The organism is Nocardioides pakistanensis (assembly GCF_054781215.1).
Genome location: NZ_BAAGUV010000025.1, coordinates 55,863 through 111,582 on the forward strand (window position 1 = coordinate 55,863; position 55,720 = coordinate 111,582).

Consider the following 55,720-nt stretch of genomic DNA (forward strand, 5'->3'; position numbering starts at 1 on the left):
GACCAGCACGACCTGCGTCACGCCGGGGAGGCCGAGCACGGTGCGCAGCGACCAGGTGAAGACCGGCTCGCCGAGCAGCGGCAGCAGGACCTTGTTGGTGCCCGCGCCGACCCGGCGTCCCTCACCTGCGGCGAGCAGCACGACCGCCGTACGAGGTGTGTTCACGGCGGACACGGTAGCCGCCCGTCAGGACGGCGCCAGCGCCGCCTCGACCAGCTCGCCGAGCGCCTCGGACACCAGGGCGTCGCGCTCCAGCGGGAGCATGTGGCCGGCGCCCGGTGCGACGGTGAGCCGCGCGCCCGGCACCTTCTCGGCGAGCAGCTCGGCGTGCTCGGGCGGGGTGAGCCGGTCCTTCGCGCCGACCATCACGTGCACCGGCACGCCCGCCAGCGCCGAGAGCCCCTCCACGCGGTCGTGCCGCATGATGTCCTCGAAGAACCCGCACATCGAGCTGGCCGGGGTGTTGATGATCCCCTCCACGGTGAGCGCGTGGTCGCGCAGCCGCAGGTCGTCGCCGAACAGGAACCGCCGAGCGATCATCGCCTCGATCATCGGGGCGCGGCGCCGACGCCGGCGACTGACCATCCGCGAGCGCCGGGCCAGCATCGCCGGGATCTGCTCGCGCACCCGGTCGCCGACCCGGGGCAGGCCGAGGGTGACCGTGTCCATCGAGCCGCCCGAGGTGGCGACGAACAGCACGCCGCGGACCCGCTCTGCGAACAGCTCGGGCCGGTGCTCGGCGAGCGCCATCAGGGTCATCCCGCCGATCGAGTGGCCGCCGAGCACCAGATCGCCCTCGGGCGCGTGCGTGTCGATCAGGTCGGCGAGGTCGCGGCCGAGGTTCTCGATCGTCGCGGCGTGCTGCGGCGTCTCCTGCGAGGCGCCGTGTCCGCGGTGGTCGTAGGTGAGCACCCGCACCGCGTCGCCGTACCGGTGCCGCAGGTCGCTGACCTGGTAGCGCCAGGAGTCGTGGTCGGAGGTCCAGCAGTGTGCGAGTACGACGGTCAGCGGGGCGTCGCGGGGCCCCTCGACGTGCACGTGCAGCGTGAGCCCGTCGTGCGTCCGCAGCGTCGTGGTGCTCGGCCGGACGAGGTGGCGGGTGCTCATGCTCCGGCCCCGGCGAAGCGACGCGCCAGGCGAGGCCGGCGCGAGGGGGCGCCGGGACGAGGCGAGCCGGGGCCGCTGCCGGGCCGGCCGGCGACGTTGTAGCCGACCGCCACCGAGGCGAACAGCCCGGCGAACAGCACGCCGACGACCCCGTAGCCGGTGGTCCACAGCCAGCCGGGCACGTCCTGCTTCTCCTCGCGGCGCAGGATCAGCTTCTCCTCGACGATCTCGCGCGAGGCGTCCACGGCGGGCACCTCCTCGGCGGGGATGGCCGGGTCGCCGGGCAGGTAGACCGGCACCGCGGCGAGGTCGTGCAGCGGTGTGTGCAGGCGGATCAGCGTCTTCCAGCTGCCCTCGACGGGCATCGGCACCTCGGTGCGCCAGACCCCCTCCTCGACCGGGACCAGGTCGCCACGCACGGCGCCGCCGCCCTGCCACGACAGGGCCTCGAACCAGTAGGCGTCCTCGACGAGCTCGGGGTCGATCCGGACCGTGACCGGGGCGCGGCCGTCGCGGACCTCGCCGACGGCGATGTCGGCGGTCTCGCCCTCGGGGTGGCCCGGCGGCACGTTGACCACGAACACCGCGAGCACGGCGAAGGCAGCGGCCAGCGCCCACCGGCCGGTGCGCACGGGCCGGGCAGGGGCCGGCTCCTCCGTGGCCTCGACGGTCGTGGCCGCGACCGTGGTCAGCTGCTGGTGCATCCAGGTGGCGATCACACCGATGCCGGCGCCGGTGATCCCGGCGAACAGCACCGCCCACGGCATCATCTCGGCCGGCCACGGCATCGGCCGGGTGTACTGCGTCCAGAAGTACTCCACGAGCAGCATGCCCAGCGTCATCGCGACACCGGCTGCGGCGCCGTACCCCACCGTCGGCCGTGCCCACCGGGTGAGGACGGCGGCCACCACGGCGCCACCGAGCAGGATCGGCGGCCACGGGGTGAGCGCGTCGAAGGCCCAGACGTTGAGGCCGACCAGGATCAGCTGCAGGGCCGCCTGGGCGGCCCAGATGGACGCCACCCAGCGCAGCCCGCGGTGCATCGCGAGCGTGAACGTGACCACCGTCGCCACGGTGAGCACGACCGGGTCGTTGAGCAGCGGGAACTGCGGCACGCCGAAGGCGTACTCCAGCAGGAAGGCGACCGGCCCGGCGGCCAGGATCAGGATCGCCACCCACTCGAAGTGCGCGCGCAGCCGCGACGGTCCGACCTGACCGGCCTCGGCACAGCTCAGCAGCATCGTGTAGGGCAGCATCAGCACGCCGCCGATCATCAGCACGTGGGTGGGGCCCCACTCGGTGACGTCCTGGCCGAACAGCCGGTGCCACAGGTCGTCGAGCGGGAAGCCGAGCAGTGCGAACAGCGCCACCGCGGTGCCGATCGAGGGCCCGAGCGGTGCCCGCCAGGTGCGGGTGAGCCGGAGCGTACGGCGGGGCAGGCGGTCCTTCGCCAGCGCGAGCGAGAGTGCTCCTCCGGCGAAGATCGCGATCAGCCCGATGAAGATGAAGTAGTGCGCCGGGTTCGCCAGCGGCCCTTCGTCGCGGCCGGCGGCGATGTGGAAGCTCACGTCCCAGTAGAGGCCGACCGCGCCGGAGAGCGCGCCCCCGACGCTGATCGCCAGCGGCAGCGCGAACCAGCGCGGGCTGCCGTCGAGCCGGGATGCGAGGTCGGCGGCCCGGCCCACGAGCGTGGCGTGGCCGGTGCGCTCGCGCAGCATGACCCAGAGGATGAAGGCGTAGACGACGGCGGTGAAGCCGGCGACGATCACGATCTGGTCGATCGGGGCGCCACCGGCCGAGGGTGTCTCGGCGGCGGTCAACAGCATGGGGGGCTCCGTAGAAGTCGGGGGTCTGCGGGGTCCGGCTATATGACATTAACGATGTAACATCCAGAATGGCACGCCTTGTGCGGGACATGTCAAGATCGGGACGTGACCGCGTCCGCCCCGAACCTGACCATCGACCAGCTGGCCGCGGCGGTGAACATGACCGTGCGCAACGTGCGTGCCTACGCCGGCCGCGGCCTGATCCCCGCGCCGCACCTGGTGGGGCGCACCGGCTACTACGGGCCCGAGCACGTGAGCCGCCTGCTGCTGGTCCGCGACCTGCTGGACCGCGGCTACACGCTGGCGGCGGTGGAGCAGCTGATGAAGCGGCAGTCCGCAGCGACCGCCGGCCACGCCCTCGACCTGCTGCACACGCTCGAGGACCCGCTCGGGCAGGCCGCGGAGACCGAGGAGATGACCGTCGACGCGCTGCTCCGGATGGCCGGGGCGACCGAGGAGACCGGCGTCCTGGACCGGCTGGTCGAGATGGGCCTGGTCGAGCGGGTGGACGACTCGCACGTGCGCCTGCTGCGACCGTTCGTCGTGCGCGCCGGGGCGAAGGCGATGGCGCTCGGCCTGGACCGGACCTCGGTGCTCGCGCTGCTGCCGCTGCTCGGCGAGCACCTGCACGTGATCGCCCAGCGCTTCGTCGACGAGTTCCGCGCCCAGATGTGGAGCCCGTTCGTCGAGGCAGGCCTGCCCGAGGAACGCTGGCCGGCGATGCTCGACAGCATCCGGGCGCTGCTGCCGGTCGCCTCCCAGGCGGTCCTCGCGGTCTTCCGCGACGAGCTGCACGCGGTGATCGAGGAGGCGCTCGGCGAGGAGCTCGGCCGGTTGGCCGAGGGCTGAGCGTCCGGCCGGGGGCTGAGCCTCCCGGCCGGGGGCTGGGCTCCAGTCAGCCGAAGACGATCGCGGTGGCAATCGCGGCGACACCCTCGCCGCGCCCGGTCAGCCCGAGCCCGTCGGTGGTGGTGGCCGAGACGGTGACCGGGGCGCCGCACGCCTCGGAGAGCGCAGCGGCGGCCTCGGCGCGCCGGGACCCGAGCCGCGGCCGGTTGCCGATCACCTGCACAGCGACGTTGCCGATCTCGAAGCCGGCCTCGCGGACCCGGCGCGCTGCCTCGGCGAGCAGCACCCGCCCGGCGGCGCCGGACCACTCCGGCTCGGCGGTCCCGAAGTTGCTGCCCAGGTCGCCGATCCCGGCCGCGGAGAACAGCGCGTCGCAGGCGGCGTGCGCGGCCACGTCCGCGTCGGAGTGGCCCTCCAGCCCCTGCTGCTCCTCGGGCCACAACAGGCCGGCGAGGTGCATCGGGACGCCGTCGACGAGTCGGTGCACGTCGGAGCCGATGCCGACGCGGGGCCTGAGTGCGCTCACGCGCCGATCATGCCGCACTGCTCGACACCGGCCGGTGATGGGCGACGATGGACCCGTGAGCCCCGCCCCGCGATCCCTGCACGCGCTGGCCGGTCTGGCCGCCGGTCTGGCCGGACTCGCGGTCAGCCATGCCCTCGCGATGCTGCTCACCCTGAGGGCCGGCCCGGTGGTCGCGGTCGCCGAGGGGATCATCGAGATCACCCCCGGCGGCCTGGCCGAGACCCTGATCGGCCTGGTCGGCGAGTACGACAAGCCGCTGCTCGTCGCCGGTGTGGTGCTGGGCGGCCTCGCCCTCTCGGCCTGGGCCGGTGCGATCGCCCAGCGCGGCCGAGTGCTCGGCGCAGCGGTCTTCGTGGTGATGGGTCTGGTCGGTGCGGTCGCCGTGCTCACCCGCGCCGACGCACGGGCCTTCGACCTGGTCCCGGTGGCCGCCGGCACAGCCACCTGGCTTCTCGTGCACCCGCTCCTCGCTCGCCAGCTGACCGAGGCCGCGCAAGCGCCTGCCGAGACCGCGGACGCGCAGCGGCGCAGGTTCCTGGTGACCGCCGGGTTCGTCGGGCTCGCCGCAGTCGCGGTGGGCGTCGCCGGCCAGGCGGTGGGTGCCTCCCGACGCGGCGTCGAGACCGCTCGCCGGCTGCTGCGGCTGCCGGTGCGCCGGGGCAAGGTGCCCGACGGTGCCGAGCTCGGCGTGCCCGGTGTCGCTCCCTGGCGTACGCCCGCCGCGGAGTTCTACCGGATCGACACCGCCCTCGTGGTGCCCGGCATCGACCCGGTCGAGTGGCGGCTGCGGGTGCACGGGATGGTCGAGCGCGAGCTCGACCTCACCTTCCAGGACCTCGTGCACTGGGGGCTGACCGAGGACTGGATCACCCTGTGCTGCGTGTCGAACGAGGTCGGCGGCGACCTGGTCGGCAACGCCTGGTGGAGCGGGGTGCGGGTCGCCGACGTCCTCGCGGCGGCGGGTGTGCTGTCCGGTGCCGACGCGGTCCTCCAGACGTCCGAGGACGGCTGGACGTGCGGCACCCCGCTCGAGGCGCTCACCGACGACCGCAACGCGCTGCTGGCCCTGGCGATGAACGGCGAGCCGCTGCCCGTCGAACACGGTTTCCCGGTGCGGATGGTGGTGCCCGGGCTGTACGGCTACGTGTCTGCGACCAAGTGGCTGGTCGACCTCGAGGTCACCCGGTTCGCCGACATCACCGCGTACTGGACCTCGCGCGGCTGGGCCGAGCGGGCGCCGGTGAAGACCCAGTCGCGGATCGACGTACCCGCACCGGGCGCGGAGGTCGCCGCCGGGACGCTGCGGGTCGGCGGCTCGGCGTGGGCCCAGCACACCGGCATCGCCCTGGTGGAGTACCGGCTCGACGGGGGACCCTGGACCCGGGCCGAGCTGGGCCGGGTGCCGAACCTCGACACGTGGGCGCAGTGGAGCGCGACCGTGGAGGTGGTGCCGGGCGAGCACACGCTGGCCGTCCGGGCCACCGACCGCAGCGGCTACACCCAGACCGGTGTCCAGTCCGACGTGCTGCCCGACGGCGCCACCGGCTGGCACAGCGTCGAGTTCACCGCGGGCTAGGCGATGGGGATGACGCCGACCCGAGGTGCGGGTTAGCGTCCCGGTGTGAGGCGTGCACCCCACGAGAACGTCGCGACGGTCCTCGTCGCGCCGGTCGTGCTGCGCGACCTGGAGATCGAGCTGATGACGCTGGACCTGACGCTGTGGCCGGTCCGGACCGCCCCGATCTGCACCGACGGCCCGCGGATGGCGTTCCAGGTCAGGAACCGGCTGGTGACCATGCACCGCGGCGAGTGGGACCTCGCCGCGGACTGGACGCCGGTCTGGATCGGCTTCGGGCCGTCGTGGCGCGACGGCGACGAGCCGCTGCCGTGGGCGGCCCACGTGGCTCTGTGGCGGACCCTCGACGCGTACGCCGACCACGTGCGCTTCCACCGCCGGCTCGGCGGGGTGCCGCGGCTGAACCCGCCGGTGGAGGCGCGGCCCTGAAGCACGCGCACCCGCAGGCGCCAACAGCGCTACGTTGCCAGCATGTGCGACACGATGGTCAGCCTGACCGACGACGGCGTCCTCTTTGCCAAGAACAGCGACCGCGACCCCAACGAGGCGCAGGTCCTCCGGTGGTACGACGCGCAGCAGCACGAGCCGGGCAGCACCCTGCGGTGCACCTGGAGCGTGATCCCGCAGGTCGCCGAGACCCGACGGGTGCTGCTCAGCCAGCCGTGGTGGATGTGGGGCGCCGAGATGGGCGCCAACGACGCCGGCGTCGTGATCGGCAACGAGGCGGTGTTCACCCGCGGCGCCAAGGACCCGCGAGACAAGGACGCGCCCAGCCCGCTGCTCGGCATGGACCTGGCCCGGCTCGGCCTCGAGCGCGCGAGCACCGCCCACGAGGCGGTCGGTCTGATCGTCGCGCTGCTCGAGGAGCACGGGCAGGGCGGCTCGTGCAGCCACGAGCACCCGCGGTTCACCTACGACAACTCCTTCCTCGTCGCCGACGCAAACGGCGCTGTCGTCCTGGAGACCGCCGGACGCCGCTGGGTCACCGAGGAGGTGACCGGCCCGGGCCGGTCGATCAGCAACGGGCTGACCATCCCCGGCTTCGCCGACAAGCACGCCGACCCGGTCCGCGGCAGGGTCGCCGCCTGCGCGGCTCGACGGGCCCGCACCGAGCACGCCGCCTCCCGGGCGACGCACCCGGCCGACCTGATGGCCGCGCTGCGCGACCACGGCGACGCCGCGGGGCCGCAGTGGTCCCCGGTCAACGGGGCCCTGTCCGCACCCTGCGCGCACGCCGGCGGGCTGATCACCTCCACGCAGAGCACGGCGTCCTGGGTCGCCGACCTGCGCGTTCCCTCCGAGGCCCGGCACTGGGTCACCGGCACCTCCGCGCCCTGCACCTCGGTCTTCAAGCCGGTCAGCGTGACACGGCCGCTCGACGTGGACCCGTCCGCGATGCCGCGCAACACCTTCGACCCGGGCTACCGCTGGTGGCGACACGAACGCCTGCACCGGCTGGTGCTGCGCGACCATCCCGCGAGCGTGGCGAGGTTCGCCGCCGAGCGCGAGCGGCTCGAGGCCGGCTGGATCGCCGCCCCGCCGCCAGGTGCTGAGGCGTTCGCGGCTGCGGATGCCGCCGAGGAGCGCTGGCTGGCCGACCTCGTTGCCGCGGCACTGCCCGACCGGAGGCAGGCCTGGCTCCGGCGCGAGTGGCGCGGCACCGACACCGCCGCCCGGATGCCCGACCTCGCCCCCGGGCGCGCGGCGTGACCGGCCGGGTGGTGGTGGTCGGCGCCGGCTTGTCGGGGCTGGCCGCGGCACGCCGGCTCGTCGACGCCGGCGCCGAGGTCACCGTGCTGGAGGCGCGCGGACGGGTCGGCGGCCGGACCGAGGGACACGTGCTCGACGCCGGCACCCCGCTCGAGCTCGGCGGCCAGTGGATCGGCCCGACCCAGAACCGGATGTACGCCCTGGTCGAGGAGCTCGGCCTCGAGCACTTCCGCACCCACAACGACGACGGCGAGCTGCTGCTCGACCTCGGCGGGCGGCAGTCCCGGCTGAAGTCTCACCGCGGTGCGCTGCCCCGGCTCGGACCGTTCGCGCTGGCCGACCTGGGGCAGGGCCTGGCCCGGTTCACCCGTCTGGCCAACCGGGTCAGCCTCACCGAGCCGTGGACCTCGCCCGACGCCGATGTCCAGGACGGGCAGACCTTCGAGACCTGGATCCGCCGCAACCTGCGCACCCCCACCGGCCGGGCCTACTTCCGGGTGGCCTGCGAGGCGGTGTTCTCCGCGGAGTCCACCGACATGTCCCTGCTGCACGCGCTGTTCTACGCCCACTCCGGCACCGACCTGGAGACGCTGATCTCGGTCGACCGCGGTGCGCAGCAGGACCGGATCGTCGGCGGCTCGATCCGGATCGCCGAGGCGATGGCCGCCGGGCTCGGTGACCGGGTGCACCTGGACAGTCCGGTCCGCACGGTGGCCCAGCACGGCACCGGCGTCCGGGTCACGACGCGGGCGGGAGCGACGTACGACGCCGACCGGGTGATCGTCACGCTGCCGCCGACCCTGGCCGGCCGTCTGGAGTACGACCCGCCGCTGCCGTCGTGGCGCGACCAGCTGACCCAGCGGCTCCCGGCGGGCTCGGTGATGAAGGTCTACGCGATCTACGACGAGCCGTTCTGGCGGGCCGACGGCCTCAACGGTCAGGCCGCCTCGGACAGGGGCCCGGTCAAGGTCACCTTCGACAACTCACCGCCGTCGGGCACGCCGGGGGTGCTGATGGGGTTCGTGGAGGCGGGCGACGGCCGGCGTCTGGCCCGTCGTACCCCCGCGGAGCGCCGCCAGGCGGTCCTCGGCTGCTTCGAGCGCTACTTCGGCCCGCGAGCCGCGTCGCCGCGCGAGTTCATCGAGCGGGACTGGATGGCCGAGGAGTTCAGCCGGGGCTGCTACGGCGCCCACTTCACGCCCGGCGTGTGGACCCACTACGGCCACGCGCTGCGCGAGCCGGTCGGCCGGATCCACTGGGCCGGGGCGGAGTGCTCACCGGTGTGGAACGGCTACATGGAGGGCGCGGTGCGCTCGGGGGAGGATGCGGCGGCCGCCGTCCTCCACGAGCTGGGCCGTCACCAGTTCGGCTCGGCCGGCGCCGGCGGCAGAGGTACGTCGGGCGGCGCGATCACGTAGGTGATCCCGCCCGACGAGCGCATCCACGCCCGCTCGAACTGCGCCCGGTCGAAGGTGGCCCGGACCTCGTCGTTGCTGGCGATCTCGTGGGACGCCGGGTCGTTGCAGACCACGTTCCCGTCGTCGTCGAAGCCGACCAGCACCGCGAGGTGGCCGGTGGTGTCGTAGCCGGCGCCGTCGAGCTGGTCGCGGGTGAACGCCACCCCGACCACCAGCGGGATCCCGGCGGAGACGAACAGCTCGGCCTCGGCCAGCGAGCGCAGCCGGGTCACGAACGCGACCGCGCCGAACCGCGCCGCGTAGGCGGCGTTGAACGACCAGTTTCCCGGCGCCCGGTAGTCGTGGTCGAACGTGTGCCGCGCGGCGTAGGGGACGACCGGGTCGGCCATCCCCGGGTCGACCCAGGCGTAGTCGAGCTTGCGCGGGCCCAGTCCCCAGTGCGCCAGCACCATCGAGGTCGAGGTCGGGGAGCACCAGGACTCACCGCCGTTGGCCCACTGCGGGTAGCTCCCCAGGTGCAGCCGCTGCGAGTATGCCGGCACCTCCAGCACCGTGCCCGCCGCGCCGTTGCGCTCCGCGGACACGACGGGCTCGCCGGGCGGCACGGCCGAGGCGACGCAACCCAGCAGCGAGACCGCCGGTGTGGCCGCGGTGCCGGTGCGGCGCAGCAGCGTCACCCGGATCCGGTACGACGTTCCCGGGGCCGTCTCGGGCAGGGTGAGCCGGTCGACGTGCACCGCGGCGACCTCGTCGGACTGCCCGGGCACGGAGGTCGGGGCGATGTCGGCGTCGCTCTCCGCCCAGCGGCCCATCACCAGCCAGCCGGAGGTGGCCCGGGCGGTGCGGACCTGCAGGCCCACCTCGATCCAGGTCCCCTCGGGCGTGTGCGCGTTCCAGGACGCGACCAGCTCGGTGAACCCGAACCCGGGGGTCAGCTCCGCCGAGGTCCAGGTCGCCCGGTCGTACTTCACCGGCGGGCCGTCGCGGTGCGGGTCGTCGTAGCCGCAGATCCCGGTCGGTGCGCCGAGCGTCAGCCGTCCGTCGGCGACCTCGGTCCCGTCGTGGTCGCCGGTGCCGAAGTCGGCTTCGCCGTCCCAGCGGTCGAAGCGGATCCGGCGCTTCACCAGTTCCTGGTCCGGGTCGGCGGGAGCGGCTGGTCGAGGTTGCGGACGACGTACACGAGCCCGCCGGACTTCGGCACCCAGGCGTTCTCGAACTGGCCGCGGTCGTAGGTGCGCACCACGCTGCTGTTGCCGGAGGCGGCCGGGTCGTTGACCACGACGTCGCCGTCCTGGGTGAACCCGACGATCACCATCAGGTGCCCGGCGGTCGAGCTGATCGGAGCGCCGTCGAGCTCGCCGCGGCCGAACTTCACCGAGGCCACCAGCGGGATCCCGGCCTTGATGAAGCGCTCGGCCTCACGCAGGTTGCGCAGCCGGGTCACGAACGCGGCGTCGGCATGGGTCGCGGCGTAGGCCGCGCTGAAGGACCAGTTGCCGGCGCCCTGGTAGCCGTAGTCGTACTGGCTGCGCGCCGCGTGGTCGACCCACGGGTCCGGGTGCCCGGCCGGGACCCAGGAGTACTCCTGCTCCGCCGGTAGCCGGTCCAGCGCGCCGAGCACCATCGACACCGAGGTCGGCGAGCACCAGGCCTCGCCGCCGGCGTCGTACTGCGGGTAGTGGCCGTCGTGGATCATCTGCGAGTAGCCCGGCAGCGTGACGGTGAGCCCGCGGGCCACACCCGGCCGGGAGGTCGCGACGCGGTCCGAGGACGGGAGCCTTGAGACCATCGCGCCGACGGTGTCGACCGTGGGCTGGGCCCTGGTGCCGATCCGGCGCAGCAGGCTGACGCGCATCTGCCAGGCGGTGAAGCCCATCGAGTAGCGGGTCTTGAGCGTGTCCACCGACACCTGGGCGAGGTCGTCGGCCTGCGGGCCGAGGCTGGTCCGGTGGAAGCGGCGGTCGGTCGCGGCCCAGTTGGCCAGCGCGTACCACTTGCTGCGCTTGCCCGCCTCGCTGAGCCCACGGACCTGGATCCGGATCCACGAGTCGCCCGGGGTGGTCGCGTCCCACGACGCGATCAGCTCGTCGAAGGCGTGGCCCGGACGGGTCCAGGGGGAGAGCCAGCTGCCGAGCGCGTACTTCTTGGTCGGCTTGCCGTGCGGGTCGCGGTAGCGCATCGAGTGGCGGGGCCGGGCCAGCCGGAGCGTGCCGTCGACCGCGCGGGTGCCGACGAAGCGGCCCTTGGCGAGCTGCTGCTGGCTGGTCCACTCGGTGTAGGTGATCGCGCGGGCAGGCGGCTGGACGGTGCGCTGGACGCGCGGTTTCGTCGGTTGCGGGTCGGTGGGGGCGGCGGCCGCCGGAGCGAGCGCGGCGAGCGGCGCGACGAGCGCGACGAGGGCCGTGCCGGCGAGCATGCGGGTCCGAGAGAGAGTGCGCACCGTAGAACGATAGGACACCTCGTCCCTCTCGACACTGGTTTCACACCAGTCACAGCTCGGCGGTCCCGACCCGGTCGGTGCGACGTGGTCGGGGCAGCCCCGTGCGGTCGATAGGATTGGTAGGTGACTCTTCGGCTCTACGACTCCGCCACCCGCGAGGTCCGTGACTTCGTGCCGCTCGAGGACGGCAAGGCCGGGATCTACCTGTGCGGGCTGACCGTCCAGTCCGAGCCGCACGTCGGGCACGTCCGGTCCGGGGTGAACTTCGACGTCCTCCGCCGGTGGATGGCCGCGCGTGGGTACGACGTCACGTTCATCCGCAACGTCACCGACATCGACGACAAGATCCTCGTGAAGTCCGCCGAGCAGGGCCGCCCCTGGTACAACCTGGCCTACCTGATGAAGCGTGAGCTCGACCGGGCCTACGACGCGCTCAACGTGCTGCCGCCGACCTACGAGCCGCTGGCGACCGGACACATCCCGGAGATGGTCGAGCTGATCGACCACCTGATCGAGCGCGGCCACGCCTACGCCGCGACCGACGGCTCGGGCGACGTGTACTTCGACGTGATGTCGTGGCCGGCCTACGGCGAGCTCTCCGGCCAGAAGGTCGACGAGATGGAGCCGGCCGAGGACGCCGACCCGCGCGGGAAGCGCGACCCCCGCGACTTCGCGCTCTGGAAGGGCTGGAAGAAGGACTCCGAGCCGCGGACCGCGGCGTGGCCCTCGCCGTGGGGGCCGGGCCGGCCGGGCTGGCACATCGAGTGCTCGGCGATGGCGCTGAAGTACCTCGGCTCGGCGTTCGACATCCACGGCGGCGGTGTCGACCTGCGCTTCCCGCACCACGAGAACGAGCAGGCCCAGTCCCGTGCTGCCGGGCACGGCTTCGCGTCGTACTGGCTGCACAACGCCTGGATCACCACCGCGGGCGAGAAGATGAGCAAGTCGCTGGGCAACTCCCTGGCGATCCCCAACGTGCTGGAGCGGGTCCGGCCGATCGAGCTGCGCTTCTACATGGTCGCGGCGCACTACCGGTCCCACGTGGAGTTCTCCTTCGAGGCGCTCGAGGAGGCAGCGGCCGGGTTCGGCCGCATCGAGCACTTCCTGACCCGCGCCGCGGAGGTGCTCGGCGGCGTGCCCGAGCCCGCACAGCTCGCACCGGCGTTCGTCGAGGCGATGGACGACGACCTGGGCACGCCCGCCGCCGTGGCTGCCGTCTACGACAGCGTCCGCGAGGGCAACAAGCTCGTCGCGGCCGGCGACTCCGCGGCGCTGCGCGAGGTGGCCGGCTCGGTGCGTGCCATGCTGGACGTGCTCGGCCTGGACCCGTACGACGCTCAGTGGGCCGGTGGCAGCGCACGGCGCGACGAGCGGCTGACCGCGGCGATCAACACGCTGGTCGCCGGGCTGCTCGAGCAGCGCGCGGCGGCCCGGGCAAGCAAGGACTTCGCCGCGGCCGACGCGATCCGCGACCAGCTCAAGGCCGCGGGCTTCGAGCTCGAGGACACCCCGCAGGGTCCCAAGTGGAGCCTGTGAGCTCCTCGCTGGCCGCGCGCACTCCGGTGGTCGAGCCCGTCGAGACCAACCCCAACATGAAGGCAGTCGACTGATGGCAGGCAACTCGTCGCGTCGCGGCGCGATCAAGAAGACCGGCAAGGGCAACCCGACCGCCGGGTCCGGCGGCCGCGTTCGCCGCGGCCTTGAGGGCAAGGGACCCACGCCGAAGGCCAAGGACCGCGAGGGCCATAAGGCATACAAGGCAGCCAAGCGTGTCGAGAAGGCCAGGTCCAGCCGCCCCAAGCGCCAGGCCAAGCCCGGCGACAGCGAGTGGGTCGCCGGCCGCAACTCGGTCGTCGAGGCGCTGCGGGCGCACATGCCGGTGACCACGGTGTACGTCGCCGAGGGCGCCGAGCGCGACGGCCGGCTCCGTGAGGTGTTCCGGGTCGCCGCGGAGCGGGGGATCTCGCTGCTCGAGGTGCCGCGCAACGAGCTGGACCGGCTGACCCAGGGCGCGGTGCACCAGGGCCTGGCCGCGAAGGTTCCGCCCTACGAGTACGCCCACCCCGACGACCTGCTCGACCGCGCCGCGGAGATGAAGGAGCCCCCGCTGATCGTCGCCCTCGACTCGGTCACCGACCCCCGCAACCTCGGCGCGGTCGTCCGGTCCGCGGCCGGGTTCGGTGCGCACGGTGTGCTGATCCCCGAGCGTCGTGCGGCAGGCATGACCGCGTCGGCGTGGAAGACCTCGGCCGGAGCCGCGGCGCGGGTGCCAGTGGCGCAGGCGGTGAACCTGACCCGGCAGCTGAAGGCCTACCAGGAGGCGGGGTGCATGGTGATCGGGCTGACCGCCGACGGCGACGTCGCGCTGCCCGACCTGGAGCTCGCCGACGGGCCGCTGGTGGTCGTGGTCGGCTCGGAGGGCAAGGGCCTGTCCCGGCTGGTCGCCGAGACCTGCGACCAGCTGGTCTCGATCCCGATGGTGAACTCGCTGGAGTCGCTCAACGCGGGCGTTGCGGCCTCGGTGACGCTCTACGCCGTGGCGGAGCGGCGGGGGACGCTCACCCGCTGACCGCGCCGGACGACTGGTCGGATATGTCCGTGTAATCTCCTCTCGCACCTGCCACCTCGGTCCGGGCAGGCCGTCGCGCCACACAGGGGGGACGCACGATGACCATCACCACCAACCGCTCCGAGCTCGGCCGGGGCCGGCTTCCGGCCGCCCGCCGGGACCGACGCGGAATGCTGGCCGCGCTGGCGCTGCTGCTGGTGCTCACCGGTGCGCTCGGGAGTGCGCTGGTGGCCTACCGCAGCGGTGCCCGGGTCGACGTGCTGATGGCCCGTGACGACATCCCGGTCGGCAAGCTGATGGAGGCCGGCGACTTCACCCAGGCCCGGGTCTCCGCCGACAGCGCCAACGTGATCGACGCAGCGGCGCTGGAGAACTTCGTCGGCACCTACGCCACCGGCAACATCCCGCGCGGCACCCTGCTGCACCGCAACATGTTCAAGGTCGGCGGCATCGTTCCCGACGGTGCCGAGCTCGTCGGCGTCGTGGTCGACGCGACGCGGCGGACCACCAAGCGGCCCGGCCGCGGCGACGTGGTCCGGGTCTACTACGTCAGCCAGTCCGGCGGCCAGCCGGTGGGCAACCTCGCTCCCGGCGACACCGTGGTCGAGGCCGCCCGGGTGATGGACGTCGGTCGCGGCGGCGGCTCCGACGCGACCAGCCTGACGCTGCTCGTGCAGGACCGGGCGGCCGGTGAGCTCGCCGAGCTCGCCGCCTCGGGCAGTCTCGCGGTCAGCGTGCTGCCGCCGGACACCGAGCCGCTCGTCGACACCGTCACCGAGTAGGGGCCGGACATGGCGCTGATCACCGTGATGTCGGCCAAGGGAGCACCGGGTACGACGACCACCGCGATGCTGCTCGCGTCCCTGTGGCCACGCCCGAGCATCCTGGTCGACGCCGACCCGCTCGGCGGCGACGTCGCGCTGCGGCTCGCGGGTGCCGACGGCCGTGCCCTCGACCGCGACCGCGGGCTGCTCTCGCTGCTTCCGGCCGCGCGTCGCGGGCTGCTCCCCGAGATGGTCGCCCAGCACGCGCAGCCGGTCGTCGGCGGCCAGCCGGTGGTCGCGGGCCTGTCCGGGCCCGAGCAGGCCACCGCCGTCGCTCCGCTGTGGCCCGCCCTGGCCGACGCGTTCGCCCAGGTCCCCGACGCCGACGTGGTCGTCGACGCCGGCCAGGTGCACCAGCGCTCCCCGCACCTCGCGCTGCTCGAGCGCTCCGACGTGGTGCTGTGGGTCTACCGGCCGACCGCCTGGGCCGCCCTGCACACGCGCCGGCGCCTGGAGGGGCTCCGCGAGCTGCTCGCCGATGCGCCGACCCGCACCGGGATCGTGGCGGTCGCCACCCAGAAGCAGGACGCCGACGTCGATGCCGCGGAGCAGACGATCCTGGCCAGCTGGGACTGGCCCCGGTCGTTCGGCACCCTCGCCCACGACCCCAAGGCGGTCGTGATGTTCGAGGGTGGCGAGGTGCACCGGCCCGAGCGGACCCTCCTCGCGCGGAGCGGGCGGACGCTCGCCGAGCGGCTCTTCGAGGAGGTCCGGCTGCTGTCGAGCGCCGCCGAGGCGCTGGCGGGCCCCGCGCCCGAGGACGACGACGAGCTGGCCGCCGTACCGGAGGAGGCAGCGGTGGCCGGGCGCCGCCGTGGCGCGCGACGCGCGAAGAGGGGAGAGAGGTCATCGTGAACGACAGGCGCACCGCCGACCCGCAGCTGGTTCGCGCCCTTCGCGCGCAGGTCGCCGACCGGCTCAACCAGCAGCGACGCAGCGACGAGGTGCTCGGCCGCGCGCCGATGAGCGCCGAGGACGAGCGCCAGTTCGCCCGCTCGCTGGTGGTCCAGGTGCTGGAGGACTACGCGCGCGCCGAGATCACCGACGGTCGCACACCGCCGACCGCCGAGGAGGAGGAGGTCATCGCCTCCGCCGTCCACGCGGCGCTGTTCGGGGTGGGCCGGCTGCAGCCACTGCTGGAGAACCCCGACGTGGAGAACGTCGACATCAACGGCTGCGACCGGGTGTTCGTGGGCTACGCCGACGGCCGTGAGGAGCTCAGCGACCCGGTGGCCGAGAGCGACGAGGAGCTCATCGAGCTGATCCAGGTGCTCGCCTCGAGCGTCGGCCTGGCCTCCCGGCCGTTCGACTCGGCCAACCCCCAGCTCGACCTGCGCCTGCCCGACGGGTCCCGGCTGTCCGCGGTGATGGGCGTGTGCGCGCGGCCCAGCGTCTCGATCCGGCGGGCCCGGCTCGGCAAGGTCGGCCTCGACGACCTGATCGAGAACGGCACGATGACCCACGAGGTGGCGTCGTTCCTGCAGGCCGCCGTGCGGGCGCGCAAGAACATCATGATCGCCGGGTCCACGAACTCCGGGAAGACCACGCTGCTGCGTGCGCTGGCCAACGAGATCCCGCCGCACGAGCGGCTGATCACCGTCGAGCGGGCACTCGAGCTCGGCCTGGACAAGTTCGAGGACCTGCACCCCAACGTGGTGGCGTTCGAGGAGCGGCTGCCGAACTCCGAGGGCGTCGGCGGTGTGTCGATGGCCGAGCTGGTGCGCCGGTCACTGCGGCAGAACCCCAGCCGGGTGATCGTCGGTGAGGTGCTCGGCGACGAGATCGTGACCATGCTCAACGCGATGAGCCAGGGCAACGACGGCTCGCTGTCGACGATCCACGCGAACTCCTCGCTCGAGGTGTTCAACCGCATCTCGACCTACGCGCTGCAGGCTGAGGAGCACCTCCCGGTCGAGGCGACGCACATGCTGATCAGCGGCGCGATCAACTTCGTGGTCTTCATGCGCAAGCGCAACGACTACGAGAGCGGTGGTGGCCTGTCCCGGATCGTCGAGAGCGTGCGCGAGGTGACCGGCGTGGACGGCCGAGTGCTCTCCAGCGAGGTGTTCAAGGCCGACCACACCGGCCGCGCCGTGTCGCACGCGACGATCTCCTGCCTCGACGACCTCGTCGCGCACGGCTACGAACCGCCCGCCCTGGCCCGGTGGGCCTGATGGGTCTCGACGGGCTGCTGGCGGTCGCGGCGGGTGCCGCGGTCGGTCTCGGCCTGTTCGTCGCGGTGCTCGCGGTCGTCGGTCTGCCGGAGCGGCCGGCCGGCAAGCCCGGGCGCAACCGGGCCACCCTGAAGGGCAGCACCCAGCGTCTCGTGCGCGGTGTCCTGGTCGGACTCGTCGCCCTGCTCCTCACCCAGTGGGTCGTGGCCGGGCTGGCGATGGGTCTGCTGGCGGCGTTCTGGGACCGGATCGTCGGCAGCTCGACGCTGGAGCGCCAGGCGATCATGCGGCTGGAGGCGCTCGCGTCCTGGACCGAGTCGCTGCGCGACACCATCGCCGGCGCGATCGGCCTGGAGCAGGCGATCCCCGCGACGGCGGCCAACGCCGGCTCCTCGATCCGGCCCTCGCTGAACCTGCTCGTCGACCGGCTGCGGATCCGCGAGCCGCTGCCCAACGCGCTGATGGCCTTCGCCGACGACCTCGACGACCCGAGCGCCGACGTCGTGTGTGCCGCACTCGTGCTCAACGCCCGGCTGCGCGGACCCGGTCTCCGCGACGTGCTCACCGCGCTGGCGGCATCGATCCGCGAGGAGCTCGACATGCGCCGCAGGATCGAGGCGAGCCGGCGCAGCATCCGGCGCAGCGTGCGCATCGTGCTGCTGATCGTGCTCGGCGTGATGGGCATGCTCAGCGTGTTCAACCGGCAGTACGTCGAGCCGTTCGACACCGTCATGGGCCAGCTCGCGCTGTTCGTGATCGCCCTGCTCCTCTTCGGCGGTCTGATGTGGCTGCGCAGCCTGGCCGCGCCGTCGCGGGTGGACCGGTTCCTCACCGGCCACCTGCCCGTGCGTGTCGCGGACGTCGAGGAGGCGGCGCGATGACCCTCTCGCTGATCTCCGGCGCCGTGCTCGGGCTGGGCCTCTACGCCCTGGTCCGGGTCTGGGTGCGCCCGCAGCCCGGGGTCGCCACCCTGCTCGCCCGGATCGAGGGCGGGCAGCGCTCGATGACCACGCACACCTCGACCTCGTACGAACGCGGCGGCGCGCTGGAGCAACGGGCGCAGTCGGCGTTCAACGCGCTCGCCGACCGGCTCGAGGTGATGGCCGTCGAGCGCGGCTGGCAGCTCGGCCGCCAGCGCGCGGACCTGGCGCTGATGGGCCGCACCACCGGCACGCACCTCGCCGCCAAGGTCGCCACCGGCCTGGGCCTGCTGCTGCTCGCCCCGTTCGCCTGGTCGATGCTGCGGCTGTTCGGCGTGCCGCTCCCGGCGGCCCTGCCGGCGTTCGTCGCCGTGCTGCTCGGGCTCGTCGGGTTCTTCCTGCCCGACCTGGTGCTGCGCAGCGAGGCCGCCCAGCGACGCCGCGACTTCAAGCGCACCGTCGGCATCTTCCTCGACCTGGTCGCGATGAACCTCGCCGGCGGCCGCGGCCTGCCCGAGGCCCTGCTCGCCGCGGCGACCGTCGGCGAGCACTGGACGCTGGTGCGGATCCGGCAGGCGCTGGCCAACGCCCGGCTCTACGGCACCACCCCCTGGGTCGCGCTGGGCGAGCTGGGCCGCGAGATCGCCGTCGAGGAGCTCCAGGACCTCTCCGGCGCGCTCACCCTCGCCGCCGACGACGGGGCGAAGATCAGGGCGAGCCTCTCGGCCCGAGCGGCTACGATGCGCCGCAAGGAGCTCACCCAGGCGGAGGGCGAGGAGGGCGAGAAGTCGCAGTCCATGGTCGTCGCCCAGATGCTGATCAGCACCGCATTCCTGATATTTTTGGCATATCCGGCAGTCGCGCAGCTGCTCGTGGCCTGACACGAGACGGCGCGGTCAACAACGATGAACGTGAGAGTGGGGGACGGAGCCGATGCTTTGGTTCGGAGTCGACTTGATGCGCGGCGCCTTCGCCCAGGCCCGTGCCGCCCGGCGCAGCGAGACCGGGGCCAGCGTGCTGGAGTGGGCGCTGATCGCGGCGGTGATCGTGGTCGCCGCCTCGATCATCGGCGGCGTGGTGTTCAACATCGTCCAGAACAAGAGCACCGAGCTCGAGGACTGCGCGAACCAGCCCGCCGGCTCGGCCTGCTAGCTCGCCGCCCCCGCTCCGAGCGGGGAGTCAGCGCGCTCGAGCTGGCGATGGTCGCGCCCGGGCTGATCTTCCTGATCTTCTTCACGATCCAGGCCGGCCTGTACTTCTACGGCAAGACCGTCGCGATCCAGGCCGCCCGGGAGGGCGTCTCCCAGCTCCGGCTGGCGCAGGACCGCGCGGTCTACGAGGACGTCCGCGGTCATGTCGTGGAGAGCACCGAGCGGTTCGCGATGCAGGTCGGCCGGGAGGCCCTGTTGCGACCGGAGGCGCGACCGTCGTACGACGACGTGGACGGCCGGGTGTCGATGGAGGTGCACGGCGCGGTGATCACACTGGTGCCGTTCCTGGAGCTCACCGTGACCGAGCGCGCCGAGGGGTCGGTCGAGCGGTTCGAGGGGGACCTGCCGTGACCCGCCGGGACCAGCGCGGCTCGCTCGCGGTCGAGATGGCGATCATCGTGCCCTCGATCCTGCTGATCTTCGGCCTGATCTTCGCCTACGGCCGCGCGGCCTCGGTCAACGGCACGCTCGAGTCGGCGACCCGCGACGCCGCGCGCAGTGCCACGCTGGCGAGGTCGTACGGCGAGGCCCGCGACCGAGCCCGCGCCGTCGTCGGGGAGGCGATCGCCGGGCTGCCGGAGACCTGTCGCGACTCCGTCGTCGTGGACCTCTCGCCGACGTTCGAGGCGGGAGAGCCGGTGACCGTGACGGTCCGCTGCACCTACTCGATCTCCGACATCGGGCTGCCCGGGGCGCCCGGCACCCTGCGGCCGGAGTCGTCGTTCACCTCCATGCTCGACCCGTACCGGGGAGTGGACTGATGACGCTCCTCCGCCGGCGCGACGAGCGAGGCTCGCTGGCCCCCGCCGTACCCGTGATCGCGATGGCACTGCTGCTGCTCGGCGGGCTCACCATCGACGCGTCCCGCCAGCTCAACGCGCGCGGGCAGGCGGTGGCGTTCGCCGAGGAGGCCGCCCGCGCAGGGGCGCAGGGCGTCGACATCAGCGCCGACGAGCTCGAGCTCGACCAGGCGATGGCCCGGGAACGGGTGGAGGCCTACTGCGCGGAGGTGGAGCGCCTCGGCCAGGTCCGGGAGTGCTCGTTCGTCGGGATCGAGGAGGTCGGCGGCGGTGACCCGCGACCGCTCGTGGTGGTCACCGAGGTCCGGCTGGCGATCAAGTCCAGCCTGCTCGGGATGGTCGGGGTGCGCGAGCTGACCGCGAGCTCGACGGCCCGGGCGCGGCCCTACGAGGGCATCACCGAGCCGATCGACTGAGTCCAGCCGACTTTTTGTCCGGGTTTGTTTCGGCGTCCGACACCCGGGGTATACGTCGGCCGAGCAGAGTCGGACGCGCTGGTGCCGTAACTCGGGGGGCCCTGGAGCGTTGAGCCGGTCAGAGCACGGACCGGCTGGTCGATGCAGCGCTCGTCTGGGTAAAGTCTGCCCGGCGTGAGCGAGCTGCAACGGGGGAAGGAGCCCAGCGCCATCGTGAGGCAACGCGTCGTCAAGGCGGTCGGAGTGACCGCCGCATCTGCCCTTCTGGCCTTCACGGCGGCCTGTGGTGGCGAGGCCGAGTCCGCCCCCGAGCCAGTCGGAGCCTCCTCCGAGCCCTCCTCGCCGAGCAGCACGCCGACGGTCACCGAGACGCCCACCCCGACGCCGACCGAGCGGCCGCTGAGCCGCTTCGAGGACGAGCCGCAGGTGGTCGTCGCCCGCGAGTGGGCCGCGGCGATGGCTCGGGCCGTGAACGAGAAGGACCGTGCGTTGAAGGGCCCAGCCCGCTACATGACCGCCGCCGGGCGCGAGCGCTACCGGGGCTACGTCGAGCCGGACATGGGTCTGTACTACCCCGGCCCGATGCCCTTCACCCCGACCGACGTGACGGTGAACGGTCGCCGCGCCGAGATCAGCATCTGCTGGTGGGCCCGCGGGTTCGCTCAGGACCCGAAGACCAAGCGGCCGGCTGACAAGCGCAAGATCGAGCCGGGCACGATGTTCCTGAAGAAGCAGGGCGGCCGATGGAAGCTCGACGACCAGCTGCTCGCCCAGGGCGACTGCAGCCAGGTCCCGGTCAAGGGTGTGGCGTGGTGAGGGCGCTGGTGAGGGCCGCGGCAGCTGCCGCCCTTCTTCTTGCGGTGTCAGTCGCGGCGCCCGCCCAGGCGTTCGAGCAGCAACCCCCGTCGGGAGACAGCGGGGGTTCTGGCGGTGGTGACGCTCCCACCAGCTCGACCGGTGGCTCGTCGGGCAGCGGCGGCGGTGAGGGCGTCCTCGGCAACTGCCACGCCGTCGCGAACTCCAACTACCTCGGCCTGGCCTGCTACAACGGCAACGGCGGCGGAGGCGAGACCCGCACCATCGAGCAGATCCTGGGCGACGACGAGCTGCCGGAGTGCTGGCACGAGCCGATGACCGAGCGCGAGCTCGAGGCGCTGAGCCTGCAGAACTCCGCCGACTCCACCTGGTACTGGGAGCGCTGCATCGAGGGCATCGACCCCGAGACCCTCGAGATCGGGCCCGACGGGGTCGACGTCAGCGTCGGCTACGTCGCCCTGGGTGCCGACGACGACGTGATCACGCTGACCGTCAACCAGCAGGACCTGATCGACACCTTCCGCCTCGACGGCGACGCCACGATCCCCGCACCTGTCGCCGGCGTCTCGCCGGCCTCCCGTCCCCGTGTCGGTGCCTGGGTGTCGTTCTTCAACGGCACCGACCCCGAGGTGACGGCGACCGCCGGTGCGATGGTGCTCCGCGCGTCGGTGACCCGGATCGACGTGGAGCCGCTCGGCCCCGGCAAGGCGCCGATGCTGAGCTGCTCCGGCAACGGCTACAAGGCCCAGAAGGGCGACACCCCCGACAACGTCAGTGCCGACGCGTGCTGGCACAAGTACGAGCAGTCGTCGGCCGGGGAGCCGGACCAGAAGTACCCGGTGCAGATGACCACCCACTGGGCGGTGGAGTACTCCCAGGGCGGGGGAGGGTGGCAGCCGTTCGTCGGGTTCGGCGGCTCGCCGGTGACCTTCACCAAGTCCCAGGTCACCAACCACCCGGTCACCGAGATCCAGGCACTCGTCATCCGCTGAGTGATTCGCTGAGGGAGCACACATGAGGCAGGCCACGACGACGCGTCCGTCGCAGGCACGAGGGAATGCCACCAGCGCCGCGCGGTTGCCGCGCGGCACCGACTCCGGGGGTCGGCGGGTCCGTGACGGGCTGCTCGCCCTCGTCGGCTCGCTCGTGCTGCTGGTCGGCGTACCCGTCGCCCTGGTGGTCTTCGTCGGCAACCCGCTGCCCACCTCCGCGCCGAGTCGGGACTGGCTCACCGCCGACGTCACCCCGACGCTGGTCATCGACATCCTGGCCGTGCTGGTCTGGGTGGTGTGGGTGCACTTCGTGGTCTGCTTCCTCACCGAGTGGCGGGCGATCCGTGCCGGCCGGATGCCCGACCGGGTCGCGTTCGGCGGCGGTTCGCAGGTCCTGGCACGCCAGCTCGTGGCCGGCATCCTGCTCCTGGCCGGCGGTGCGTCGATCGCCCAGGGCGCCACGGCGCTCGCTGCCGACGCACCCACCGCGACCGGTACGACGGTCACCGCGACCGCGACCGCCGACCTGCCTGCTCCGCTGATCTCGCCCGAGCAGCGCGCTGCCGTGGCCGCGGAGGCCGCCGCGAACGAGGAACGCACGGCCCGCGGGGTGAAGCACTACGAGGTGAAGCCGCCCAACGGCCGCAACCACGACACGCTGTGGGACATCGCCGACCGCACGCTCGGCGACCCGTTCCGCTACAAGGAGATCTTCGGTCTCAACAAGGACCGCCTTCAGCCCGACGGCACCCGCCTCACCGACGCCGACCTGATCCGGCCCGGCTGGCAGCTGCTGCTGCCTGCCGACGCCAGTGGTCCCGGGGTCCGGCTCACCCCTGCCCCCGTCGCGCACCTGCCCTCCGCGGGGACCGGCGGCGCTCAGGGTGCCGGCGCGAGCGACGCCGGCAACGAGCTGTCCGGGGCGCTGGCCGGCTCCACGGTCGAGACCGAGGGCGCCGCGGGGTCTGCCACCGAGCAGCGCGGCGGGATGACCGAGCTGCTCCTCGGCGGTGGCCTGGTGCTCGCCGGCATCGCCCGTGCGCTGACCGCACGACGGGGGCCGTTCGGCGAGCCCGACGAGGCCTCGGCGGCGCTCGTGGAGTCCGCGGCGCTGCGCCGCGCAGACCTGCTCGACAACGCCCTGCGCGGCCTCGCCCAGATGCGCCAGGCACAGTCCGAGCCGATGCCCGAGGTGCTCTTCGTCTACGTCAACGACCAGCAGGTCGTGCTGCACCTCGCAGCGCGGACCTCCGCTCCCGAGCGCCCGTGGACCGTGTCGGAGGACGGCACCTCGTGGAGCGTGCACGCCGACGACCTGGCGCCGGCGGGTGCGGGTATCCCCGCGCCCTACCCGTCGCTGGTGACGGTCGCGGAGTCGCACGGCTTCGACCTGCTCGTCGACCTCGAGATGGCGCCCGGCCTGGTCGCCCTCGGCGGCGACGCCCAGGTGGGACGCGAGGTGGCGATGTCGGTCGCGCTCGACCTGGCCACACACGCCTGGTCGGACACCGTCGACGTCGCGATGGTCGGCTTCGGCGACCAGCTCGGCGACCTCGGCACCCAGCGGGTGCGCCACTTCACCGGTCTCGACGAGGTGCTCGCCGAGGCCGAGCGGGGCATGAGCACACAGAGCCGCGTCGTGGCCGAGCTCGGCCTGAGCGGCGTGCTCCAGGGACGCCAGCGCGGCGCGGCGGCCGAGTGCTCGCCGATGGTCGCGGTCGTCTCCGGCCCACCGACCGCCGAGCAGGCGCAGCGGATCGCCGCGCTGACCGGCGGCGGGCGCACCTCGTTCTCGGTGGTGTGCGTCGGTGACTCCCCGAGCGCGCGCTGGCGGTTCGTGGTCGACGGCTCGGGTGCCTTCGACGCCAGCGTCCTCGGTGTCAGCGGTGTCGCGCGCCGGCTGACCCCGGGCGGGCAGGCGCACCTCGAGGCCCTCGTCGCTGCCGCGGTCGAGCGTCGTGCGGCCGGTGTCGCCCTGCTCGAGTCCACGCCCACCCAGGACATCGCCGCCGAGGCACAGGTCGCGCCCGTCCCGGCCCAGCCCGAGGGGCTGACCGCCGTACCCGGGGGTGTCGCCACGCCTGCAACGCTGACGCACGCACCCGCCGCCATCCGCCTGCTCGGACCGGTCACCGTCACCGCACCCGGCCACGTCGACGAGGCGCGCCGCGACCTGCTCACCGAGGTGGCCGTGATGGTCGCCCTGCACCCCGAGGGGCTGCACGAGGCCGTGCTCAAGGCCAGCCTGTGGCCACGCGGTGTGGAGCGCTCGGTGATGGAGGCCCGCCTCAACGACGCGCAGCAGTGGCTCGGGCTCGACGCGGCCGGTCACCCCCGGCTCAGCCTCGGCAGCGACGGACGCTGGCACCTGAACGACGTGCCGAGCGACTACGCCGCCCTCGTCGCCGCGGCGCGCGACGGCGGCCTCGAGGAGCTCCTCGAGGCGCTCCGGCTCGGCAGCGGAGAGGCGTTCTCCGGCGCGGGCCGCGGCTACACCTGGCTGGCGTTCGCACGCGAGGCCCGGCAGGGCCGGCTGCTGATCACCTCCGCGGCGCGGCGCGCGTCGGAGCTGGCCACCGCCCGCGGCGACCAGGCCGCGGCGCTCGAGGCCCTGCGGCTCGGCATCGCGCTGGTGCCGACCGCCGAGGTGCTGTGGCGGATGCTGCTGCGCGAGGTCGCCCGAGTCGCCCCCGGTGACCTGGACGGCGAGATCACTCAGATGTACTCCGTGCTGGCCCAGCACGGAGTGCGGCCCGAGCCGGAGACCGACGCCCTGGTCACCGAGCTCGCGCCGACGCGGGGACGGGCGACAGGGTCCTGAGCCTGCACAATCCCGCGACGAACGGCGTCGACGGGGGACCGGAGTACAAGGAGGAAGCACCATGGCGAACCTGAACGTCACCTACGACGAGATGCACAATGCAGCCACCCAGCTCAAGGCGGGTCGCGCGGAGATCGAGAGCCAGCTGTCGAAGCTGAAGTCGATGGTCGACGGCCTCGTGTCCGGTGGCTACGTCACCGACAAGTCCTCGAAGGCCTTCCAGACCTCCTACGAGGAGTTCAACACCGGCGTCACCAAGACCATCGAGGGTCTCGACGGCATGGGCGAGTACCTCACCCAGGCCGCGAAGGCGCTGGCGGACACCGACGAGCAGCTGGCTGCCGCGCTCAACAAGTAGCCCTGCGGGATCTCGGGTCCCCGTGTCCCCGGGGGGGCGGCGCTGGTCGCGCGACCCTCCCGGGGATCTTCGCTCGGGTACGCCGCCCGGGCTCGGTCTCTCCCAGGGGGTCCTCGTGCCCGACCTCGCGGTCGACCTGACCGGACTGCGCACCCTCTCCTGCACCCTGGGCAGCGTGCGCTCCAACCTCGACGCCACACCCCGCGTCATCGAGGCCTCCCGTGACGACATCGGCTCCGACGTCGTGTACGACGCGCTCGACTCCTTCGAGAGCAGCTGGGACGACGGCCGCGGCCAGATCGACAAGAACATGCAGGCGATGCAGGAGATCCTCGACGAGTCGGTGCGTGCCTACGAGCAGACCGACCAGGAGCTCGCCGACGGCCTGCGCGACTGGGCGATCGACATCCCCGCGGGCACTGCTCCCGGCGAAGTCGAGTCCACGATCCGGGCGGCCCTTGGAGGGTGAGCCGGCACCATAGAACTGTCTGGCGCGGGGAATCCGTATCCGGGCATTCACACGCGTGAGGCTGTCGAGGGTTGGGCACCGCCACCAGCGCACTTTCGCGAGGCACTGCGAGCCGCGGGCTATGCGCATGTGGCTGCATCGACGGAGCCCTGATTCGATGGTGGACGTGGAGAAATCATTGGGGGCTCTGGGGCCCATCGTGAGGGCCGAGCAGCGTCGGGGCAATCGCGCCCGCTTCTTGGTGCAGGAGTCACAGCTTCGCGGTGATCCGCCGCACGTGCATTTCAAGTACCCGATGGACCGAGCGGCTCTGAGTGCGGAGTTCGAGTTCGGCGATCGGGTGGTGGAGGCCGGCCAGCCCGGCAGCACGTTGACCGGCTTGCGAGACGTGCGTACCGAGTGCCGAGCTTACGACGGCACAGCGAAGCGTGGCTGGTGGGCGCGGCGCCTGACGGCCGACTGGTGGGCGGAGTGGGACTCTTCTCCGCGACCGCGCATGAGGCTCGACGAGTTCGACGACGAGTGAGCTGCTCAGACGCCCCTCGGCACGGGCGAAGATCGGAGGATCAGATGGTGACCGATGCGGCCGGGCAGCCGACCTGGATGTGCTGGACCGATCTGGAGCTGGCGACGTCTCAGCTCCCGCCTGGGTATGTGCTGCAGCACGCCGCGGCGCGGGAGATGCTGCAGGTGCTGCCACAAGGGGTGGGGGTGGTGATCGATCCGGCGACCGAGCGGACGATGACGGTCCCTGCCGACTATGCCGATGAGCTGCGTGGTCAGACCGCGGTGTTCCCGGGTGGTGTGGTGATCTCGTGGCGGCCGTGGGTGGGGTTGCCGAAGAAGGCGGTCAAACGGTTGGTGGGCCTGGGCGGACGCTATGGGTTCTTGAACCGGCTGTGGTTCGCCGAGTTCCGGATCGAGAACGGACCGCCGCAGGGCGCGATCGTCTATGACTGTGCTGCCGGCGACGAGGCGGAGGAGTCGGTCGTCGACAGCATCACCGATGTGCTTGATCGCTATGTTGACCTGGCGGAGCTGCCTGGGCCACCTGTGGGGATCCAGGTGGTGGCCCTGTCGGACACCCCGGAGCAGACGCGAGAGTGGCTGCTCGGTCAGGTGCCGGCGTTCCAGCGGTGAGGCCGAGAACCGGACCGGAGGCAACGTGGCCGGGGATTCCGCTTGGCGCCCAGTTGGTCCTTGTCCCCGTGGAGCAGGACGGTCAGCTCTGGGGCACGCGTGAGCACGGTCGACTCTTCGTGCAGGCTCGCCGCCCTCACGAGCCTCTCGCAAACCTTCCGGGGATTGGCTACGAGGAGATGAGCGTGGCTGAGCTTTGCCGACGTCTTCCGACGGGCGCCACCGCCGGTCGGTCACTGATCACGGGACGCCCGTGATGGGCGCGAGCGGCGTGCACCTGACGATCAGTGACGTGGAGCGTGCCCTGATGGGTTCCGCCGGCCGCGGGGTGGGTGCATTCCACATCGGTGAGGAGTCGGCGGGGAAGCCGGCGTACGACAACACCTCCTGCCTGCTGCGCCGCGCCGACGGCTCGTGGATGGTGGCGTACTTCGAGCGCGGCTCGTACCACGACGTGCGTGTCTTCGACACCGAGCACGACGCGTGCGTCGACTTCCTGGAGATGCTGGGCTGACTTGCAACGTTCTGCACCGGTTTCCGGGAAGGAATGGTGCATTTCGTTGCAAGTGCGGGTGCGACAGGGGACGTGCTCAGCCCTCGGCGGGCAGCGGCACCTGGATCGTGCGCAGCTCGCCGTCGCCGAGGTTGGCCAGCACCCGGCCGGCCGTGGACTGGGCCCCGAGGGAGCTGCGGGGGACGCGTACGCCGATCAGCTCGCCGTCGGTGATCCCCGTCGGTGAGATCAGCACGCCCTGGCGGCCCTTCATCTCCACCTGCCAGCCGCTGAACCCGCTGCACACCTCCGCGGAGTCGCCACCCAGCACGATCGCCCGGCCGCGGTCGGCGCCGGTGCGCTGCAGTCCGCGGAGGTAGTCCTTGGCCTCGACGTCCTTGAGCAGCTCCCCGTCGTCGACCACGAGTACGACGGGCACCTCGCCGTCCTCCATCAGGCCCTGGAGCTCCTCGGTCTCCAGGTCCGCGCCGGTGAGCACCGCACGGACACCGGGACGCCCTGCGAGGTCGCGCAGCGGCGAGGGACGCGGGGCGGCGACGACGACCTCCGAGCCGCCGCGGAGCAGTGACTCGACCACCGAGAGCAGCGTCGTCGAGCGGCCCGAGCGCGCGGGTCCGGCGACCACGGCCATCGGTGTGCGGGCGAGGTCGAACCCGACGGCGGTGAGCTCGTCGCCGCCGACGCCGACCATCGCCCACAGCGGCCGGGTGCGCTCGTCCTCGCGCAGCGCCCATGCCTCGTCGAACCGGATCCGGGTCGGCAGCACGTCGACCCGGAAGGGTCGCGCAGTCCGGGGCACCTCGGCGTACCGCTCCTTGGCCTCCGCGCCGATCCGCCGCAGCTCGGCGGCCTGCGCCTGGCCGCTGACGTCGTCGGTGAGCAGCGCGAACTGCAGCTCGATGCCGCTCTCGGACCGGAAGCCTCGGCCCTCGGGGATGTCCTCGGGCAGCTTGCGGGCCTGGAGCCCGATCAGCGTGTAGTCGGCGCGGTCGGGGAGGCGCAGGCCGATCTTGTCCTCGACCAGCGAGGCCATCCGGGCGTTGACCAGCTGCCGGTCACCGGTGATCACCAGGTGGATTCCGGCCGAGGCGCCCTCGCGGAGCAGGGTCTGGACCTCCTCGTTGGGGGTGCCGCCGTCGAGCTCGGCGATGCTGCCGAGGAAGCCCTCCCAGCGGTCGACCATCAGCACGATGTGCGGCAGCCGGTCCTCCGCAGGGACGCTGCCACGCTGCTCGCCGAGGTCGGCGTACCCGCCGCCGGCCAGCACCTCCTGCCGGCGGGCCAGCTCGCCCATCAGCCGCGACAGCAGCCGGGTGGCCCGGTCCGGCTGCGTGCGCTGCACGACAGCGCCGCAGTGCGGCAGGTCGGCCAGCGGCAGCAGGGCGCCGTTGCCGCAGTCCAGGCCGTACAGGTGCACGTCGGCGGGGCTGGTCAGCTGTGCCAGCGATCCGGCCATCGTGCGCAGGGCCTGGGAGCGCCCGCTGCGCGGTCCGCCGACGATCGACAGGTGCGAGAACGTCGCGAAGTCGATCACCGCGTTGCGCCTGGCCTGCTGAGCGGGCAGGTCCTCCACGGCGTACGGCGCCGCAGGCAGCCGGCCCTCGGTCGCGGGGACGTCGTCGAGCAGCTCGTCGAGCAGGACGCGGGTGGTGAGCGCGGGCAGCCACGGGCTGTGCTGGGGCGGCAGGCCGAGCGTGTCGTGGGCCGCGCGGATCGCCGCGACCAGCACGGTCAGGTCGGTGACCTCGGCGTCTCCGGTGGTCTCCGTGCGCGGCGGGGTGGGGGCGGGCTGGGGCAGGGCGCGGAGGCCGACCGGGGTCGTCCACGGCTTCGCGGTCGTCGTCGTGCTGACCGCGCCGGGACGACGGCCGCCGACCCGGCCGGACTGGAAGGGCACCAGCGAGTTCGCGCCGAGCCGGACGTAGGCACGGCCGGGGGTGCTCTTGGAGATCTGGCCGGCGTCGGGGGCGTCGATCACGTCCGCGCTCTCCGACCCGTCGGTGACCCGCAGCGCGATCCGCAGGTTGGTGTTGGCGCGGATCTCCGGCGACACCACCCCGGAGGGGCGCTGGGTGGCCAGGATCAGGTGGATGCCCAGCGACCGGCCGCGCTGGGCGATGTTGACCAGCCCGGTCACGAAGTCGGGCAGCTCGCGGGCCAGCGAGGCGAACTCGTCGATCACGATCAGCAGCCGGGGCATGTCCGGCAGACCCGACCGGGTCGCCTGAAGGTCCACGTAGTCCTCGATGTCCTTCGCCCCGGCCGCGGCGAGGAGGTGCTCGCGGCGGGTCAGCTCGGCACCGAGCGACACCAGCGCCCGCTCGACGAGGTGGGTGTCGAGGTCGGTGACCATGCCGACGGTGTGCGGCAGGTCCACGCAGTCCTTGAACGCCGCCCCGCCCTTGTAGTCGACGAGCACGAACGTCATCCCGTCGGGACGGTTCGCCACCGCCAGCGAGGCGACCAGCGACTGCAGCAGCTCGGACTTGCCGGCGCCCGTCGTACCCGCCACCAGGCCGTGCGGGCCGTCGCGGCGCAGGTCGATCGAGAACGGCCCGTCGAGGGAGATGCCCACGACCGCCTCCGTCGAGCGGGGGCGGACCTGCCAGCGGGCCTTGACCACCTCGGGCGTCGGTGGCTCGATGCCCATCACCTCGGTCAGCCGGCACGCGTTGGGCAGCACCGAGTCGTCGCCGGAGCCGGAGATGTCGCGCAGCGGGGCCAGCGCCCGAGCGACCCGGTGCAGCCACGGCCACTCGACGACGTCGGGGGTGATGTCGTCGACGACGGTCACCTTCTGCTGGCGCAGCGCCACCCCGCGGGAGGTCTGTACGACGACCGCGCTGGCCTCCTCCGGCAGCAGCCGCTCGTCGGCGTCGAGGCAGATCGACCGGATGCCCAGCGCCGGCCCCTCCTTCAGCAGCGCGACGACACCGGGCAGCGAGCGCAGCCGGCGGGCGCCGTCGAAGACCACGACGACGTCGGGCTCGGCGAGCCGGGCCCCGGACCGGTTCGCGACCGCGGCACGGCGGGCGGTGAGCATCGCGGTGAGCTCGGCGATCCTCCGGGCACAGGTCTCCGCGTCGATCCCGACGGTGACGGTGGTGTCCTGGCCGGCCTGCGGGCGGGCGTGCGGCAGCCAGCGCAGCCACTCCCACGAGCGGGCCCCCTCGGCGTCGGTGAGCACGTAGACCTGGGTGTCGCTCGGGCTCTGCAGCACCCCGAGCTGGGCGACGAACCACGCGGCGAGACGGCGGGGCAGCTCGTCGCGGCCCGCCACGCCGACCACGCCGCGCTCGGCGAGGGAGACGGTGACCGGCACGTCGTAGGCGGTGCGCACGGTGCGCCGACGGTGCTCGAGCTGCTCGGGGTCCTCCACGGTGACCTCGGAGGCGAGGTCGCCCACGCCGATCCGCAGGGACAGGTAGTCGGGGTCCGTGGGGCGGCGCTCCCACAGCCGGGCCCGCGGGCCGTGTGCGATCAGCAGCGCGAGCGCGGGGTCGGGGGCTGCCTCGCGCAGCGCGAGCCGCTCGGCGACGAGTGCCTGCTCGACGTCGGCCTCGATCCGGGCCGACTTGTCGCGGTAGTCCGCCAGCTGCTGGCGGTAGGTGAGCTTGCCCTGCTTCTTGGTCTGCAGGTAGGAGCCGAGCATCATCACCGGGGAGAAGATGCCGAACATCAGCATGTACCAGCGTTGCAGCACCAGCGCCATCACGATCGCCAGCACCAGCGGCAGCAGCATCACCAGCCACGGCAGTCCGCCGCGGTTCTGTTCGCTCGGCGGTGCGGGCAGCTTGAAGGCGGTCTTCCGGTCCGGGGGCAGCAGACGCGGGGGGCGGTTGTAGTCCAGCCAGCCCGGGTCGGCGCTGTCCTCGACCGCCGCGTCGGGCTCGGTGACCCGCTCCAGCTCCAGCAGCAGGTCGCCGACCTCGAGCTGTCCGCCGAGGACCCACTCGGTGTCGCCGTCGGGCAGCGCCTCTCGGTCCAGCGCCAGCGGGGTCGGCACGCCGGGGAACGCATCGGCCAGCTGCTCGGTGAGGCCGTCGACGGGGCTGACGACCGTCGTACCGTCACCCCGGACCGTCACGAGCAGGCAGACCGCGGGCAGGCGCTCGTCGGGCAGGGTCACCACGCAGCTGGGGTCGGAGCCGATCGTGGCGTCGCCGGCGGTCAGCCGGTGGACCGCGCCGGCGCCGCGCCCGGAGACCACCCGGATCTCCACGAGCCCCGACGGCTCGTCAACCACCGAGGCGGCCGGGTCGTCGAGGGCGAGCAGCGAACCCTCCTTCAACCCTGACTCGGCCAGCGGCACCGTGCGGTCCAGCGGCACCCCGCGGTGGTAGAGCGTGTGCACCTGCCGGTCGGCTGCGGCCGCGGTGCGCGAGGACAGCGGGATCACGTCGGCCTGCTCGATCGCGGGCGAGGAGAGTACGGCGACCAGCTCGTCGACGACCAGCCCGGTCGGCGTCGCGTCGTCGCTGTCGATCACCACGTCCTCCCGGACGTCCCATCGAGGGTCGATCAGGGTGACGGAGACGCGCATGGCGGTCAGCATAGTTGCGGGCGTGGCTGCACCCTTGCCAAAGAAATAGAACGCGTTCTAGCATCGACGCGGGAGAGGGAGCAGTCCCGGGGCAAAGAAACCGACCTCCACACCGTGAAACGCATCACCTTTCGCGGAGCGGATCGTTGGTCCGGGCTGAGCAGGTACACACGTAGACCTGAGTCCGCACCGTTGCTGGGGAGCCACGGAACGGACCGACGAGGAGCCCTCCCGTGAAACTTCGCGGTCGCACACTTGCAGTCACCGCCGCCGCCGGCGCGCTCAGCCTCGTGCTGGCCGCGTGCGGCTCGCAGCTCAGCCCCGAGGACGTCCGCGCGGCCAGCGCCGGCACCGGAGGCGGCCTCGACCAGGGCATGGCTGCCGGCGGCGAGGCGCTCGGCACCGAGGCAGGCGGCGACACCGGAGCCGGCGGCACCACGGCCGGCACCACCACGGGCGGGGGTGCTGCCTCCGGCGGGTCCGGCGGCTCGGGTGCCTCGGCCGGTTCGTCGGGCGGCGGCAGCGCGCCGCAGGCCGGCGGTGCCAACGCCGCGACCGGCACGACGAAGGCCGGGGACTGCAACGGGTTCAAGAACCAGGTCGGCATCACGGACAAGAGCATCGTGATCGCCAACGCCGCCGACGTGAGCGGACCCGTCCCGGGACTGTTCGAGTCCGCGCAGCAGGCGGTGCAGGCCTACGCCGCGTACTTCAACGCCACCTCCGACATCTGCGGACGCAAGCTCGAGGTGCTCAAGCTCGACAGCCGCACCGACGCCGGAGCCGACCAGCAGGCCTACGCCAAGGCCTGCGAGAGCGCCTTCGCGGCGGTCGGCTCGATGTCGGCCTTCGACAGCGGTGGCGCCGCCACGGCCGACAAGTGCGGGATCCCGGACCTCCGCTCCGCCAACGTGTCCGCGGAGCGGCAGAAGTGCGACAACTGCTTCGGTGTGCAGTCGGCCAACCCCAACACGTTCCAGAACGCCGTGCCCGACCACATCCTCAAGAACTACCCGGCGGCCGCCAAGAGCGCAGCCTACGTGTGGATCAACGCCGGCGTCGGCCCGCTGAACGCGAACAACCAGGCCAACGCCATGGAGCGACGCGGGATGAAGTTCGTCTACCGGCAGGGCATCGACGTCTCGGAGTTCAACTACGGGCCCTACGTCCAGCAGATGAAGGAGAAGGGCGTCAAGTACGTCCAGTTCCTCGGTGCCTACCAGCAGGCCGTGCGGCTGGCCCAGGCGATGCAGCAGCAGGGCTTCAAGCCCGATGCGTTCGTGCTCGACCCGACGGGCTACGACCCGCGCTACGTCGAGTCCGGCGGTGCCGCGGTCGAGGGCACGAAGATCTTCATCAACATCGCGATGTTCGAGGAGGCCAACTCCAACAAGGAGATGGCTCTCTACCAGGCCTGGCTGCAGCAGGTGAAGCCCGGAGCGACCCCGACCTTCTTCGGTCTGTTCTCGTGGTCGGCGGCCCGGCTGTTCGTGGAGCAGTCGCTCGCGCTCGGCGGTCGGCTGAACCGCGAGTCCCTGGTCCAGGCGGTCCGCAAGGTCGACGGCTGGACCAGCAACGGCCTGCACAGCCCGCAGCACGTCGGGTCCAAGGAGACCGGCGACTGCTGGCGGTGGATCGTCCTCAAGGGCGGCAAGTGGGTGCCTGAGGGGTCGACGAAGTACACCTGCAACGGTGTCTCGGACGCGACATGACCAGTCTCCTGTCGTTCACGATCCTCGGCATCTTCACCGGTGCCGCCTACGCGATCGCCGCCAGCGGGTTGGTGCTGACCTACAGCACCACCCGGGTGTTCAACATCGCCCACGGTGCGTTCGGCATGGTGATGGCCTTCGTCTACTGGGACCTCAGCCAGCGGCAGGGGATCCCGGCCTGGGTCTCACTCGCCCTGGTGCTGCTCGTGGTGGCGCCGGCCTTCGGGTTCTTCGTGCAGCGGTTCGTCGCCCGCGGTCTCGGCGACGCCCCGGTGAGCGTCTCCCTCGTGGTCACCGTCGGCCTCTTCGTCGGCCTGATCGGTGTGGCCCAGCAGGTGTGGCCGCCGGCGGCGCGGAGCGTGCCGCAGTTCTTCGACCAGGCCGGGTTCTCCGCCGGCGGGGTCTTCGTCACCTACCACCAGCTGGTCACGATCCTGCTCTCCGCGGCGGTGGCCGGCGGCCTGTTCCTGCTGCTGAACCGGACCCGGGTCGGCACCGCGATGCGGGCCTCGGTCGACAACCCCGACCTGCTCAAGCTGTACGGCGGTCAGCCGGGCATGGTGGCCGCCCTCGCCTGGGCGATCGGCACGTCGCTCGCGGCGCTGGCCGGGATCCTGCTCACGCCGGTGATCGGGCTGGACTACTACGAGCTCACGCTGCTGGTGATCAACGCCTTCGCCGCCGCCATGCTCGGCCGGCTCAAGAGCCTCCCGCTGACCTTCGCCGGCGCGATGAGCCTGGGCATCCTGCAGTCCTACGCGGTCGCCTACCTGCCGAGCACCGGCGACCTGTCCGGCCTCCGGGCGGTGATCCCGACGCTGTTCCTGTTCGTGGTCATCGTCCTGATGCCGCAGGCCCAGCTGCGTGTCGGCCAGGTCAAGGGCATCGTGTCGGCGCCGCTGCCGACCGTGCGCCGCTCGGTCGCCGCCGGAGGCGGGCTCGTCGTACTCGTCGCGCTGCTGACGCTGTCGATGTCGGGCTCCAGCATCCTGCTGGCCGGCACCGCCGCGACCTACGCGATGGTGATGCTCTCGCTGGTGCTGCTCACCGGCTACGGCGGGCACGTGTCGCTGGCGCAGTTCACCTTCGCCGGGATCGGCGCGCTGTCCTACGCCAAGCTCGACTCGCCGAACCTGTTCGGCCTCCTCCTCGCGGCCCTGATCGCCGCGGCCGTCGGTGCGCTGGTCGCGCTGCCGGTGCTGCGGCTGACCGGGCTCTACCTCGCGCTGAGCACGCTCGCGTTCGGCGCGCTGATGGACAAGCTGGTCTTCCAGGCGTCGTTCGCGTTCGGCTTCAACGGCAGCCTCCCGGCCGAGCGGCTCTCGGTGCTCGGCATCCAGGTCAGCGACGGCGGCACCTACGTCGTGCTGATGACGATCATCTTCGTGGCCATGGGCATCGGGCTGCTCCTGCTCCGTCGCGGCCGGCTGGGCCGGATCCTGATCGCGATGCGGGACAGCCCGGCCGCCTGCGGGACGCTCGGGCTGAACATGCGCTGGTTCCGGGTCGGGCTGTTCGGACTGTCGGCCGGGATGGCCGGCCTGGCCGGCGCGCTGTTCGCCGGTCTGCGGCAGACCATCTCCGCCACCGACTTCCAGCTGCTCTCCAGCCTGCCGCTGCTCCTGCTCGCGGTCGTGTGCGGCGTGACGTCGGTGACCGGCGCGGCCCTGGGCGGCGTCTTCTACATGATGCTGCCGGTGCTGCAGAGCAACTACCCCAACCTCGCAGGCCTCGCCTTCGTGGTCATCGGCTTCGGTGCGGTCGCGCTCGGTCGCGACCCGAACGGGTTGGCCAACCTGCTCTTCGGCCTCGGTCGCAAGGTCGAGCAGCGGCTCTGGCCCGCCGTGGCCGACCGGGTTCCCGGCCTGCCGTCGATCCCGGTGCCGGCGCTGGCTCGTCGTGACGACGGCACGGTCGGCAAGCACCGTGACGGCGACGACGTCCGGGCCGGGTCGACGTACGACTCCGAGACCGACCTGGTGCTGAGGGAGGAGGTGGCCACCCATGGCGCTTCTTGAGGTCGACGACGTGGTCGTCCAGTTCGGTGGGGTGACCGCGGTCAACGAGGCGCGGTTCTCCCTCGAGGCCGGCCGGGTCACCGGGCTGATCGGGCCCAACGGCGCGGGCAAGACCACGTGCTTCAACGTGATCACCGGCCTGCAGAAGCCGACCAGCGGCCACGTGCGTTACCAGGGCAAGGACATCACCTCGATGCAGCCCCACCGTCGCGCCAAGCGCGGGATGGCGCGCACCTTCCAGCGCCTGGAGGCGTTCGGCTCGCTCACCGTGCGCGACAACGTGCGCGTCGCGCTCGACATCCACCACGGCCTGCGGGGACTGCTGCAGCGCACCCCGAGCGTGCGCGTCGACGCGCTGCTGGAGCGGGTCGGCATCGCGGAGTACGCCGACGAGCGCGCCGACTCGATCCCCACCGGCACCGCCCGGCTGCTCGAGCTGGCGCGTGCGCTGGCCAGCGAGCCGCAGCTGCTGCTGCTCGACGAGCCCTCCTCCGGGCTCGACGAGAACGAGACCGACGACTTCGGCGACCTGCTCCGCGAGCTCGCCGGGGAGGGCCGTGCGGTGCTCATGGTCGAGCACGACATGGACCTGGTGATGGCCGTCTGCGACGAGATCCACGTCCTCGACTTCGGCCACATCATCGCCTCGGGCACACCCGCGCAGATCCGCGCCGACCGGCGGGTGCAGGAGGCCTACCTCGGCGCGGCCGACGAGCACGAGGTCGAGGCGACCCGCAACGACCTGCCGCCGGTCGGCGCCGACGACTACACCACCGTGCTGCCGCCCGTGGTCGACGAGGTGGTCAGGTGAGCATCCCGATCCTCGAGGTCATGGACCTCCACGCCGCCTACGGTCGCATCGAGGTGCTCCGCGGCGTCGACCTCACCCTCCCTCGCGGCGCGGTGGTCGCCCTGCTCGGGCCCAACGGCGCCGGCAAGAGCACGCTGCTGAAGGTGATCAGCGGTCAGATGAAGCCGACCAGCGGCGACATCCACATGGCCGGCGTCAACGTGGAGGGCGCCACCACCGAGGAGCTCGCCCGGCACGGCCTGTGCACCATCCCGGAGGGACGCAGCGTCTTCCCGAACCTCACGGTCGAGGAGAACCTCACCCTGGTCTCCTACGCCGGGGTGCCGGCCGACAAGGTGCTCGAGACCGCCTACAGCTACTTCCCCCGGCTCGACCAGCGGCGCCACCAGCTGGCCGGGACCATGTCCGGCGGCGAGCAGCAGATGCTCGCGTTGTCCCGGGCGCTGGCCTCCGACCCGGCGCTGCTGCTGCTCGACGAGCTGTCGATGGGCCTGGCGCCGCTGATCGTCGAGGAGCTCTACGACACGGTGGCCCAGATCGCCGAGACCGGCGTCTCGATCCTGGTGGTCGAGCAGTTCGCGCGTACGGCGCTGCGGGTCTCCGACTACGCAGCGGTGATGACCGGCGGGCGGATCGTCGCCACCGGTGAACCCGAGGAGATCAACGCGAAGATGTCCGACGTCATCCTTGGAGGAGCAGCATGAAGCGCCCGATCAGGTCCCTGGCCCTGGCCGCCCTCGCGGCCGGGCTGGTGGGGACCGCCGCCCCGATCCCGGCGGCGCAGGCCGAGCCGGCCTTCGGCGGCTACTCCTCCGAGGCGGTGGCCACCCCGCTCAAGATCGAGATCTACGAGCCGGTGGTGCCGATCCCGGCCGAGCCGCAGCTGGAGTTCGAGCTCGCCTACACGAAGGTGGAGGCCACCAGCGGCGACGGCGCCGGGCTGGCGAGCTGGCTGTGGCCCGGCGACCCGCTCGGCCAGGGCTGCAAGACCTTCGTGGAGCAGCTGGGGCTCGGCGACACCGGACTGTGCAAGGACGGCTACCCGGTGCAGGTGAACTCCCGCACTCCCGGTGAGAACGACAAGGCCTCCGACGAGCCGGTGCCCGGCTCGCTGATGCGCACCAGCGCATCGGAGAAGGGCGTCCAGGCGACCGTCGGGTGGTCCAGCAACTCCGACGTGTCCGATCCCGAGAAGAAGGACCAGCCCGGGGTGCCCGGCCTTCCCGAGCCCCCCGGCGATGATCAGCCCGGGCTGCCGGGGCTGCCCGAGCTGCCCGCCGACCCGCTGAAGGCCCTGCAGGACCTCGGTGCCGCGATCACCGGCAAGGACCGGGCGGTGGCTGCCGCGGAGGAGGACGGCGACGACGGGGGCACTCCCGGTCTGCCGCCCGAGCTCGCGATGCTGGTGGACGTCGACGGGCTCGTCAGCGACGCGCGCACGATGCTCAAGGGCGGCACGGTCACCACCGTGGCGACCAGCAAGCTGGGCCAGCTGTCCCTGCTCGGGGGGATGATCACCGCGGACGGGATCACCGTGCGCACCACGACCACCGCCGACGGCAAGAAGCCGACGGCGTCCGGCATCACCCGGATCGGCGGCCTCGAGATCGCCGGCACCCCGATGTCGATCGGGCCGGACGGGGTCGAGTTCGCCGGCCAGAAGCAGAAGATCCCCGGCCTCTCCGACGACCCCGGCAAGGCGCTCGAGCAGCTCGGCGTGCAGCTGCTGCTGCCCAAGCCGAAGAAGATGGCCAAGGGTGACGAGGCGGCCGCGGCGTTCTCGGGCCTGCGGATCATCATCGACACCAAGCCGCTGCGCGCACTGCTCAAGGACGTGCCGCTCCAGGACCTGGTCGACATGATCCCGTTCCCCGAGGAGGCCAAGCAGCTCAAGAGCCTGCTCGGTGCGGCGACCCAGCTGGCTCCCAAGCTGGTGATCACCGCCGGCAACGCCGCCGCGGAGACCAGCACCGTGCCGAAGATGGAGTTCGACCTGCCGACGGTCGACCCCAGCGACCTGACCGGCGCCGGCGCACCGCCGGTGAGTGGCGGCACCAGCGGCTCGGCGACCGCCGGCGGTGCGGCCGCCGGGGTGCCGGGCGTGGCCGGAGAAGCGGCTGCCGCCGGTGACGCCGGTGGGCTCGACGCACTCGCCGCCGATCCCATGGCGTCCTCCGGCCTGCCGCCGCTGGCGAGCATCCCGGGCGCGCTCATGGTGGGCGGCCTGATCCTCGCCGCCGGGGTTGGCTGGTGGCTGCAGAAGATCGGCGGTCTCGTGCTCGGCGGGGCGGGCAGCTGCTCGCACGGCCTCGAGACCGGCGTACCCGACCTGAGAGGGGCCTGATTCCCGTGACCGTACAGTCCACGCCCGCAACCGCCCACGTGATGCCCCGGGCCCAGGCCCGCAACCAGCAGGCTGCCGGGTCGGCACCGCTGCGGAACAACGGCTACCGGATGCTCCAGGTCGTGCTGTTCGTGGCCGGAGCAGTGCTCCTCCCGCTCGGCCTGATCGTGATCATCCTCGGCTGGTACGGCGCCGCGCACACGCCGTACGCCTACGACCAGCTGTCCTACCTGGTCTCCGGCGGCCTGCTCGGCCTCGGGCTGACCTTCTGCGGGGGCTTCCTGTACTTCGGGGCCTGGCTGGCCCGGATCGCCGCCGACCAGCGGGACTCCGCCAAGCGGCTCTCCGACACGCTGCTCGTGCTCGCCGACGTCGTCTCGCGGAGCGCGGCGACGACCCCGGCGGTCGCCGCCTCGGCCACCCCGGCAGCCGTGCGTGACCCCGGTGCGGTGCTGGTCGTCGCGGGTGGCGGCACGACCGTCCACCGCGCCGACTGCGCCCTGATCGCGGCGCGCGACGACCTGCGGCCGGCCGGGCCCGACGCTCCCGGGCTCACCGCGTGCCGGCTGTGCAAGCCCGAGGTCTGACCTGGCCCTGACGGCGCCTCGGGCCTGCCGGTCGGTGTCCCGGGCGCAGCCTCAGCGCTGTGCCCGGGGCATCAGCACGTCGGGGTCGTCGGCTGCGGTGAGCGCCTCGTCGGGTCGCTTGGCCAGGACGGAGTCGATGTAGGAGCGGGCGGTCTCCATGATGTCGATCTCGTGTCCGGCCCGCTCGGACAGGAACCAGCGGTGCTCGAGGATCTCGTGGAAGATCTCGGCGGGCTCGAGCTTGCCGCGCAGCTGTCTCGGCACCATCGCCATGATCGGGTCGTAGACCTCGGTCAACCACCGGTAGGCGACCAGGGAGCGGTTCTCGGCGCCCAGACCGTGGTGGGCGGTGTAGGCGGAGATGTCGTTGAGCAGCCGCCGGGCCTGGTTGTCCTCGACGTCGAGCCCGGTGAGGCTGTGCAGCTCGCGTGAGTGGTGTCCGGCCTCGACCACCTTCGGCTGCAGACGCACGGTGGAGCCCGACCAGTCGGTGACGATGTCGAGCTCGTCGACGTCGAAGCCGAGCTTGTTCAGCCGCTCGATGCGCTGCCCGATGCGCCACATCTCCGCGGCGTCGAACTCCTCGATGCCGGTCAGCTCGTCCCACAGCTCGGTGTAGCGCCGCTCCACCAGCTCGATGATCGCGTGCGCGTCCACCTCGTCCTCGAGCAGCCCGCCGGCCTGGAGGTCGAGCAGCTCGCCGAACAGGTTGCCGTAGGCGACCTCGAGGTCGTGCGCCCGCTGCCCGCGGGAGAGCTCGTCGTGCAGCTCGCCGGTCTCGGCGTCGACGAGGTAGGCGGTGAACTCGCCGGCGCTGCGGCGGAACAGCACGTTCGACAGCGAGACGTCGCCCCAGAAGAAGCCCGACAGGTGCAGCCGCACCAGGAGCACCGCGAGGGCGTCGATCAGCTTCGGAAGGCTGTCGGCGCGCAGACCGTGCGAGAACAGCGACCGGTAGGGCAGGGAGTAGGTCAGGTGCCGGGTCACGAGGGCCGGCTCGATCTCCTCGCCGCTCGCGCTCTCCCGGCCGGCGACCACCGCGACCGGCTCTACCGCCGGCAGGTCGAGGCGGCGGAGGTCGCGGAGCATGCGGTACTCCCGGAAGGCGATCGGCTCGCGGGTCTCCTTCACGGCGTAGACGTCGGTGCCCAGCCGGACGATGCGGACGACGTGGCGGGAGATGCCGCGGGGGAGCGGGACCACGTGCTCCTCGGTCCACTCCTCCAGCGGAAGGTTCCAGGGCAGCGTCACCAGCGCGGGGTTCGGCTTGGTGGCCACGATCCGCAGGGGCATGGGACCAGCCTAACGGCGGCGGCGACCGGTGGGCTCGAGGAAGACCGCCCCCGGGCCGCGTGGGGCGACCTCGTCGTCGGGGTTGTTCAGCGCGCACGTGCGCAGGCTCAGGCAACCGCAGCCGATGCAGCCGTCGAGCCTCTCCCGGAGCCGCTCCAGGCGCTCGATCTGCTCGTCGATGCGCGGCCGCCAGCTGCGAGAAAGCCTGGCCCAGTCTGCCTTCGTCGGTGTCCTGCCCTCGGGCAGTGTGGCGAGGGCTTCCTCGATCTCCTCGAGGGTGAGGCCGACCCGCTGTGCGGAACGGATGAACGCCACCCGGCGCAGCTGGGCCTGGGCGTACCTGCGCTGGTTGCCTGCCGTGCGCTCGGACCGGATCAGACCGCGCTCCTCGTAGTAGCGCAGCGCAGAGGGAGCGACGCCGGAGCGTTCGGAGAGCTGCCCGATGGTCAGGTGCGCGACATGCCTCGGCATGCGTCGAGCATATCGGTGTTGACTTCAAGTGAACTTGAACTTGCATCGTCGTGCCATGACGACGACGACCACTCTGCAGGAGGTCGGTGCGGGCGGGCATCGCTACAGCTACGCCGACCTCTGGCACCTGATGAGCCTGATGACCGGGGACGAGAAGCACACCGTCGCTGCGACCTCGACCCTCGACGTGCTCTGGATGCTGTACGACACCGTTCTGGACGTGACTCCCGAGACGATGGCCGACCCGGGGCGTGACCGGTTCTACCTGTCCAAGGGGCACGGCCCGATGGCCTACTACGCGGTGCTTGCCGCCAAAGGATTCTTCCCCGTCGGCTGGCTGGCCGGTTGGGCGTCGTACGAATCACCGCTGGGGCACCACCCCGACCGCAACCTCGTTCCGGGGGTGGAGATCTCGAGCGGCTCGCTGGGGCACGGGCTGCCGCTGGCGGTCGGCACGGCCCTCGGTCTACGGGCGCAGGGAATCGGGGCGCGGGTGGTCGTGCTCGTCGGAGACGCAGAGCTGGACGAAGGGAGCAATCATGAGGCGATCGAGCTCGCGGCCGCGCTGGACCTGGCGGCGCTCACCGTCGTGGTCGTCGACAACCGGTCGGCCACGCACGCCGTCCCCGGGCGGATCGAGGAGCGGTTCGCGGTCGAGGGGTGGCACACCGTGGGGGTCGATGGCCGAGATCACGCGCAACTACACCGTGCACTGACGCGGCCACCGGACCCGTCGGGCTTCGGGACGCCGTCGGCTGTCGTTGCCCACGTCGAGGAGAAGGTCTCATGAGGCGCGACCCGAGAGCCACCTTCGCGGCCACCGCAGCGGGGCTCGTCGAGCAGGACCTCTCGGTCGCCCTGGTGTACGCCGAGATCTCGGGCCAGTACTTCGCCGAGGTCGAGCAGCGCCATCCCGACCGGGTGGTCAACGTCGGCATCCGCGAGCAGCTCCTCGTCAACGTCGGGGCAGGCCTCGCGCTGACCGGGATGCGGCCGGTCGTGCACACGTTCGCGCCGTTCCTGGTCGAGCGGGCCTTCGAGCAGGTCAAGCTCGGGTTCGACCACCAGGGGGTCGGCGGGGTGCTCGTGAGCAGCGGGGCGTCGTACGACATCGCCGGCGGTGGGCGCACGCACCAGGCACCCGGCGACGTGGCGCTGGTCGACACACTGTCCGGGTGGACGGTGCACGTGCCCGGCCACGCGGACGAGGTCGAGTCCGCGATGCGGCTGGCGGTGTCGGGCTCCGGCCGCGACTACGTGCGCGTCTCGCAGCACCAGAACCGGCAGGCCTTCCCGGTGCGACCCGGTCGCTTCCACGTGGCGAAGCGGGGAGGTGGCGCAACCCTGGTCGCGGTCGGCCCGATGCTCGACCCGGTGCTCGAGGCGGTCGGCGACCTGGACGTCAGCGTGCTCTACGCCGGCTCGGTGCGGCCGTTCGACGCCGCCACCCTGCGCGGTGTGCTGGCGAGGCCGGAGGTCGTGCTGGTCGAGCCCTACCTGGCCGGGACGTCGGCACGCTGCGTCGACGAGGCGCTGGTCGACGTACCGCACCGGCTGCTGTCGCTCGGCGTCGCCCGGGGTGAGCTGCGCCGCTACGGCACCCCACGCGAGCACGCCGCCGCGCACGGCCTCGACGCCGCGGGGATCCGCGCCTCGGTCGACGCGTTCCTGTCCGCGTAGCCCCCGGACAGCACGACGGCGGGGCAGCCCCGTGGGGCCACCCCGCCGTCGCGGTCCGACGTCCTACTTGTTGAAGGCGTCCTTGACCTTCTCGCCCGCCTGCTTGAGGTCGGACTTGCTCTGCTCGCGCTTGCCCTCGCGCTCGAGCGACTCGTCGTCGCTGGCGCCACCGAGCGCCTCCTTGGCCTTGCCCAGGGTGCCTTCGGCGGAGTTCTTCAGCTTGTCGTCCATGCCCATGAGTCGTCCCTCCTTGGTCGGTACGACGGTCGTACCCGAGCCCGCCCACGGCATGCGGCCGTCTACCATGGGTCCTCGCGTCCGCCGTACCGCACGGTCGGCAGGCGCAGGCCGGCCTGGCGCAACTGGCAGCGCACCTAACTTGTAATTAGGGGGTTGGGGGTTCGAGTCCCCCGGTCGGCTCCGACCCTCTTGCGCGCGCGTCGCGTGCTCCAGAAATGGGCGCGAACCACAGAAATCCTCGGGATTTCCTGCTGTTCGTGCCCCATCCGCGGCCCGGTCCGGGCGTTGGTCACCTGCACGGGGGACAGCGCATCGGACATACCGCCCGAGTGCCGCACACCCGGGCATGCCCGGACAACACGCGGGCAAGGGGCGCGCAGGGCCGCCTCGTTCCTCCCAGCGGGGCGGCCCCCAGTCCCGCGCTGGTGGCTCAGCCCCGGCGGCTCAGGCGCCGTCGACCCGGTCGACCTCGAACTGCATGGCCGGGTCGGCGAGCGCGTCCTGGCTCGCCACGATCCGCATTTCGCGGCTCCCGGCCTCGGCGGTCGCCTCCATCACGGCGTACACCGAGGAGGTCGTCCGGGCCAGCGCGGTCGGCAGGTCGTGGCCGGCGAGCAGGTTCGCCAGGAACACCGCGGAGGTCAGGTCGCCCGCGCCGGGCGGGTTGATCGGCAGTCGCGGGGTGCGCGCCCGCCAGGCGCCGGCGTCGGAGACGGCCACCATGTCGAGCGCGTCGTCGGGCGTCTCGTCGGTGATCACGCTGGTGACCAGGACGGTGTTCGGACCGGTCGCGCGCACCGCGTTGGCTGCTGCCACGACGTGCTCCAGGGTCTCGGCCTCGGTGCCGGCCAGGAACGCGAGCTCGAACTGGTTGGGGGTGATCACGTCGGCGGCCGGAACCACCTTGTCGCGCATGAACTCCGGGATGCCCGGTCGCACGAAGAAGCCGCGGCCGACGTCGCCCATCACCGGGTCGCAGAAGTAGATCGCCTCGGGGTTGCGGCGCTTCACCTCCGCCACCGCGTCGAGGATGACCGCGCCCACGTCCTCGGCGCCCTGGTAGCCCGAGAGGACGGCGTCGCACCGGTCCAGGGCGCCGCGGTCCTCCACGCCGTGGATCACCTCGGCGATGTCCTCGGCGCGCAGCAGCGGCCCGCGCGCCTCGCCGTACCCGGTGTGGTTGGAGAAGTGCACCGTGATCACCGGCCACACGTCGAAGCCGAGACGCTGCAGCGGGAAGAGCGCGGCGCTGTTGCCGGCGTGACCGTAGGCGACCAGGGACTGGATGGAGAGGATGTTCACCGGACGAATCCTGCCATCTCGACTGCGGGCCGAGTACACCTAGCGCCGGAGCTTCAGGTACTCGTGCGGGCGGATCGCCGAGCTGTAGCCGGCGCGCTTGGGCCGCACCTCGAAGTGCAGGTGGCACCCGTCGGGGGCGCCCGCGTCGGAGGCGCGCGCGATCAGCTGGCCGCGGCGGACCCGCTCGCCGGGAGAGACATAGACCTTGCGCACGTGGGCGATCACGATGTCGACGTCGTGGCGCTGGTTGCGGATCCGGCACGCCTTCGGCCCGTACGACGCACCGAGTGCTCCGCTCGAGGCGGGATCGACCACCCGACCAGGCATGCCGGCGAACAGGCGCGTGCCGCACGGCATCGCGATGTCGATGCCGTGGTGGAAGCCGCGCTGCCGGGTGCACCGCGGGTCGGGGGAGTAGTACGGGGCGGCGGTGCAGCCGAAGTTGATCATCTTGCGCCGCTCGCCGGCGTACCACGGCGAGGAGTAGCGGTGCTTGTCCTTCACCCAGAACCGTCGGGGCTCCTCGGCCGCGGCGGCGCCGGTGAGCGCGCCGGCGAGGGCCAGTGGGAGCAGGAGGAGCACGGCGAGGGTCGCGGCCGCGAGGGCGAGCGGTCGGAGCGTGGTCATCGGGCCATCTCATCGTCGTTCGGAGGCCGAGGGAACCCCTGTACGCCAGAACTAGAACGCGTTACAGTCCATCTCGATCCGGGGTGGGGTCTCCCTTGCCCGGCCGTCGTGAGTGATCGAGGTTGTGTGATGGGTGCTGTCGACTCCGCCGACTACGTGGTGATCGGGGCCGGCAGTGCCGGCTGCATCGTGGCCCGTCGGCTCGCCGACACGGGGGCGAGCGTCGTGCTGCTGGAGGCCGGTCCGTCGGACCGAACCCCGTTCGTGCGCAAGCCCGGCATGATCGCGATCTTCCACAACGTGCCGCAGCTGAAGAAGCGGCTGGACTGGGGCTTCTACACCACCCCGCAGCAGCACGCCCTCGGACGCCGGATCCCGCAGACCCGCGGGCGCGTGCTCGGCGGGTCGAGCTCGGTCAACGGGATGCTGTTCGTGCGGGGCAACGCGCAGAACTACGACGACTGGGCGGCGGAGGGCAACGAGGGCTGGTCCTTCGACGACGTGCTGCCGAGCTTCCGGCGGATGGAGAGCTGGGAGGGCGGCGCGGACGACCTTCGGGGTGGGGACGGCCCGGTCAAGGTCACCCGCCAGCGCGACCTGACCCCGGCGTCGCAGGAGTTCATGGAGGCGCTGAGCGAGACCGCCGGCGTGCCGAAGATCGACGACTACAACGGCAAGTCGCAGGAGGGTGTCAGCGTCTTCCAGCAGAGTGCCGCCGACGGGTTGAGGTACTCGTCGTCGGTGGCGTACCTCGACGACCACGCGCTGCCCAACCTCCGGATCGAGGTGGGTGCCACGGTGAGCCGCGTCGTGATCGAGGGTGGTCGCGCCGTCGGCGTGGAGGTGCTCGAGAAGGGCGGCACGCGGGTGATCCGGGCGGACCGGGAGGTCGTCGTGTCTGCCGGTGCCTACAGCTCGCCGCAGCTGCTGATGCTCTCGGGTGTCGGTCCGGCCGAGCACCTGCGCCGGCACGGCATCGACGTGCACGCCGACCTGCCGGTCGGTGACAACCTGCACGACCACATGTTCGTGCCGATGACCTATGTCATGAAGGGTGCCCGCAACAAGGGCACGGCGGCGTACTTCGCCAAGGGCATGGTGCAGGAGGCGCTGCGGGGCGACACCTGGCTCGGCAGGACGGTGTTCGAGGCGGTCGCCTTCGTGCACTCCTCGCAGGGGTCGCCGGTCCCGGACCTGCAGATCCACGCGCTGCCGTGGAGCTACCCGTTCCCCAACCAGGACGCCCCGACCAGGCACAAGGTCGATCCCGCCGCTGCGCTGACGATCATGCCGACGCTGATCTACCCCAAGAGTCGGGGCACGCTCCGCCTCGCCTCGGCCGACCCGACCGCGGCGCCGCTGATCGATCCCGGCTACCTGACCGAGCCGGCCGACCGGGAGCTGCTGCTCGAGGGCGTCAAGCTGGTGCGCGAGACGATGGCAAACCGGCTGATCGCCGCGGGAGTCAGTGCCGAGCTCAACCCCGGCCCGGACTTCCCGGACGACGCCGCGCTGGCCCGCGAGCTGCCGAGCCGGGCGACGACCGTCTACCACCCGGTCGGCAGCTGCCGGATGGGCGTGGACGAGCGGGCCGTGGTCGACCCCGAGCTGCGGGTGCGCGGCATCGAGGGACTGCGGGTGGCCGACGCGTCGATCATGCCGAGCATCACCGGCGGCAACACCAACGCCCCGGCGATGCTGATCGGCGAGCGCTGCGCGGAGCTGATGACGACCTCCTGAGACGGGGGTGTACCCAGAAACTAGAACGCGTTACAGTTGCCGCGGGAGGGTGACCCGCGACACAGCAGCGATCCGAGGAGTACCTATGGCCCGTCAACCACGTTCCCTCGCCGGAAAGGTCGTCGTCGTCACCGGCGGCGGCCGCGGGATCGGCGCCGCCACCGCGGCTCACCTCGTCCGGGAGGGCGCGGTCGTCGCGATCGGCGACCTCGACGAGACCCTCGCCAAGGAGACCGCGGCCCGCGTCGGCGGCAAGGCGATCGGCGCCGGCCTCGACGTCACCGACAACGCCGGCTTCACCGCGTTCCTCGACCAGGTCGAGCGCGAGCTCGGTCCGATCGACGTGCTCGTCAACAACGCCGGGATCATGCCGCTGAACCGGATCGAGGAGGAGAGCGACGCCTCCACCCACGCCCAGGTCGCGGTGAACCTGCTTGCCGTCATCCACGGCACCAAGGAGGCGGTGCGTCGGATGAAGGCGCGCGGCGGCCAGGGACACATCGTCAACATCTCCTCTGCTGCAGGACGGGTCCCGGTCGCCGGCGGAGCGACGTACACGGCGACCAAGCACGCCGTGTCGGGCTTCTCCAACGCGCTACACATCGAGTTCATGGCCGACCGGACGCCGATCGACATCACCGCCGTGCACCCGGCGATCGTGCGCACCGAGCTGTCGAAGGGACTCAAGGACAACAAGGGCGTCTCGCCGGTGACGCCCGAGCAGGTCGCCGCCGCGGTCGTGGATGCCCTGAAGTTCCCCCGGCCCGACGTCTACGTCCCCAAGAGCCTCGGCATGGCCACCAAGACCGGCGGGTTGATGCCGCGCCGCGTCGGGGAGTGGCTCAACAGGGTGCTCGGCGGTGAGCGCGCCGCCCTCGACGCGATCTCCTCGCCCGAACGCCGTGCCTACGAGGACCGTGTCGCGCACAGTGCCCCCGCGGCGGAGAAGGAGCGTTCCGCATGACCCTGCCCGCGAGCATCAACGACGAGCTGCTGAGCCGGCTGACCGGCCTGGTCGCCTCCTCCGGCGGCGACGACTACAAGATGACCGAGGTCTACACCGGCGAGGTCATCACCGCGCTGCCGCAGTCCAGCCCCGAGGACATCGCCCGCGCCTTCGACGAGGCGCGACGTGCCCAGTCGGTGTGGGCGTCCTGGCCGGTCGCCAAGCGGATGAAGGTCTTCAAGCGCTTCCACCAGCTGCTGCTCGAGCACAACGAGACGATCGTCGACCTGATCCAGGCCGAGAGCGGCAAGGCGCGGCGGATGGCCTTCGAGGAGACCTGCGACGTCCCGATGGTGATCAGCCACTACCTCAAGCGCGCGCCGAAGCTGCTGCGTCCGGTCAGGCGCGGCGGGCCGGTGCCGATCGTCACCACCTCCACGGAGATCCGCCAGCCCAAGGGCGTCGTCGGCATCATCGCGCCGTGGAACTTCCCCTTCGCCACCGGCATGTCCGACGCGGTGCCGGCGCTCATGGCCGGCAACGGCATCGTGCTCAAGCCCGACAACAAGACCGCGCTCAGCCCGTTGTACGGCGTCTCGCTGCTCTACGAAGCCGGGCTGCCGAAGGGACTGTTCCAGGTGGTCTGCGGTGAGGGACCCGTCGCGGGGCCGCCGGTGATCGACCACGCGAACTTCGTGATGTTCACCGGCTCCACCGCGACGGGCCGGTTCATCGGCCAGCGGGCCGGCGAGAACCTGATCGGCTGCACCCTCGAGCTCGGCGGCAAGAACCCGATGATCGTCATGGACGATGCGAACCTCGACGAGGTCGTGCCGGGCGCGATCGCGGGGGTGTTCCGCAACACCGGCCAGGTGTGCATGCACATCGAGCGGATCTACGTCCACGAGTCGATGTTCGAGGAGTTCACCCGCCGGTTCGTCGACGCGGTGAAGCAGATCAAGATCGGCGCGGCGTACGACTTCGAGCCGGAGATGGGGTCGCTGATCTCGGTCGACCACAAGGACCGGGTCGCCTCGCACGTCGAGGACGCCCGAGCCAAGGGTGCCACCGTGCTCGTCGGCGGCCGCGCGCTGCCGGAGATCGGGCCGGCGTTCTACGCGCCGACCGTGCTGACCGGCGTCACCAAGGACATGATGGCCGGCTCGTGCGAGACGTTCGGGCCCGTCGTCGCGCTGCACGCCTACCGCACGGTGTCCGAGGCGATCGCGCTGGCCAACGACACCGACTACGGGCTCAACGCCAGCGTGTTCGGCTCCGACCTCAAGCGGGCGACCGAGGTGGCGCAGAAGCTGCAGGCGGGCAACGTCAACGTCAACGACGCCTTCGCTGCCGCCTTTGCCAGCAAGGGCACGCCGTCGGGCGGGGTGAAGCAGTCCGGCGTCGGTGCCCGGCACGGCGACAACGGCCTGTTGAAGTACACCGACGTGCAGAACCTGGCCGTGGTCAAGAAGCAGGTGATGGACCCGCCCGAGGGCGTGCCCTTCGCCAAGCACGCGCAGACCACGCTCAAGTCGCTGGCCCTCATGCGCAAGACCGGCATCCGCTAGCCCGCGCTTCTCCGGGCGAGCAAGGTCAGGCGACCTGGAGCGAGCGCTTGGACAGGCCCATCCAGTAGCCGTCGATGCGCTGGTCGCCCGGGGCGTCGGCCTCGCTGGCTGCACCGAGGGTGATGAAGAGCGGGGTGAAGTGCTCCACGGTCGGGTGTGCGTAGGGCATCCCCGGCGCTCGGTCCCGGTACGACGCCAGCTCGTCGACGTCCCCGCGGGCCAGCGCCTCGGCGGCCCAGGCGTCGAACTCCGCGGACCAACCGGGAGCGGACGCCTCGATCCGCCAGTCACGCAGGAACGGCAGGCCGTGGGTGAGGAAGCCCGACCCGACGACCAGCACGCCCTCGTCGCGCAGCGGGCGCAGCCGGCGGCCGAGGTCGAGGAGCCGGCCCGGATCCTGGGTGGGCAGCGACATCTGGAGCACCGGGATGTCGGCGTCGGGGTACATGATCTTCATCGGCACCCAGGCGCCGTGGTCGAGCCCGCGGCTCGTGTGCTGGTGCACCGGCTCGGTGTCCGGCATCATCGCGGCCACCCGGGCGGCCAGGGCGGTGGCGTCCGGGGTCTCGTACCTCACGTTGTAGTACTTCGGGTCGAAGCCGCCGAAGTCGTAGATCAGCGGGGTGCCGGCCGCGGTCGCGCTGAGGCTGACCGGGGCGGACTCCCAGTGCGCGGACACGATCAGGACCGCCTTGGGACGCGGAAGGTCCGCCGCCCAGGCGGCCAGCTGTCCGCTCCACACCGGGTCGTCGAGCAGCGGCGGGGCGCCGTGCCCGATGTAGAGGGCCGGCATGCGGTCTGCGGTGGTCATCGCCATCTCCCATGTAGTTCAAGTTTCAACAACTAGGATAGGCGTCGCCACGAGCAGGAGCAAGCCGATCAGGGCAGCTGCCACTCCACGGGGTCGGCACCCTGACCGACGAGCAGCGCGTTGACCCGGCTGAACGGGCGCGAGCCGAAGAACCCGCGCGAGGCCGAGAGTGGGCTCGGGTGCGGTGACTCGACCCACGGCACCGCCCCGAGCATCGGCTTGAGGCTCTGCGCGTCCCGGCCCCAGAGGATCGCAGCGAGCGGGCCCCCGCGCTCGACCAGCGCGTGGATCGCCCGCTCGGTCACCGCCTCCCAGCCGCGGCCCCGGTGCGAGCCGGCCGCCCCGGGCGCGACCGTGAGCACCCGGTTCAGCAGCAGCACGCCCTGGTCCGCCCACGGAGTCAGGTCGCCGGAGCTCGGCGGCGCCACCCCGAGGTCGTCGTGCAGCTCCTTGAAGATGTTCACCAGGCTGCGCGGCAGAGGGCGCACCTCGGGCGCGACGGAGAACGACAGACCCACCGCGTGACCCGGGGTCGGGTAGGGGTCCTGGCCGACGACCAGCACACGCACGTCGGCGAGCGGTCGCTGGAAGGCCCGCAGGATCCGGTCGCCGGCCGGCAGGTACGTCCGGCCGGCGGCGAGCTCGGCTCGCAGGAACTCGCCCATCCTTGCGATCACGTCGTCCACCGGGGCCAGCGCCTCGGCCCAGTCGGATGCGACCAGGCCGCGGTCCACGAGTCCGCCGAGTGCGCTCATGGGCACAGAACCTAGCGCCGGGTGCCCTCCGACCGAGGCACGGGGCAAGCCGCGGCTATCGTGACGGCGTGACGAGGACAGCGGTGGTCGTCGGCGGTGGGATCGGCGGGCTCACCGCCGCGGTAGCCCTGCGCCGCGCGGGGTGGCAGGTGACCGTGCTCGAGAAGGCCGCCGCGCTGACCGAGGTCGGCGCGGGCCTGACCCTGTGGTCCAACGCGCTCGCGGCCCTCGACACGATCGGCCTCGGCGAGCGGGTCCGGGCCACCGGTGCGATCAGCGGTCCCGCCGGCACGCGTACGCCGGACGGCGACTGGCTCACCCGGATCCCGGCCGGAGAGCTCGAGGCGCGGTTCGGGGTCACCGCCGTCGGCATCCACCGCGCCCGGCTCGTCGACCTGTTGCACGAGGCGCTGCCGGACGAGGTGGTGCTGACCGGGGCGGAGGCGATCGACGTACGCGACGAGGGGCGGGTCACGGTCGAGTACCGCCGCGACGAGGCCGACCACGAGATCCGGGCCGACCTCGTGGTCGCCGCCGACGGGATCAACAGCCGGCTGCGCCGGAAGCTGTGGCGGAGCCCCGGGCAGGTCCGCTACGCCGGCATCACCGCCTGGCGCGCGGTCACCCCCGAGCCGTGGCCCGAGGAGCTCGCGTCGGGCATCACCTGGGGCAGCGGCGAGGAGTTCGGTGTCGTCGAGCTCGGCGACGGGCGGGTGTACTGGTTCGGTGCGGTCAACGCCCCGCAGGGTGACCGCTCCCTCGGTGGCATGGAGGGCGTGCGGCGCGTCTTCGGGCACTGGCACGACCCGATCCTGCGCCTGGTGGACGCGACGCCGCCCGACGCCGTCCTGCGGCACGACCTGTTCCACCTCGAGCCGGTACCGGACAGGTTCACGCGTGGCCGGGTGGTCCTGCTCGGCGACGCGGCCCACGCGATGACCCCGCACCTGGGTCAGGGTGCGTGCCAGGCGATCGAGGACGCGGTCGTGCTCGCCCGGCTGCTCGGGGAGCACGACGTCGACCCGGCGTTGGTGAGGTACGACGAGCAGCGCCGGCCGCGCACCCGGAAGGTCGCCCGTGCCTCGCGGATGGCCGGCCGGATCGGCCAGCAGCTGTCGGACCCCCGGGCGATCGCGGTGCGCAACCGGCTGCTGCGGGCCGCGCCGCCCCGGATCGCGATGGGACAGATGGCGCGGTTCGCGACCTGGCGGCCGTAGGTCTCGACGAGCTCGACCACCGGAGCCGAGCTCGACCACCGGAGCCGAGCTCGACCACCGAATCAGCGCACCGGGCGGGACAGCCGGTCGAGGAAGGCGAGCAGCAGCGCCTCGCGCAGCGCCGGCGCGGCGACGTCGAGCAGGGCGTTGACCTCGGCCATCCGCTCCGGCAGCCCCGAGCCCTCCCCGCCCATCCCCACCGCGGCGAGCAGCCCGTCGAAGTCCTCCTCGCTCAGCGCGTGCGGGTCCAGCGCCCGGACGAAGTCGACCAGGTCCGCCGCCACCTCGATCGGCCCGGCCTCGACGGCTGCGGCCACCGCGGCGCCGAGCGCGGTCAGGAACTCCTCCACGTGGGCTGCGGTCGCGGCACTGAGCGTCAGGTGCAGGGTCGGCGGGCGCCCGGCGAAGCTCATCTGCGGCTGGACGTACCAGCCCGCGGCCAGCATCTCGTCGGCGATCGTGAACACGTCGCAGCTGCCGTCGGTCGCAAGCGCGACGAGCGTGGAGTCGGGGGCGGCGACCACGTCGAGCGCCGGGATCTCGACCAGGCCCGCCAGCAGCCGGTCGACCCCGTCGAGGACCTCCTCGGTCAGCCGGAGGTAGCCGTCGTCGCCGATGGTGCGGACCACCGCCCACGCCGCGGCCAGCGGACCGCCCGACTTCGTCGACTGCATGGTGCTGTTGAGCATCGTGTAGCCCGGCCACGCGGCGCTGGCGAAGAACTGCGTGCGGCGCAGGCCGGAGTCGCGGTGCAGCAGCAGCGAGGCGCCCTTGGGCGTGTAGCCGTACTTGTGCAGGTCGACCGAGATGCTGGTGACCCCGTCGACCGCGAAGGTCCACGGCGGCACGTCCCGGCCCAGCCGGGCGGCGTACGGCAGCACCCAGCCGCCGATGCAGGCGTCGACGTGGCAGCGGATCCCGCGCTCCCGGGCGAGTGCTGCGATCTCGGCGACCGGGTCCACCACCCCGTGGGCGTACGACGGTGCGCTCGCCACCACCAGCACCACCGAGTCGCCGTGCTCGGCGAGCGCGTCCGCGGTGGCGCCGACGTCGGCCCGGAAGTCCTCGCCGACCGGGACCAGGACCGGCCGCACCCCGAAGTAGTGCGCGGCCTTGTGGAACGCCGCGTGCGCGGTGTCCGGCAGGACCATCACCGGTGCGTCCACGTCGGGGCGGGCGTCGCGCGCGGCCTGCACCGCGAGCAGGATCGACTCCGTGCCGCCGGACGTCACCGTGCCCACCGCGGACGCCGGTGCGTCGAGCAGGTTGCACGCCAGGCCGACGAGCTCGTTCTCCATCCGCAGCAGGCTCGGGAACGCCGTGGGGTCCAGACCGTTGGTGCTCGCGAAGGCCGCCATCGCCTCCTGGCCCACCTCGTCGGCCTCGGCCAGGCCGCTGTCGTAGACGTAGGCGAGGGTCCGGCCGCCGTGGGTGGGCAGGTCGTGGGCGCGCATCTGCTCCAGGGCGGCGAGTGCTGCGGGGACGTCGCTCATGCGGGCTCCTTGTCGTGGGCCACCGCGGCGGCCACGTCGTCGGGGGTCAGGGAGTAGCGCGCCAGCCACCACAGGCTCAGCACGGTGAGTGCGGCCGGGAGCACCGAGAAGCCGAGGACGATCGCGGTCACCGCCGAGTCGGGCTGCTCGACGGCTCCCGAACGGGTGGACACGTAGCCGCCGGCGGCGAGGACCAGCGCGAAGATGCCCGGCCCCAGGGCCAGGCCCAGCGTCTCACCGGCGGTCCACACCCCGGTGAACACGCCGGCCCGGTTGGTCCCGGAGCGCGCGGCGTCGACCGCTGCGGTGTCGGGCAGCATCGCCATCGGGAACACCTGCGCGCCGGCGTAGCCCACGCCGACCAGTGCCGTGGCGACGTACACGACGGCCGCCGGCACCTGCCCGGAGACCACGAGGAGCAGCGCACCGCCGGCGAGGAACATCGAGGCGGCGACGTACCCGCGCTTCTTGCCGACCCGCTCGCCGACAGCCGCCCACGCCGGGGTGAGCAGCAGCGCCGGGCCGACGAAGCACACGAAGAGCACCGTCGAGGCGCCCCGGTCCTCGAGCACCACCCGGGCCATGTAGTCGACGCCGGAGAGCATCGCACCGATTCCCAGCGCCTGCACCATGAACGTGGTCAGCAGCAGCCGGAAGTCGCGGGAGCCGGCGACCACGCGGAGCTGCTCACCGAGGGTGCCGCTCGCCGCGGCGACGCGGCCGATCGGTGCGCGGCGGGTGCCGAGGTAGGCGCCGAGCGTGCCGAGGAGGATCAGGCCGGCGACGGCCACGCCCATCAACCGGTAGCCGTCCCGGCCACCGACGGCGTCGCGGATCGCGGGTGCCGAGGCGCCGCTGAGCAGGATCGCCAGCGCCAGCAGCGCCACCCGCCACGACATCAGCCGGGTGCGCTCGGCGTAGTCGTCGGTGATCTCGGCGGGCATGGCCACGAACGGCACCTGGAAGAACGCGTACGCCGTCGCGCAGGCGAGGAAGGCGACCACCACCCAGGCGGTCTCCAGCGCCCGAGAGCCCATCGCGGGTGCGGCGAAGAGCAGTGCGAAGAACGCCGCGAGCGCGACTCCGGCGCGGAGCAGGAACGGCCGCCGCGGTCCCAGCGGTGAGCTGCTGCGGTCGCTGATCCGCCCGGCGATCGGGTTGAGCACGACGTCCCAGGCCTTGGGCAGGAAGACGATCACCCCGGCCAGCGCCGCCGCGACGCCGATCGTGTCGGTCAGGTAGGGCAGCAGGAGCAGACCGGGCACCGTGCCGAAGGCGCCGGTGGCGACCGAGCCCATCCCGTACCCGACGCGGACGCCGCGGGGCAGGCCGGTCGCTGTCATGGCCGCACCCTACTGGCCCAGCGCCTCCAGCACCTCGTCCGCAGTGGCCTCCATCCCCTCGGCGAACGGGTGGTAGGACAGCGCCTCGCCCTGGACCGTCTCGTGGCCGTTCACCCACGGCTCGCCGGAGCAGATGTCGTGGCCCTCGGAGGCGGCGTACATGTCGACGAACTCGACGCCCGTGCGCTCGGCGGCCCGCTCCAGCGCACGGTTGAGCGCGCGGGTCACCCGGTCGCCGAAGGCGTAGTCGCCCGGCGCGAACGGCAGCTCGGCGCACCGGCCGCGGTCGGGCAGCAGCCGCAGGTAGCCGACCAGCAGCACCCTCGCCTCCGGGGACCGCCGCTTCACGCGGCGGATCGAGTCCGCGACCCTGCCCCGGATCTCGTCGGTGCGGGTGAGCAGGTCGTCCGCGGTCAGCTCGGCGCCGCACGGGGCTCCGGCGGGCTGCCGCAGCCCGAGCTGCGAGCAGGTGGAGACCAGGGTGTGGAAGAGGTCGAAGTCGTTGCCGCCGATGCCGAGGGTGACCAGGTCGGTGTCGGCGTCCAGCACCCGCAGCTGCGGTGGGACGCTGCCGCCGGTGAGCGTCGACTGCCGGCCGACCAGGTCGAGCGTGGTCGCTCCGCTGCAGCTGACGTCGACCAGCTCGTCGACGTCGAGCTGCTCGGCCACGAGTGCCGGGTAGTTGCTGTCGGAGCGGAAGCAGCCTCGGGCCGGGTCCGTTGTCGGGATCAGCGGGCCGGCGG

General features: G+C 72.4%; 53 protein-coding genes and 1 tRNA gene (2 of these 54 only partly in view). 37 read left to right on the forward strand and 17 right to left on the reverse strand.

All coding sequences use genetic code 11. The features are described 5' to 3' along the window. The 3 genes in view from ACYVIH_RS11555 to ACYVIH_RS11565 are tightly spaced (at most 21 nt apart) and all read right to left on the reverse strand, a layout consistent with a single transcriptional unit that may run on beyond the window. A protein-coding gene (locus ACYVIH_RS11555) for an IspD/TarI family cytidylyltransferase (RefSeq protein ID WP_460869443.1) crosses the window boundary here: on the reverse strand, window positions 1–165 show its 5' end (the start). 537 nt of this gene lie to the left of the window's left edge; the window shows 165 of its 702 coding nt (coding positions 1–165); it begins with the start codon at window positions 163–165; its stop codon lies off the left edge, out of view. Window positions 166–186: 21 nt separating this feature from the next. After that, a complete protein-coding gene (locus tag ACYVIH_RS11560; protein WP_460869445.1) occupies window positions 187–1,107 on the reverse strand; it encodes an alpha/beta fold hydrolase in 921 nt (306 codons plus the stop codon). Continuing rightward, window positions 1,104–2,933, reverse strand: coding sequence for a hypothetical protein (locus ACYVIH_RS11565; RefSeq protein WP_460869447.1), 1,830 nt, complete (start codon window positions 2,931–2,933; stop codon window positions 1,104–1,106). The genes ACYVIH_RS11560 and ACYVIH_RS11565 overlap by 4 nt, the downstream gene beginning before the upstream one ends. A 105-nt stretch (window positions 2,934–3,038) precedes the next feature. Between ACYVIH_RS11565 and ACYVIH_RS11570 the strand changes: the two genes are divergently transcribed. Beyond that, the gene (locus ACYVIH_RS11570) at window positions 3,039–3,782 is read left to right on the forward strand and encodes a MerR family transcriptional regulator (protein ID WP_460869449.1); all 744 of its coding nucleotides are present in this window, start codon (window positions 3,039–3,041) and stop codon (window positions 3,780–3,782) included. A 46-nt stretch (window positions 3,783–3,828) separates the two neighbouring features. Here the strand turns inward: ACYVIH_RS11570 and ispF are convergent, their stop codons facing one another. Continuing rightward, a complete protein-coding gene (gene ispF / locus ACYVIH_RS11575) occupies window positions 3,829–4,308 on the reverse strand; it encodes a 2-C-methyl-D-erythritol 2,4-cyclodiphosphate synthase (protein WP_460869450.1) in 480 nt (159 codons plus the stop codon). A 55-nt stretch (window positions 4,309–4,363) separates the two neighbouring features. On the opposite strand from ispF, the gene ACYVIH_RS11580 reads away from it, so the two are divergent. The 4 genes from ACYVIH_RS11580 to ACYVIH_RS11595 are packed head-to-tail and all read left to right on the forward strand — an operon-like array spanning window position 4,364 to window position 9,012. Continuing rightward, entirely contained in the window at window positions 4,364–5,884 is a 1,521-nt protein-coding gene (locus ACYVIH_RS11580; RefSeq protein ID WP_460869452.1) for a molybdopterin-dependent oxidoreductase, read from the forward strand. A 45-nt stretch (window positions 5,885–5,929) separates the two neighbouring features. Continuing rightward, window positions 5,930–6,313, forward strand: a complete 384-nt coding sequence (locus ACYVIH_RS11585) for a hypothetical protein (protein ID WP_460869456.1) — start codon at window positions 5,930–5,932, stop codon at window positions 6,311–6,313. A 42-nt stretch (window positions 6,314–6,355) separates the two neighbouring features. After that, entirely contained in the window at window positions 6,356–7,594 is a 1,239-nt protein-coding gene (locus tag ACYVIH_RS11590; RefSeq protein ID WP_460869458.1) for a hypothetical protein, read from the forward strand. Continuing rightward, window positions 7,591–9,012, forward strand: a complete 1,422-nt coding sequence (locus tag ACYVIH_RS11595) for a flavin monoamine oxidase family protein (RefSeq protein WP_460869460.1) — start codon at window positions 7,591–7,593, stop codon at window positions 9,010–9,012. The genes ACYVIH_RS11590 and ACYVIH_RS11595 overlap by 4 nt, the downstream gene beginning before the upstream one ends. On the opposite strand, the gene ACYVIH_RS11600 is transcribed toward ACYVIH_RS11595, so the two are convergent. Together ACYVIH_RS11600 and ACYVIH_RS11605 are read right to left on the reverse strand one after the other, a co-directional pair. Further along, on the reverse strand, window positions 8,952–10,136 hold the full coding sequence (locus ACYVIH_RS11600; protein WP_460869462.1) for a C39 family peptidase: 1,185 nt from the start codon (window positions 10,134–10,136) through the stop codon (window positions 8,952–8,954). The genes ACYVIH_RS11595 and ACYVIH_RS11600 overlap by 61 nt on opposite strands. Beyond that, entirely contained in the window at window positions 10,133–11,452 is a 1,320-nt protein-coding gene (locus ACYVIH_RS11605; protein ID WP_460869464.1) for a C39 family peptidase, read from the reverse strand. Before ACYVIH_RS11605 ends, ACYVIH_RS11600 begins: the two co-directional genes overlap by 4 nt. A 123-nt stretch (window positions 11,453–11,575) precedes the next feature. On the opposite strand from ACYVIH_RS11605, the gene cysS reads away from it, so the two are divergent. The 19 genes from cysS (at window position 11,576) to ACYVIH_RS11700 (ending at window position 27,476) form a co-directional block, all read left to right on the forward strand. Then, window positions 11,576–12,988 carry a cysteine--tRNA ligase gene (gene cysS, locus ACYVIH_RS11610; protein ID WP_460869466.1) on the forward strand — a complete coding sequence of 471 codons (1,413 nt, stop codon included), beginning with the start codon at window positions 11,576–11,578 and terminating at the stop codon, window positions 12,986–12,988. A gap of 73 nt (window positions 12,989–13,061) precedes the next feature. Then, window positions 13,062–14,021, forward strand: a complete 960-nt coding sequence (gene rlmB / locus ACYVIH_RS11615) for a 23S rRNA (guanosine(2251)-2'-O)-methyltransferase RlmB (RefSeq protein WP_460869468.1) — start codon at window positions 13,062–13,064, stop codon at window positions 14,019–14,021. Between the two features lie 98 nt (window positions 14,022–14,119). Beyond that, complete coding sequence (locus tag ACYVIH_RS11620; RefSeq protein ID WP_460869470.1) at window positions 14,120–14,803, forward strand: SAF domain-containing protein; 684 nt, start codon at window positions 14,120–14,122, stop codon at window positions 14,801–14,803. A gap of 9 nt (window positions 14,804–14,812) precedes the next feature. Then, on the forward strand, window positions 14,813–15,700 hold the full coding sequence (locus ACYVIH_RS11625; RefSeq protein ID WP_460869472.1) for a hypothetical protein: 888 nt from the start codon (window positions 14,813–14,815) through the stop codon (window positions 15,698–15,700). Further along, window positions 15,697–17,019 (forward strand): CpaF family protein, encoded by a 1,323-nt coding sequence (locus ACYVIH_RS11630; protein ID WP_460869474.1) that lies wholly within the window; start codon window positions 15,697–15,699, stop codon window positions 17,017–17,019. Before ACYVIH_RS11625 ends, ACYVIH_RS11630 begins: the two co-directional genes overlap by 4 nt. Next, complete coding sequence (locus ACYVIH_RS11635; protein WP_460869476.1) at window positions 17,019–17,900, forward strand: type II secretion system F family protein; 882 nt, start codon at window positions 17,019–17,021, stop codon at window positions 17,898–17,900. The genes ACYVIH_RS11630 and ACYVIH_RS11635 overlap by 1 nt, the downstream gene beginning before the upstream one ends. Further along, on the forward strand, window positions 17,897–18,820 hold the full coding sequence (locus ACYVIH_RS11640) for a type II secretion system F family protein (protein WP_460869478.1): 924 nt from the start codon (window positions 17,897–17,899) through the stop codon (window positions 18,818–18,820). The genes ACYVIH_RS11635 and ACYVIH_RS11640 overlap by 4 nt, the downstream gene beginning before the upstream one ends. A 52-nt stretch (window positions 18,821–18,872) precedes the next feature. Next, window positions 18,873–19,091, forward strand: a complete 219-nt coding sequence (locus tag ACYVIH_RS11645) for a hypothetical protein (RefSeq protein WP_460869480.1) — start codon at window positions 18,873–18,875, stop codon at window positions 19,089–19,091. After that, entirely contained in the window at window positions 19,085–19,501 is a 417-nt protein-coding gene (locus tag ACYVIH_RS11650) for a TadE/TadG family type IV pilus assembly protein (protein ID WP_460869712.1), read from the forward strand. Before ACYVIH_RS11645 ends, ACYVIH_RS11650 begins: the two co-directional genes overlap by 7 nt. Further along, window positions 19,498–19,911, forward strand: a complete 414-nt coding sequence (locus ACYVIH_RS11655; RefSeq protein WP_460869481.1) for a TadE/TadG family type IV pilus assembly protein — start codon at window positions 19,498–19,500, stop codon at window positions 19,909–19,911. The genes ACYVIH_RS11650 and ACYVIH_RS11655 overlap by 4 nt, the downstream gene beginning before the upstream one ends. Further along, complete coding sequence (locus tag ACYVIH_RS11660) at window positions 19,911–20,366, forward strand: pilus assembly protein TadG-related protein (protein WP_460869483.1); 456 nt, start codon at window positions 19,911–19,913, stop codon at window positions 20,364–20,366. Before ACYVIH_RS11655 ends, ACYVIH_RS11660 begins: the two co-directional genes overlap by 1 nt. A gap of 174 nt (window positions 20,367–20,540) precedes the next feature. Continuing rightward, window positions 20,541–21,182, forward strand: coding sequence for a hypothetical protein (locus ACYVIH_RS11665; protein WP_460869485.1), 642 nt, complete (start codon window positions 20,541–20,543; stop codon window positions 21,180–21,182). A gap of 44 nt (window positions 21,183–21,226) precedes the next feature. Then, window positions 21,227–22,174 (forward strand): hypothetical protein, encoded by a 948-nt coding sequence (locus tag ACYVIH_RS11670; protein ID WP_460869487.1) that lies wholly within the window; start codon window positions 21,227–21,229, stop codon window positions 22,172–22,174. 22 nt (window positions 22,175–22,196) lie between these two features. Then, window positions 22,197–24,995 carry a LysM peptidoglycan-binding domain-containing protein gene (locus tag ACYVIH_RS11675; RefSeq protein ID WP_460869489.1) on the forward strand — a complete coding sequence of 933 codons (2,799 nt, stop codon included), beginning with the start codon at window positions 22,197–22,199 and terminating at the stop codon, window positions 24,993–24,995. Between the two features lie 61 nt (window positions 24,996–25,056). Continuing rightward, a complete protein-coding gene (locus ACYVIH_RS11680) occupies window positions 25,057–25,353 on the forward strand; it encodes a WXG100 family type VII secretion target (RefSeq protein ID WP_460869491.1) in 297 nt (98 codons plus the stop codon). 115 nt (window positions 25,354–25,468) lie between these two features. After that, window positions 25,469–25,822, forward strand: coding sequence for a hypothetical protein (locus ACYVIH_RS11685; protein WP_460869493.1), 354 nt, complete (start codon window positions 25,469–25,471; stop codon window positions 25,820–25,822). A gap of 157 nt (window positions 25,823–25,979) precedes the next feature. Further along, window positions 25,980–26,348, forward strand: coding sequence for a hypothetical protein (locus ACYVIH_RS11690; RefSeq protein ID WP_460869495.1), 369 nt, complete (start codon window positions 25,980–25,982; stop codon window positions 26,346–26,348). A 44-nt stretch (window positions 26,349–26,392) separates the two neighbouring features. After that, window positions 26,393–26,962, forward strand: a complete 570-nt coding sequence (locus ACYVIH_RS11695; RefSeq protein ID WP_460869498.1) for an SseB family protein — start codon at window positions 26,393–26,395, stop codon at window positions 26,960–26,962. Window positions 26,963–27,218: 256 nt separating this feature from the next. Further along, on the forward strand, window positions 27,219–27,476 hold the full coding sequence (locus tag ACYVIH_RS11700; protein WP_460869501.1) for a hypothetical protein: 258 nt from the start codon (window positions 27,219–27,221) through the stop codon (window positions 27,474–27,476). Between the two features lie 76 nt (window positions 27,477–27,552). On the opposite strand, the gene ACYVIH_RS11705 is transcribed toward ACYVIH_RS11700, so the two are convergent. Next, window positions 27,553–32,019, reverse strand: a complete 4,467-nt coding sequence (locus ACYVIH_RS11705; RefSeq protein ID WP_460869504.1) for an FtsK/SpoIIIE domain-containing protein — start codon at window positions 32,017–32,019, stop codon at window positions 27,553–27,555. Window positions 32,020–32,252: 233 nt separating this feature from the next. On the opposite strand from ACYVIH_RS11705, the gene ACYVIH_RS11710 reads away from it, so the two are divergent. From ACYVIH_RS11710 to ACYVIH_RS11735, 6 genes are read left to right on the forward strand one after another with little or no spacing between them, the layout of a single operon-like run. Further along, window positions 32,253–33,731, forward strand: coding sequence for an ABC transporter substrate-binding protein (locus ACYVIH_RS11710; RefSeq protein ID WP_460869507.1), 1,479 nt, complete (start codon window positions 32,253–32,255; stop codon window positions 33,729–33,731). Beyond that, entirely contained in the window at window positions 33,728–35,749 is a 2,022-nt protein-coding gene (locus tag ACYVIH_RS11715; RefSeq protein ID WP_460869509.1) for a branched-chain amino acid ABC transporter permease, read from the forward strand. Before ACYVIH_RS11710 ends, ACYVIH_RS11715 begins: the two co-directional genes overlap by 4 nt. Next, window positions 35,736–36,560: an ABC transporter ATP-binding protein gene (locus ACYVIH_RS11720; protein ID WP_460869511.1), complete on the forward strand. Its 825-nt coding sequence runs from the start codon at window positions 35,736–35,738 to the stop codon at window positions 36,558–36,560. The genes ACYVIH_RS11715 and ACYVIH_RS11720 overlap by 14 nt, the downstream gene beginning before the upstream one ends. Continuing rightward, on the forward strand, window positions 36,557–37,264 hold the full coding sequence (locus tag ACYVIH_RS11725; protein WP_460869514.1) for an ABC transporter ATP-binding protein: 708 nt from the start codon (window positions 36,557–36,559) through the stop codon (window positions 37,262–37,264). The genes ACYVIH_RS11720 and ACYVIH_RS11725 overlap by 4 nt, the downstream gene beginning before the upstream one ends. Then, window positions 37,261–38,904 (forward strand): choice-of-anchor P family protein, encoded by a 1,644-nt coding sequence (locus ACYVIH_RS11730; protein ID WP_460869516.1) that lies wholly within the window; start codon window positions 37,261–37,263, stop codon window positions 38,902–38,904. The genes ACYVIH_RS11725 and ACYVIH_RS11730 overlap by 4 nt, the downstream gene beginning before the upstream one ends. A gap of 5 nt (window positions 38,905–38,909) precedes the next feature. Next, window positions 38,910–39,491: a hypothetical protein gene (locus ACYVIH_RS11735; protein WP_460869518.1), complete on the forward strand. Its 582-nt coding sequence runs from the start codon at window positions 38,910–38,912 to the stop codon at window positions 39,489–39,491. 51 nt (window positions 39,492–39,542) lie between these two features. Here the strand turns inward: ACYVIH_RS11735 and ACYVIH_RS11740 are convergent, their stop codons facing one another. Further along, window positions 39,543–40,784 carry a DUF4032 domain-containing protein gene (locus tag ACYVIH_RS11740; protein ID WP_460869520.1) on the reverse strand — a complete coding sequence of 414 codons (1,242 nt, stop codon included), beginning with the start codon at window positions 40,782–40,784 and terminating at the stop codon, window positions 39,543–39,545. Between the two features lie 9 nt (window positions 40,785–40,793). After that, window positions 40,794–41,255 (reverse strand): redox-sensitive transcriptional activator SoxR, encoded by a 462-nt coding sequence (gene soxR, locus ACYVIH_RS11745; RefSeq protein ID WP_460869523.1) that lies wholly within the window; start codon window positions 41,253–41,255, stop codon window positions 40,794–40,796. 55 nt (window positions 41,256–41,310) lie between these two features. Between soxR and ACYVIH_RS11750 the strand changes: the two genes are divergently transcribed. Both ACYVIH_RS11750 and ACYVIH_RS11755 read left to right on the forward strand, forming a co-directional pair. Next, window positions 41,311–42,045: a thiamine pyrophosphate-dependent enzyme gene (locus ACYVIH_RS11750; RefSeq protein WP_460869525.1), complete on the forward strand. Its 735-nt coding sequence runs from the start codon at window positions 41,311–41,313 to the stop codon at window positions 42,043–42,045. After that, window positions 42,042–42,935 carry a transketolase family protein gene (locus ACYVIH_RS11755; RefSeq protein ID WP_460869527.1) on the forward strand — a complete coding sequence of 298 codons (894 nt, stop codon included), beginning with the start codon at window positions 42,042–42,044 and terminating at the stop codon, window positions 42,933–42,935. The genes ACYVIH_RS11750 and ACYVIH_RS11755 overlap by 4 nt, the downstream gene beginning before the upstream one ends. 63 nt (window positions 42,936–42,998) lie before the next feature. On the opposite strand, the gene ACYVIH_RS11760 is transcribed toward ACYVIH_RS11755, so the two are convergent. After that, window positions 42,999–43,241, reverse strand: coding sequence for a CsbD family protein (locus tag ACYVIH_RS11760; protein ID WP_460869529.1), 243 nt, complete (start codon window positions 43,239–43,241; stop codon window positions 42,999–43,001). Window positions 43,242–43,282: 41 nt separating this feature from the next. Here ACYVIH_RS11760 and ACYVIH_RS11765 point away from each other — a divergent pair. After that, window positions 43,283–43,355: transfer RNA gene (locus ACYVIH_RS11765), tRNA-Thr, on the forward strand. A 264-nt stretch (window positions 43,356–43,619) separates the two neighbouring features. Here the strand turns inward: ACYVIH_RS11765 and pdxY are convergent. Then, window positions 43,620–44,477, reverse strand: a complete 858-nt coding sequence (gene pdxY, locus ACYVIH_RS11770) for a pyridoxal kinase PdxY (RefSeq protein WP_460869532.1) — start codon at window positions 44,475–44,477, stop codon at window positions 43,620–43,622. Window positions 44,478–44,516: 39 nt separating this feature from the next. Next, window positions 44,517–45,104, reverse strand: a complete 588-nt coding sequence (locus ACYVIH_RS11775) for a M23 family metallopeptidase (RefSeq protein ID WP_460869534.1) — start codon at window positions 45,102–45,104, stop codon at window positions 44,517–44,519. 129 nt (window positions 45,105–45,233) lie between these two features. Between ACYVIH_RS11775 and ACYVIH_RS11780 the strand changes: the two genes are divergently transcribed. The 3 genes from ACYVIH_RS11780 to ACYVIH_RS11790 all read left to right on the forward strand — a co-directional run bounded on the left by ACYVIH_RS11780 (window position 45,234) and on the right by ACYVIH_RS11790 (window position 49,358). Next, the gene (locus tag ACYVIH_RS11780; protein WP_460869536.1) at window positions 45,234–46,844 is read left to right on the forward strand and encodes a GMC family oxidoreductase; all 1,611 of its coding nucleotides are present in this window, start codon (window positions 45,234–45,236) and stop codon (window positions 46,842–46,844) included. Window positions 46,845–46,929: 85 nt separating this feature from the next. Beyond that, entirely contained in the window at window positions 46,930–47,808 is an 879-nt protein-coding gene (locus ACYVIH_RS11785; protein WP_460869538.1) for an SDR family NAD(P)-dependent oxidoreductase, read from the forward strand. Further along, on the forward strand, window positions 47,805–49,358 hold the full coding sequence (locus tag ACYVIH_RS11790) for a succinic semialdehyde dehydrogenase (RefSeq protein ID WP_460869539.1): 1,554 nt from the start codon (window positions 47,805–47,807) through the stop codon (window positions 49,356–49,358). The genes ACYVIH_RS11785 and ACYVIH_RS11790 overlap by 4 nt, the downstream gene beginning before the upstream one ends. Window positions 49,359–49,383: 25 nt before the next feature. Here the strand turns inward: ACYVIH_RS11790 and ACYVIH_RS11795 are convergent, their stop codons facing one another. Further along, entirely contained in the window at window positions 49,384–50,169 is a 786-nt protein-coding gene (locus ACYVIH_RS11795; protein ID WP_460869541.1) for a dioxygenase family protein, read from the reverse strand. Between the two features lie 68 nt (window positions 50,170–50,237). Further along, a complete protein-coding gene (locus ACYVIH_RS11800; protein WP_460869543.1) occupies window positions 50,238–50,924 on the reverse strand; it encodes a uracil-DNA glycosylase in 687 nt (228 codons plus the stop codon). 68 nt (window positions 50,925–50,992) lie between these two features. On the opposite strand from ACYVIH_RS11800, the gene ACYVIH_RS11805 reads away from it, so the two are divergent. Continuing rightward, complete coding sequence (locus ACYVIH_RS11805) at window positions 50,993–52,141, forward strand: FAD-dependent monooxygenase (RefSeq protein ID WP_460869545.1); 1,149 nt, start codon at window positions 50,993–50,995, stop codon at window positions 52,139–52,141. A gap of 62 nt (window positions 52,142–52,203) precedes the next feature. Here ACYVIH_RS11805 and ACYVIH_RS11810 read toward each other — a convergent pair whose 3' ends face one another. The 3 genes in view from ACYVIH_RS11810 to ACYVIH_RS11820 are tightly spaced (at most 9 nt apart) and all read right to left on the reverse strand, a layout consistent with a single transcriptional unit that may run on beyond the window. Next, a complete protein-coding gene (locus ACYVIH_RS11810; RefSeq protein ID WP_460869546.1) occupies window positions 52,204–53,634 on the reverse strand; it encodes a pyridoxal phosphate-dependent decarboxylase family protein in 1,431 nt (476 codons plus the stop codon). After that, entirely contained in the window at window positions 53,631–54,977 is a 1,347-nt protein-coding gene (locus ACYVIH_RS11815; protein WP_460869548.1) for an MFS transporter, read from the reverse strand. Before ACYVIH_RS11815 ends, ACYVIH_RS11810 begins: the two co-directional genes overlap by 4 nt. A gap of 9 nt (window positions 54,978–54,986) precedes the next feature. After that, window positions 54,987–55,720 carry the 3' portion of an SGNH/GDSL hydrolase family protein gene (locus ACYVIH_RS11820; protein WP_460869550.1) on the reverse strand. It continues 181 nt past the right edge of the window, so 734 of the gene's 915 nt are visible here — the last part of the coding sequence; its start codon lies off the right edge, out of view — the gene reads right to left on this strand; the stop codon is at window positions 54,987–54,989.

What these genes read in the sequence shown, in the direction of transcription:
- ACYVIH_RS11560 (WP_460869445.1), bottom strand. Translation starts at nt 1,107, where the DNA reads ATGAGCACCCGCCACCTCGTCCGGCCGAGCACCACGACGCTGCGGACG.
- ACYVIH_RS11565 (WP_460869447.1), bottom strand. Translation starts at nt 2,933, where the DNA reads ATGCTGTTGACCGCCGCCGAGACACCCTCGGCCGGTGGCGCCCCGATC.
- ACYVIH_RS11590 (WP_460869458.1), top strand. Translation starts at nt 6,356, where the DNA reads ATGTGCGACACGATGGTCAGCCTGACCGACGACGGCGTCCTCTTTGCC.
- rlmB (WP_460869468.1), top strand. Translation starts at nt 13,062, where the DNA reads ATGGCAGGCAACTCGTCGCGTCGCGGCGCGATCAAGAAGACCGGCAAG.
- ACYVIH_RS11620 (WP_460869470.1), top strand. Translation starts at nt 14,120, where the DNA reads ATGACCATCACCACCAACCGCTCCGAGCTCGGCCGGGGCCGGCTTCCG.
- ACYVIH_RS11625 (WP_460869472.1), top strand. Translation starts at nt 14,813, where the DNA reads ATGGCGCTGATCACCGTGATGTCGGCCAAGGGAGCACCGGGTACGACG.
- ACYVIH_RS11635 (WP_460869476.1), top strand. Translation starts at nt 17,019, where the DNA reads ATGGGTCTCGACGGGCTGCTGGCGGTCGCGGCGGGTGCCGCGGTCGGT.
- ACYVIH_RS11640 (WP_460869478.1), top strand. Translation starts at nt 17,897, where the DNA reads ATGACCCTCTCGCTGATCTCCGGCGCCGTGCTCGGGCTGGGCCTCTAC.
- ACYVIH_RS11645 (WP_460869480.1), top strand. Translation starts at nt 18,873, where the DNA reads ATGCTTTGGTTCGGAGTCGACTTGATGCGCGGCGCCTTCGCCCAGGCC.
- ACYVIH_RS11660 (WP_460869483.1), top strand. Translation starts at nt 19,911, where the DNA reads ATGACGCTCCTCCGCCGGCGCGACGAGCGAGGCTCGCTGGCCCCCGCC.
- ACYVIH_RS11675 (WP_460869489.1), top strand. Translation starts at nt 22,197, where the DNA reads ATGAGGCAGGCCACGACGACGCGTCCGTCGCAGGCACGAGGGAATGCC.
- ACYVIH_RS11680 (WP_460869491.1), top strand. Translation starts at nt 25,057, where the DNA reads ATGGCGAACCTGAACGTCACCTACGACGAGATGCACAATGCAGCCACC.
- ACYVIH_RS11690 (WP_460869495.1), top strand. Translation starts at nt 25,980, where the DNA reads ATGGTGGACGTGGAGAAATCATTGGGGGCTCTGGGGCCCATCGTGAGG.
- ACYVIH_RS11695 (WP_460869498.1), top strand. Translation starts at nt 26,393, where the DNA reads ATGGTGACCGATGCGGCCGGGCAGCCGACCTGGATGTGCTGGACCGAT.
- ACYVIH_RS11700 (WP_460869501.1), top strand. Translation starts at nt 27,219, where the DNA reads ATGGGCGCGAGCGGCGTGCACCTGACGATCAGTGACGTGGAGCGTGCC.
- ACYVIH_RS11705 (WP_460869504.1), bottom strand. Translation starts at nt 32,019, where the DNA reads ATGCGCGTCTCCGTCACCCTGATCGACCCTCGATGGGACGTCCGGGAG.
- ACYVIH_RS11715 (WP_460869509.1), top strand. Translation starts at nt 33,728, where the DNA reads ATGACCAGTCTCCTGTCGTTCACGATCCTCGGCATCTTCACCGGTGCC.
- ACYVIH_RS11720 (WP_460869511.1), top strand. Translation starts at nt 35,736, where the DNA reads ATGGCGCTTCTTGAGGTCGACGACGTGGTCGTCCAGTTCGGTGGGGTG.
- ACYVIH_RS11730 (WP_460869516.1), top strand. Translation starts at nt 37,261, where the DNA reads ATGAAGCGCCCGATCAGGTCCCTGGCCCTGGCCGCCCTCGCGGCCGGG.
- ACYVIH_RS11740 (WP_460869520.1), bottom strand. Translation starts at nt 40,784, where the DNA reads ATGCCCCTGCGGATCGTGGCCACCAAGCCGAACCCCGCGCTGGTGACG.
- soxR (WP_460869523.1), bottom strand. Translation starts at nt 41,255, where the DNA reads ATGCCGAGGCATGTCGCGCACCTGACCATCGGGCAGCTCTCCGAACGC.
- ACYVIH_RS11750 (WP_460869525.1), top strand. Translation starts at nt 41,311, where the DNA reads ATGACGACGACGACCACTCTGCAGGAGGTCGGTGCGGGCGGGCATCGC.
- ACYVIH_RS11755 (WP_460869527.1), top strand. Translation starts at nt 42,042, where the DNA reads ATGAGGCGCGACCCGAGAGCCACCTTCGCGGCCACCGCAGCGGGGCTC.
- ACYVIH_RS11760 (WP_460869529.1), bottom strand. Translation starts at nt 43,241, where the DNA reads ATGGTAGACGGCCGCATGCCGTGGGCGGGCTCGGGTACGACCGTCGTA.
- ACYVIH_RS11775 (WP_460869534.1), bottom strand. Translation starts at nt 45,104, where the DNA reads ATGACCACGCTCCGACCGCTCGCCCTCGCGGCCGCGACCCTCGCCGTG.
- ACYVIH_RS11780 (WP_460869536.1), top strand. Translation starts at nt 45,234, where the DNA reads ATGGGTGCTGTCGACTCCGCCGACTACGTGGTGATCGGGGCCGGCAGT.
- ACYVIH_RS11785 (WP_460869538.1), top strand. Translation starts at nt 46,930, where the DNA reads ATGGCCCGTCAACCACGTTCCCTCGCCGGAAAGGTCGTCGTCGTCACC.
- ACYVIH_RS11790 (WP_460869539.1), top strand. Translation starts at nt 47,805, where the DNA reads ATGACCCTGCCCGCGAGCATCAACGACGAGCTGCTGAGCCGGCTGACC.
- ACYVIH_RS11795 (WP_460869541.1), bottom strand. Translation starts at nt 50,169, where the DNA reads ATGACCACCGCAGACCGCATGCCGGCCCTCTACATCGGGCACGGCGCC.
- ACYVIH_RS11800 (WP_460869543.1), bottom strand. Translation starts at nt 50,924, where the DNA reads ATGAGCGCACTCGGCGGACTCGTGGACCGCGGCCTGGTCGCATCCGAC.
- ACYVIH_RS11810 (WP_460869546.1), bottom strand. Translation starts at nt 53,634, where the DNA reads ATGAGCGACGTCCCCGCAGCACTCGCCGCCCTGGAGCAGATGCGCGCC.
- ACYVIH_RS11815 (WP_460869548.1), bottom strand. Translation starts at nt 54,977, where the DNA reads ATGACAGCGACCGGCCTGCCCCGCGGCGTCCGCGTCGGGTACGGGATG.